46 protein-coding genes and 6 pseudogenes (1 of these 52 running past the window's edge) are annotated in these 57,671 nt (G+C 66.1%); 41 read left to right on the top strand and 11 right to left on the bottom strand.

What is annotated here, in order from left to right; genetic code table 11:
- Positions 1 to 52 precede the first annotated feature (52 nt).
- A pseudogene (locus IPK20_15365) lies at positions 53 to 1,244 on the top strand (FAD-dependent oxidoreductase).
- A 789-nt stretch (positions 1,245 to 2,033) separates the two neighbouring features.
- Here IPK20_15365 and IPK20_15370 read toward each other — a convergent pair.
- Positions 2,034 to 3,314 (bottom strand): annotated as a pseudogene (locus IPK20_15370) (tyrosine-type recombinase/integrase).
- Positions 3,315 to 3,529: 215 nt separating this feature from the next.
- Between IPK20_15370 and IPK20_15375 the strand changes: the two are divergent.
- Both IPK20_15375 and IPK20_15380 read left to right on the top strand, forming a co-directional pair.
- The gene (locus IPK20_15375) at positions 3,530 to 4,738 is read left to right on the top strand and encodes an acyl-CoA dehydrogenase family protein (GenBank protein MBK8017965.1); all 1,209 of its coding nucleotides are present in this window, start codon (positions 3,530 to 3,532) and stop codon (positions 4,736 to 4,738) included.
- Between the two features lie 31 nt (positions 4,739 to 4,769).
- Complete coding sequence (locus IPK20_15380; protein ID MBK8017966.1) at positions 4,770 to 5,663, top strand: histidine phosphatase family protein; 894 nt, start codon at positions 4,770 to 4,772, stop codon at positions 5,661 to 5,663.
- A gap of 88 nt (positions 5,664 to 5,751) precedes the next feature.
- Here the strand turns inward: IPK20_15380 and IPK20_15385 are convergent, their stop codons facing one another.
- On the bottom strand, positions 5,752 to 7,074 hold the full coding sequence (locus IPK20_15385; protein MBK8017967.1) for a diguanylate cyclase: 1,323 nt from the start codon (positions 7,072 to 7,074) through the stop codon (positions 5,752 to 5,754).
- 412 nt (positions 7,075 to 7,486) lie between these two features.
- The gene (gene surE / locus IPK20_15390; GenBank protein ID MBK8017968.1) at positions 7,487 to 8,260 is read right to left on the bottom strand and encodes a 5'/3'-nucleotidase SurE; all 774 of its coding nucleotides are present in this window, start codon (positions 8,258 to 8,260) and stop codon (positions 7,487 to 7,489) included.
- A gap of 217 nt (positions 8,261 to 8,477) precedes the next feature.
- On the opposite strand from surE, the pseudogene IPK20_15395 reads away from it, so the two are divergent.
- The 10 genes and pseudogenes from IPK20_15395 to IPK20_15440 all read left to right on the top strand — a co-directional run bounded on the left by IPK20_15395 (position 8,478) and on the right by IPK20_15440 (position 21,659).
- Positions 8,478 to 9,657: pseudogene (locus IPK20_15395) on the top strand (acetyl-CoA C-acyltransferase).
- Between the two features lie 106 nt (positions 9,658 to 9,763).
- Positions 9,764 to 11,549 (top strand): annotated as a pseudogene (locus IPK20_15400) (acyl-CoA dehydrogenase).
- 68 nt (positions 11,550 to 11,617) lie between these two features.
- Positions 11,618 to 12,394, top strand: coding sequence for an SDR family oxidoreductase (locus IPK20_15405; GenBank protein MBK8017969.1), 777 nt, complete (start codon positions 11,618 to 11,620; stop codon positions 12,392 to 12,394).
- 4 nt (positions 12,395 to 12,398) lie between these two features.
- Positions 12,399 to 12,797, top strand: a complete 399-nt coding sequence (locus IPK20_15410) for a PaaI family thioesterase (GenBank protein MBK8017970.1) — start codon at positions 12,399 to 12,401, stop codon at positions 12,795 to 12,797.
- 30 nt (positions 12,798 to 12,827) lie between these two features.
- A complete protein-coding gene (locus tag IPK20_15415; GenBank protein MBK8017971.1) occupies positions 12,828 to 13,778 on the top strand; it encodes an alpha/beta hydrolase in 951 nt (316 codons plus the stop codon).
- 21 nt (positions 13,779 to 13,799) lie between these two features.
- Entirely contained in the window at positions 13,800 to 14,558 is a 759-nt protein-coding gene (locus tag IPK20_15420; protein ID MBK8017972.1) for an SDR family oxidoreductase, read from the top strand.
- Between the two features lie 4 nt (positions 14,559 to 14,562).
- On the top strand, positions 14,563 to 15,828 hold the full coding sequence (locus tag IPK20_15425; protein MBK8017973.1) for an amidohydrolase family protein: 1,266 nt from the start codon (positions 14,563 to 14,565) through the stop codon (positions 15,826 to 15,828).
- Positions 15,829 to 16,218: 390 nt separating this feature from the next.
- Positions 16,219 to 17,439, top strand: coding sequence for a PQQ-dependent sugar dehydrogenase (locus IPK20_15430; GenBank protein ID MBK8017974.1), 1,221 nt, complete (start codon positions 16,219 to 16,221; stop codon positions 17,437 to 17,439).
- 42 nt (positions 17,440 to 17,481) lie between these two features.
- Positions 17,482 to 18,087, top strand: a complete 606-nt coding sequence (locus tag IPK20_15435) for a PEP-CTERM sorting domain-containing protein (protein ID MBK8017975.1) — start codon at positions 17,482 to 17,484, stop codon at positions 18,085 to 18,087.
- A gap of 218 nt (positions 18,088 to 18,305) precedes the next feature.
- Positions 18,306 to 21,659, top strand: coding sequence for a DEAD/DEAH box helicase (locus IPK20_15440; protein ID MBK8017976.1), 3,354 nt, complete (start codon positions 18,306 to 18,308; stop codon positions 21,657 to 21,659).
- Positions 21,660 to 21,766: 107 nt separating this feature from the next.
- Here the strand turns inward: IPK20_15440 and IPK20_15445 are convergent, their stop codons facing one another.
- Together IPK20_15445 and IPK20_15450 are read right to left on the bottom strand one after the other, a co-directional pair.
- Positions 21,767 to 22,321: a DUF2059 domain-containing protein gene (locus IPK20_15445; GenBank protein MBK8017977.1), complete on the bottom strand. Its 555-nt coding sequence runs from the start codon at positions 22,319 to 22,321 to the stop codon at positions 21,767 to 21,769.
- A 247-nt stretch (positions 22,322 to 22,568) separates the two neighbouring features.
- Complete coding sequence (locus tag IPK20_15450) at positions 22,569 to 23,567, bottom strand: NADP-dependent oxidoreductase (GenBank protein ID MBK8017978.1); 999 nt, start codon at positions 23,565 to 23,567, stop codon at positions 22,569 to 22,571.
- 198 nt (positions 23,568 to 23,765) lie between these two features.
- On the opposite strand from IPK20_15450, the gene IPK20_15455 reads away from it, so the two are divergent.
- The 3 genes from IPK20_15455 to IPK20_15465 all read left to right on the top strand — a co-directional run bounded on the left by IPK20_15455 (position 23,766) and on the right by IPK20_15465 (position 26,544).
- On the top strand, positions 23,766 to 24,479 hold the full coding sequence (locus IPK20_15455) for an alpha/beta hydrolase (GenBank protein ID MBK8017979.1): 714 nt from the start codon (positions 23,766 to 23,768) through the stop codon (positions 24,477 to 24,479).
- A 263-nt stretch (positions 24,480 to 24,742) separates the two neighbouring features.
- Complete coding sequence (locus IPK20_15460; protein MBK8017980.1) at positions 24,743 to 25,960, top strand: pyridoxal phosphate-dependent aminotransferase; 1,218 nt, start codon at positions 24,743 to 24,745, stop codon at positions 25,958 to 25,960.
- 131 nt (positions 25,961 to 26,091) lie between these two features.
- Positions 26,092 to 26,544: an META domain-containing protein gene (locus tag IPK20_15465; protein ID MBK8017981.1), complete on the top strand. Its 453-nt coding sequence runs from the start codon at positions 26,092 to 26,094 to the stop codon at positions 26,542 to 26,544.
- Positions 26,545 to 26,686: 142 nt separating this feature from the next.
- Here IPK20_15465 and IPK20_15470 read toward each other — a convergent pair whose 3' ends face one another.
- Entirely contained in the window at positions 26,687 to 26,905 is a 219-nt protein-coding gene (locus IPK20_15470; protein ID MBK8017982.1) for a hypothetical protein, read from the bottom strand.
- Positions 26,906 to 26,924: 19 nt separating this feature from the next.
- Positions 26,925 to 27,281, bottom strand: coding sequence for a TraR/DksA C4-type zinc finger protein (locus tag IPK20_15475; GenBank protein ID MBK8017983.1), 357 nt, complete (start codon positions 27,279 to 27,281; stop codon positions 26,925 to 26,927).
- Between the two features lie 363 nt (positions 27,282 to 27,644).
- Here IPK20_15475 and IPK20_15480 point away from each other — a divergent pair, with 363 nt between their 5' ends.
- From IPK20_15480 to parC, 6 genes and pseudogenes are all read left to right on the top strand, one after another.
- A complete protein-coding gene (locus tag IPK20_15480; protein MBK8017984.1) occupies positions 27,645 to 29,132 on the top strand; it encodes an amidohydrolase family protein in 1,488 nt (495 codons plus the stop codon).
- Entirely contained in the window at positions 29,129 to 30,289 is a 1,161-nt protein-coding gene (locus IPK20_15485; GenBank protein MBK8017985.1) for a TIGR03088 family PEP-CTERM/XrtA system glycosyltransferase, read from the top strand. Before IPK20_15480 ends, IPK20_15485 begins: the two co-directional genes overlap by 4 nt.
- Before the next feature lie 141 nt (positions 30,290 to 30,430).
- A complete protein-coding gene (locus IPK20_15490; GenBank protein ID MBK8017986.1) occupies positions 30,431 to 31,048 on the top strand; it encodes a hypothetical protein in 618 nt (205 codons plus the stop codon).
- On the top strand, positions 31,017 to 33,008 hold the full coding sequence (locus IPK20_15495; GenBank protein MBK8017987.1) for a type IIA DNA topoisomerase subunit B: 1,992 nt from the start codon (positions 31,017 to 31,019) through the stop codon (positions 33,006 to 33,008). The genes IPK20_15490 and IPK20_15495 overlap by 32 nt, the downstream gene beginning before the upstream one ends.
- Entirely contained in the window at positions 33,008 to 33,535 is a 528-nt protein-coding gene (locus IPK20_15500) for a DUF3859 domain-containing protein (protein MBK8017988.1), read from the top strand. Before IPK20_15495 ends, IPK20_15500 begins: the two co-directional genes overlap by 1 nt.
- Positions 33,536 to 33,855: 320 nt before the next feature.
- Positions 33,856 to 36,148, top strand: a pseudogene (gene parC / locus IPK20_15505) (DNA topoisomerase IV subunit A).
- Between the two features lie 60 nt (positions 36,149 to 36,208).
- Here parC and IPK20_15510 read toward each other — a convergent pair.
- The 3 genes from IPK20_15510 to IPK20_15520 form a co-directional block, all read right to left on the bottom strand.
- Positions 36,209 to 36,916 (bottom strand): SDR family NAD(P)-dependent oxidoreductase, encoded by a 708-nt coding sequence (locus IPK20_15510; GenBank protein MBK8017989.1) that lies wholly within the window; start codon positions 36,914 to 36,916, stop codon positions 36,209 to 36,211.
- A gap of 157 nt (positions 36,917 to 37,073) precedes the next feature.
- The gene (locus tag IPK20_15515) at positions 37,074 to 37,376 is read right to left on the bottom strand and encodes a hypothetical protein (GenBank protein ID MBK8017990.1); all 303 of its coding nucleotides are present in this window, start codon (positions 37,374 to 37,376) and stop codon (positions 37,074 to 37,076) included.
- 316 nt (positions 37,377 to 37,692) lie between these two features.
- Positions 37,693 to 39,030, bottom strand: coding sequence for a S41 family peptidase (locus IPK20_15520; GenBank protein MBK8017991.1), 1,338 nt, complete (start codon positions 39,028 to 39,030; stop codon positions 37,693 to 37,695).
- Between the two features lie 522 nt (positions 39,031 to 39,552).
- On the opposite strand from IPK20_15520, the gene IPK20_15525 reads away from it, so the two are divergent.
- From IPK20_15525 to IPK20_15555, 7 genes and pseudogenes are all read left to right on the top strand, one after another.
- Positions 39,553 to 40,596 (top strand): ABC transporter substrate-binding protein, encoded by a 1,044-nt coding sequence (locus IPK20_15525; GenBank protein ID MBK8017992.1) that lies wholly within the window; start codon positions 39,553 to 39,555, stop codon positions 40,594 to 40,596.
- Between the two features lie 166 nt (positions 40,597 to 40,762).
- Entirely contained in the window at positions 40,763 to 41,767 is a 1,005-nt protein-coding gene (locus IPK20_15530; GenBank protein ID MBK8017993.1) for a sulfate ABC transporter substrate-binding protein, read from the top strand.
- Positions 41,768 to 41,819: 52 nt separating this feature from the next.
- Positions 41,820 to 42,623 (top strand): annotated as a pseudogene (gene cysT / locus IPK20_15535) (sulfate ABC transporter permease subunit CysT).
- Positions 42,624 to 42,687: 64 nt separating this feature from the next.
- Complete coding sequence (cysW, locus tag IPK20_15540; protein ID MBK8017994.1) at positions 42,688 to 43,533, top strand: sulfate ABC transporter permease subunit CysW; 846 nt, start codon at positions 42,688 to 42,690, stop codon at positions 43,531 to 43,533.
- Positions 43,534 to 43,549: 16 nt separating this feature from the next.
- Positions 43,550 to 44,608: a sulfate/molybdate ABC transporter ATP-binding protein gene (locus IPK20_15545; protein ID MBK8017995.1), complete on the top strand. Its 1,059-nt coding sequence runs from the start codon at positions 43,550 to 43,552 to the stop codon at positions 44,606 to 44,608.
- 188 nt (positions 44,609 to 44,796) lie between these two features.
- Positions 44,797 to 45,843 carry a methyltransferase domain-containing protein gene (locus tag IPK20_15550; protein MBK8017996.1) on the top strand — a complete coding sequence of 349 codons (1,047 nt, stop codon included), beginning with the start codon at positions 44,797 to 44,799 and terminating at the stop codon, positions 45,841 to 45,843.
- On the top strand, positions 45,840 to 46,322 hold the full coding sequence (locus IPK20_15555) for an SUF system NifU family Fe-S cluster assembly protein (protein MBK8017997.1): 483 nt from the start codon (positions 45,840 to 45,842) through the stop codon (positions 46,320 to 46,322). Before IPK20_15550 ends, IPK20_15555 begins: the two co-directional genes overlap by 4 nt.
- Positions 46,323 to 46,359: 37 nt before the next feature.
- Here the strand turns inward: IPK20_15555 and IPK20_15560 are convergent, their stop codons facing one another.
- Complete coding sequence (locus tag IPK20_15560; protein ID MBK8017998.1) at positions 46,360 to 47,127, bottom strand: Crp/Fnr family transcriptional regulator; 768 nt, start codon at positions 47,125 to 47,127, stop codon at positions 46,360 to 46,362.
- 361 nt (positions 47,128 to 47,488) lie between these two features.
- Between IPK20_15560 and IPK20_15565 the strand changes: the two genes are divergently transcribed.
- From IPK20_15565 to IPK20_15620, 12 genes are all read left to right on the top strand, one after another.
- Positions 47,489 to 48,067, top strand: a complete 579-nt coding sequence (locus IPK20_15565) for a sigma-70 family RNA polymerase sigma factor (GenBank protein MBK8017999.1) — start codon at positions 47,489 to 47,491, stop codon at positions 48,065 to 48,067.
- A gap of 29 nt (positions 48,068 to 48,096) precedes the next feature.
- Entirely contained in the window at positions 48,097 to 48,729 is a 633-nt protein-coding gene (locus tag IPK20_15570; GenBank protein ID MBK8018000.1) for a zf-HC2 domain-containing protein, read from the top strand.
- Complete coding sequence (locus IPK20_15575; GenBank protein ID MBK8018001.1) at positions 48,726 to 50,009, top strand: S8 family serine peptidase; 1,284 nt, start codon at positions 48,726 to 48,728, stop codon at positions 50,007 to 50,009. Before IPK20_15570 ends, IPK20_15575 begins: the two co-directional genes overlap by 4 nt.
- Before the next feature lie 40 nt (positions 50,010 to 50,049).
- Positions 50,050 to 50,745 (top strand): hypothetical protein, encoded by a 696-nt coding sequence (locus tag IPK20_15580; protein ID MBK8018002.1) that lies wholly within the window; start codon positions 50,050 to 50,052, stop codon positions 50,743 to 50,745.
- Between the two features lie 58 nt (positions 50,746 to 50,803).
- Positions 50,804 to 51,880: an ABC transporter substrate-binding protein gene (locus IPK20_15585; protein MBK8018003.1), complete on the top strand. Its 1,077-nt coding sequence runs from the start codon at positions 50,804 to 50,806 to the stop codon at positions 51,878 to 51,880.
- Positions 51,880 to 52,680 carry an ABC transporter ATP-binding protein gene (locus tag IPK20_15590; protein ID MBK8018004.1) on the top strand — a complete coding sequence of 267 codons (801 nt, stop codon included), beginning with the start codon at positions 51,880 to 51,882 and terminating at the stop codon, positions 52,678 to 52,680. Before IPK20_15585 ends, IPK20_15590 begins: the two co-directional genes overlap by 1 nt.
- Positions 52,677 to 53,432: an ABC transporter permease gene (locus IPK20_15595; protein MBK8018005.1), complete on the top strand. Its 756-nt coding sequence runs from the start codon at positions 52,677 to 52,679 to the stop codon at positions 53,430 to 53,432. The genes IPK20_15590 and IPK20_15595 overlap by 4 nt, the downstream gene beginning before the upstream one ends.
- Before the next feature lie 264 nt (positions 53,433 to 53,696).
- Positions 53,697 to 53,945, top strand: coding sequence for a hypothetical protein (locus IPK20_15600; protein MBK8018006.1), 249 nt, complete (start codon positions 53,697 to 53,699; stop codon positions 53,943 to 53,945).
- Positions 53,946 to 54,186: 241 nt separating this feature from the next.
- A complete protein-coding gene (locus IPK20_15605) occupies positions 54,187 to 54,756 on the top strand; it encodes a hypothetical protein (protein MBK8018007.1) in 570 nt (189 codons plus the stop codon).
- Positions 54,757 to 54,830: 74 nt separating this feature from the next.
- Positions 54,831 to 55,256 carry an NfeD family protein gene (locus IPK20_15610; protein MBK8018008.1) on the top strand — a complete coding sequence of 142 codons (426 nt, stop codon included), beginning with the start codon at positions 54,831 to 54,833 and terminating at the stop codon, positions 55,254 to 55,256.
- Positions 55,257 to 55,340: 84 nt separating this feature from the next.
- Positions 55,341 to 56,342 carry a paraslipin gene (locus IPK20_15615; GenBank protein MBK8018009.1) on the top strand — a complete coding sequence of 334 codons (1,002 nt, stop codon included), beginning with the start codon at positions 55,341 to 55,343 and terminating at the stop codon, positions 56,340 to 56,342.
- A gap of 504 nt (positions 56,343 to 56,846) precedes the next feature.
- Positions 56,847 to 57,671, top strand: partial view of a transporter substrate-binding domain-containing protein gene (locus IPK20_15620; GenBank protein MBK8018010.1) — the 5' portion only. 174 nt of this gene lie beyond the right edge of the window; 825 of the gene's 999 nt are visible here — the first part of the coding sequence; its start codon is at positions 56,847 to 56,849; its stop codon lies beyond the right edge, outside the window.

Here is a 57,671-nt window from a genome sequence, read left to right on the forward strand (position 1 = left end):
ATAAGGAGGACGGGCGCGCCGAATGTTGCCCTTCCCTACGAGGAGCGCTAAAATGCGTTTTGTGATTGTCGGAGCAGGCCTCGCAGGAGCACACAGCCGCCGTGCATCTTCGCGAGGATTGGCGCCACAAGCCAAGATCGATATTCTCGGAGACGAACTCAGCCTGCCGTATGATCGCCCGCCGCTGCGCAAAGAAGTCCTTGGCGAGGGCGCACCGCGCTTATCAGGCAAAACGCGGAGACCCTATCCTTTGAACGGTATTTCGTATCATCCGGACAAACCGCGACGCAGATCGATCAAACCGCTCCGAAATTCTAACCGCTTGCGGGAAATGCTTATGTTTACGATCGGCTACTCCTCGCGACCGGATCGCGGGCGAGAAAATTGCCGGATGGCGTCGAACAAAGCTCGAAATTCTCTATCTGCGGGCAGCATGGAGACTGCAGTTCCGGCAGGAAATCCGATGCGCGGGAATCGCGTCAAATTGCCACCTTGATCGGCGGCGAGGTTCATTGGGTTGAAGGTTGCTGCCGCCGCTCGGGCGATGGCCTGCGGGGTTTTCTGTTTGAGATGACGGATCGGATGCTATCTCGCGGCATGCCTGCTATCCTGGACCGTTGGGCGCTTGAGAAATTTATCGCCTGAACAGGAGTCAGTTCCAGATTTGGCTCAAAGATCGATTCCAATTCGTATCAGGATGATGGTTCGTTGCGATTGCGCTGGAATGCATTCGCAGATATCGACGCAGTCAATTGTCGAGATCAGGGTTCAACCCGGCACCCACTTCCATCGGACGCGGGGCTGGACGTCGATGATGGTATTGTCGTGGATGATCGCTGCCAGACATCTGATCCGGCGATCTTCGCTGCGGGAGGTGACGTCACCCACGTCTTAGGCGGCGCGTACCGTCAGCGGCTTGAGTCCTGGAAGGTGGCCTCGGGCCCAATCGCTGGTACGAGGCGAAATCCATGGCGAGGATTGACTCGCATTATGCGGGCCGCCGTGGCTATGGTCGGACCAGTTTGGACACAACGTTCCAGTCGTTGGAGTGCTGCAAAATGCTGACCGCATGTCGTGCTGGACGATCCTGAAACGAACAATTGGTCGGCAATCTTCCTCGATAGTCGATAAAATTGCCGGCGCAATCGCGGGTGAACAACGGCCGTGATATTACGATGCTAAAGCGTGCCATGCTTCATGACGGAATCATTCCAGAGAAATTGCTCAATAGGGCGGCCAGATAACGCTCCCGTTAGCGGCGACTCCACCCTTCCGTGCCGAGTGGGTGAGGAAGTTCTTACGCGATAAGTACGATGTGGTTGTGAAAAATTCTGCGATGCCTTTTGTTGCCGAGGTTTCCGATGCTTCCTGACGTTCGCTAAGGCTCTCCGTTCTGCGCTTCTGCTTCCGTTGACGTGGAAGGCGGCGCGCCTCAGGGGTAGCTCTTCGATTGTAGGGAAGATAACCTTGATACGGCGTGGTCCGGAGCTCGAACGCAGTGTCAAATTGAACGCGAGGCGACGGCAGATAAGTCGATGCCCTGTCATCAAGGTCGACGCCTTCCCGTTTGCGAAGCGGTTGACCTGCACCGTCGCGGAGGCTTGGCAAGTGACCGGTCTCGGGCGGACCAAGATTTATGAATTAATCGGCGATGGTCGAGTTACCACGACGACCGTCGGTCGTCGTCAACTAGTCATTGTGCAATCACTGCTGGCTCTGGTTGGCGTCAATACGGCGCCTCAGCCGACCGCGGATGGGTTCGCGGCTCCTGATGACAGTCACCCGAACAGGTGCGGAAGCTGACGACAGCAGGCCTATCGGAATCGATTGTGAATTAGCTCTTTGATCGATTGTATATCAGCCCGGAAAAGCAGTGAGTGCGCTCCGGGCTGGGCCAGAGCCAAGCCTGCAAAGTTATGCGTTAGATGGCAAAGCTTCTTACTGTCATCCGCGCCGACCGCATTTTCACCGGGCCTCAGGACCAGCGGTACAACTGCTGCCCGAGGAGATCTTCCAAGGCTGTCGAAATATATTTACGCGTAGTGCCGCTCGATCATTTTCACGGAAGTGTTGTGCAGCTTAGCAACGTGCTGAATAGGCAGTCGGTTTCGCAAGCCGCGGACGATGCTGGAATGTCGTAAGGCATAAGGAATGGCTTCCGGCAACCCTGCGCGCTCGCGGATAGCATGCCACGGACGAGTAAGTTCTGCCGTCTTCCACGGACCCCGTTCTGACTTTCTCCAAACGATGCTACCTGCTTCCTGCTCATGGCTCCATCGCTCGAACAACGGCGCGTCCCTCGGACGATCTAAGATTCCCGGTAAGAGGACTTCGATGATATCTTCGCCCACCGGAACCGGGACGGAGCCACCGTTTCCGCCACGCCCCTTGTAGGAACCCGGTACCATCAAGCGTTGCTCTTTCAGTTGTGCATCACTGACGCGCATCCGCCTTGCCTGCGCAAATCGCGCGCCAGTTGCTGCAAGGCAGACGACAAGGCGATATAGGTCGCCTTCAAATCCTGCTCGTCGTCGATCTCGCATGCGGCTCGGAAGCAAGGTGCTGATCTGCGCGTCCGTGAGGACTTGATTGTCTCGGGCGACAGATATCTCGTCATCGTCATCAATGCGCTCAGCCTTGAACCCGTCTTTACGATAGATGGGAATGTTGGATTCAGCTTCTTTTGTTCCGCCGTCAAGCGTGGCCATGCTGCATTCAGCGCTGCCTTCAGGTCGTTTATGAGCCGCTGCTTCGTCGTGGCCTTCAATTCTACAGGAAGGTCCTCTCGCCACGTGAAGAGGTGATCTTCCTGTAGCGCGTGCAAATGGACTACGGCGAGAGAGGCAGCCTCAACGGCTTCCCTGGCTACCGCGCTCTTCTTGACCAAGAACGTAGCGCCGCAAGCGGTGACCAGCATCGGATCGGACCTCGCGGCCAGCCCTCCGGCTATCACGGGCATTACGCTCCCTGATGTATGTCTCTACAGCCGTCCGCACGGTGGGTGCTGGTCCGGCTGCTTGCGCCGCCGCTTCTATTCTGGACCGGGTGACGTGTTCCCGCGCTTGTGTCACCGCCTGCTCGAAAGTCAGCGTTCCTTCGGCAGGTTTGTCGTTGACGTCGTTAGCGACGCCGACCGGCGCCTGCTTGTAGTTGGCTCCGGCATGGTGATTACGCCAACGCACGAACCACGCCGCTCCGCTTGTTCTTGCGATAGCCAAGGTGCGCCTCGGCGTCGAGGCGCCAATGCACGCCAACTCCAACCGGGCGCGCGCCTTGGCGGTCGTGATCTGAGCTTCGGTCAGTGTTTTCGTCACAGCACCCGACCCCAAAGTCGTCGAATATCAGTCGAATAAGCATCGGCGTACAAAGCCGAACAGTGACGGACGGCTTTCAGATAAGCTATTGATAAGATTAGATTGTGGCGAACAAATGTGAACCGGCCGAGAAAAAACTTCCAGCCCTCTCCGGGCAGACATATGAGTGTGATCATAAGTTCGTGACCTTGCCATCCCCTAACGGAGAAAAATTCATGGATTTCGAATATGCGTCCAACGTCCAGGAACTGAGGCGGCGCGTCGGCGCGTTCATGGACGAGCACATCTTTCCCAACGAAGAGGAAATGCTGCGGCAGATCGCGACGGGGGACCGCTGGCAACCGCCGGAACTGATGGAAACGCTGAAGGCCCGTGCACGGGAGGCCGGTCTGTGGAACCTGTGGCAGCCCAAGTCCCATGGCGGGACGCTCACGAATCTTGAATATGCGCCGCTGGCTGAACTGATGGGGCGCTCCCCCTTCGGTTCGGAACCGTTCAACTGCTCCGCGCCTGACACCGGCAACATGGAAGTCCTTCTTCGATATGGCACGCCCGACCAGCAGAGGCGGTGGCTCGACCCTCTCCTGGAGGGGCGCATCCGCTCCGCCTTCGCCATGACGGAGCCCGCGGTCGCGTCGTCGGACGCCACCAATATCGAGGCCAGAATCGACCGGCAGGGTGACGAGTACGTCATCAACGGCCGCAAGTGGTGGACCTCCGGGGCTCCCGATCCGCGCTGTCGCATCCTTGTTTTCATGGGAAAAACCGACCCCTCCAACCCGGACCGCCATAAGCAGCAATCCATGATCCTGGTCCCCATGGACACGCCCGGAATCACGGTGGAAAAGGTGCTCCCGGTCTTCGGCTTCGACGAAGCACCCCACGGCCACGCCCAGGTGCTGTTCGAGAACGTGCGGGTCCCGGCCGGGAACATGCTCCTCGGCGAGGGCCGGGGATTCGAGATCGCGCAAGGCAGGCTGGGTCCTGGCCGCATCCACCACTGCATGCGGCTCATCGGTCTGGCGGAGCGGGCCCTGGAGAAGATGTGCCGGCGCGCCCTGGCCAGGGTCGCGTTCGGCAAGCCGGTCGCCGAACAGACGGTCACGCAGGAGCGCATCGCCGAGTCGCGCATCCTCATCGAGCAGGCCCGGTTGCTCACGCTCAAGGCCGCGTGGCTCATGGACACGGTCGGCAACAAGGAGGCCAAGGCCGAGATCGCGATGATCAAGGTGATGGCGCCGAACATGGCATGCCGCGTGATCGACTGGGCCATTCAGGCGCATGGCGGGGCGGGCGTGACCGACTCCTTCGGCCTCGCTCAGGCCTACGCGACCGCCCGTCTGCTGCGCATCGCGGATGGACCGGACGAGGTGCACCGCAATCAGGTCGCCCGCCTCGAACTGAAGAAGTACCAGCATCGGTGATCCGGATCGTGGCGGCAGAGGGAGGCGGGACATGAGCGCGGGGTCCGACGCGCTGCCCGGAACGCGAGGGCGCAAGCGGGTCTATCTGATGCGGCACGGAGAGGTGAACTACCGTGGCACCGACGGAGAGTCGATCCTGACCGATCAGGTGCCGCTCACGGAAGAGGGCGAGCGCCAGGCGGGGATCGCGGGCGAGGCGCTCGCCCGCGTGGATTTCGACGTGGCGGTGCATACCGGTGTTCCGCGGACGGTGGCCACCGTGGAGCGGGTCCTCGCGGGGCGTGCGGTCCGGAGAAGAGAGATCGCGGAACTGCGCGAGATCCGCACCGGCAATCTCCGCCTGCTGTCGCAGGAGCGCTTCGAAGCAGAGTTCGTCTACGGATTCGAGAACGCGGCGCAGCCCGGTGCCCGGTTCGCGGGCGGCGAACGGTTTGCCGATTTCCAGGCGCGCGTGGTTCCTGCATTCGAGCGGTTCCTGCTGGAGCCTGGATGGCGAACCGCGTTGGCGGTGTGCCACGGCGGCACCAACGCGATGCTGCTCGCGTGGATCACCGGCGGCGGGTTGGCGGGGCTCGGCCCCTTCGATCAGGATGCCTGCTGCATCAACGTGCTGGACTTCGACGTCGTCGACGGCACGGTGGTGCGCAAGCTGATCCGGACGGTCAATGCGACGCCGTACAACCTGACCAAGGATGGGGTGTATCTCAGCGTGATCGAGCGGCTGGTGGCGGGCGAACTGGCTCTAGGGAAGGTCTGCTCAATGTACGCGGTCGCGACGGAGGTTCGGCGGGCGGATGACGCGAAGGGCTGGGCCGCCATGTGCTGGAGCACACAAGGCTCCGGCCGACAAAGTCAGCCGCTCGCCGGGCCTCCGTCCCTGCGGGTGGCAATCGGAAACAGGCGCTGGCGGCGTTGGTCGGCTTGACGAGATGTCCAATCTCGCCTTCGCCGCCCGCCTTGCCATCGCCCGTTTCCGACTGCCACGCGATCCGCGTACATTGAGCAGACCTTCCCTAGCCCGACGCGGAGAGCGCCGGGGCGAGTTGCACGGGACACAGGTCCGGCACGAACGCGACCTGGTTCCGGCCGCTTTCCTTGGCGACGTAGACGCCCTGGTCGGCGAGCTTCAGCATTTCGTCCAGCGTCTTGCACAGGTCGGTCGTGACACCGATGCTCACGCTCAGCGGCACGCGCCGGTCGTCCACGCGGAAGTCGATCTCCGCGACGGCCGCACGCATCCGCTCGAAGACGATGGCGGCGTCTTCCGGCTTCTTCACCACCGGGATGCAGACGAACTCCTCGCCACCGTAGCGGGCGATGATGTCGGTCTTGCGCAACCCGCGCTGCAGTGTCGAGGCGATGAGACGCAGCGCTTCGTCGCCGGCCTGGTGGCCATGGGTGTCGTTGATGCGCTTGAAGTGGTCGGCGTCGATCACGCCCGCCGCGATGTGGATGTTCCCGCGCAGGGCGTTGGCGTGCAGGTTGTCACCCATCTCGAAGAGGTAGCGTCGGTTGCGCACGCCGGTGAGGTAGTCGCGTGTCGCCGAATCGCGCATGTGCCGCACGTAGCCCACCATGTTCGTGTTCTGCGTCACACGGCAGTAGAACTCCTCGATCGCGAACGGTTTGGCGAGAAAATCGTTGGCCCCGGACTTGAGCAGCAGGGCGGAAAGCCCGCGGCGCGAACTGTCCGACAGGCCGATGATCGCCATGTCCTCCCGGCGATAGTGGCTGCGGATGGCGGCAATGAGTTCGAAGCCGTCCATCTCCGGCATGTTGACGTCGGTGATCACGAGACAGATGTCAGGATTCTCGCGGATGATCTCCATCGCTTCCCTGCCGTGCGATGCCTCGAACGTCGGGTACCGATAGCGCCCGAGCAGTGCCTTCACGTAACCGCGGAACGAAAGCGAGTCGTCGACCACCAGCACCTTCTTCGCCAGGTTCTCGCGCAGCCGTCCCACGAGATAGGCCACATGCTCGATCTCGTTGGTATTGCGCTTGACCACGTAGTCGATGATCTGCTTCGACAGCATGGTCTCGCGCGTGGCCTCGTCCACGCTGCCCGTGAGGACGATGACCGGGATGCCACGGCCGGCGACGAGATCGACGATCTCCCCGTTCGGCGCGTCGGGCAGGTGCAGATCCAGGGCGGCGCAGAAGAAGCGCTCCGGATCGTTCTCCACCAGCGCACGGGCCTGTGCATAGGATTCCGCGGCTTCGATCCTGAAGCCGCCCAGGCCGCTGAGATACCCGCACAGCAGTCCGCGGACCGACCGGCTGTCGTCCACGACCAGCACCGAACGGTCCGTCGGGGCCGCCGCGAGGGGTTGCAGCCGTGCGAGCTTGTGATTGCCGGCGATGGGGCCGTCGTCCGCTTCTTCTGTCGTCACCTGCCGTTCTCCCTGTGGTTGTGCGGGTCTGCCGCTGGCGGCTGCCACTTCCTGGCAGACAATCCCTGGGGAATATCGGATGCCTCGTGCACCACTTTAGGGAGTGCGTGCAGCGTCCGGCGCGCATGGCGGCTCTGCACCCTGGCCGTGAATGCATTGCTCCGGGAGGGGAGCACATCGCGGAACGAGGCCGGCAATGCCTGACGGGCAGGACGGCAGCGGGCTCGAATGCCCGCGGATGGCACGCCTCGTCGCATCGATGGGCGAAGCGGGTGACGTGGCGCCCGGCCGCGGCGGCCAGACTGAGACGGTCCGCCGCGAGGGCGGACAGCAGCGGAATGCGGGGAAGAACGGGTCAGCCGAGGTCGATGCCCGCCAACGCGGTTCCCAGCCGTTCCAGGCTCGCGTGATGGGTGATGTCCGTATGGAGCGGCGTCACCGAGATCCAGTGGCGGTGGACCGCGCCGACGTCCGTGTCTTCGGGTTGCTCGCCCGTTTCGTGAATGAAACTGAGCCACGCGTACGGGAAATTCCGCGCATCGATGCGGTGGTCCACGCCGAGGTGGATGCTGCCCCAGTTTCCCTGGCGCACCGCACGCACGCCCTTCACCTGGTCCGGGTCGGCATCGGGGTAGTTGACGTTGTGGAATACGCCCGGCGGCGTCGGGATCGAGAGCAGATGTCTCACGATGGCCGGGCCGTACCGTTCCGCCGTGGCCCACCGCACGTCCTGCCCGCGGGTGAAGAGCTGGCTCATGGAGATCGCCCGGATGCCGCATGCCGTGGCTTCCATCGCTCCGGCCACCGTGCCGGAATAGGTGAGTTCCTCCGCGAGATTCGCGCCCCGGTTCACGCCCGAGAGGACGAGCGTGGGAGGGGATTCCTTGAGGATGTCGCGCAGGCCGATGACGGCGCAGTCGGCCGGCGTTCCCTTGAGCAGGGAGAACCGCCGTTCATCGAACTGGCGTACGCGGATCGGCTCCGCCAGCGAGACCGAGCGGCCGGCCCCGGAGCGCTCGGAGTCCGGCGCGACGATCCAGACGTCGTCGGTGAGGGCCCTCGCGATGCGTTCCATGACGGCCAGCCCGGGTGCGTGGATCCCGTCGTCGTTGGTGATGAGAATGCGCAGGTTCATGGGGGAAGGCGGAAGATCCGTATGAGTCGCGGTGGCGTACCCACGGCAGGCGCGGGGCGAGCGAGCTTAGCACGCAGAGGCGCGTCTTCCTGCCACGCGGCCGGGCCATCGATCTGTGCGGTCGCGACGCAGTACACTCCCGCTTCCCCGGCCGCGACAAGACCTTCCCCAGGCGGCAGGCACCCAGATCAGATCACGAGAGGAGAGTTCCATGGCCGACGCCGTCATCGTTTCCACCGCCCGCACGCCGCTGTGCAAGTCCTGGCGCGGAGCGTTCAACATGACCCATGGGGCAACGCTCGGCGGGCATGCGGTCCAGCATGCGGTGGCGCGCGCCGGGCTCGAGCCGGGAGAGGTGGAAGACGTCCTGATGGGCTGCGCCAATCCCGAGGGCGCCACCGGGCACAACATCGCCCGGCAGATCGCGCTGCGGGCGGGACTCCCCATCACGGTTTCCGGCGTGACCGTCAACCGGTTCTGTTCCTCGGGCCTGCAGACCATCGCCATGGCGAGCCAGCGCGTGATCGCCGGCGAGGCCGACATCTTCGTGGCGGGCGGTGTCGAGTCGATCTCGTGCGTGCAGAACGAGATGAACAAGCACATGGTCCACGAGGACAACCTGCTCGAAGAACAAGCCGGAGATCTACTGGAACATGCTGCAGACGGCCGAGACGGTGGCCCGGCGTTACGGCATCGGGCGCGAAGCGCAGGACCGCTACGGTGTGGACAGCCAGCTCAAGGCAGCGGCTGCCGCTGCGGAAGGGCGTACCCGCGACGAGATCGTTCCGATCAAGGTGACGATGAAGGTCGTCGACAAGGCCACCGGCCAGGAATCGACGAAGGAAGTCCTGGCCGATCGCGACGAAGGGATCCGCGCGGACACGACCTACGAAGGCGTGTCGCAGATCAAGCCCGCGGTCGAAGGCGGTGTGATCGCCGCTGGCAACGCGAGCCAGTTCTCGGACGGCGCGTCGGCCTGCGTGGTCATGAACAGCACCGTGGCCGAGCGCAAGGGGCTCACGCCGCTGGGCATCTATCGCGGTTTCGCGGTGGCCGGATGCGAGCCCGACGAGATGGGCATCGGCCCGGTCTTCGCCGTCCCCAAGCTGCTGGCCCGCACGGGCGTGAAGCTGGAGGACGTCGGCCTGTGGGAGCTCAACGAAGCCTTCGCCGTCCAGGTTATCTACTGCCGCGACAAGCTGGGCATTCCCAACGACCGGCTCAACGTGAACGGCGGCTCCATCGCCGTCGGGCACCCCTACGGTGTGACCGGCTCCCGCCTCGTGGGTCATGCCCTCATCGAAGGAAAGCGCCGCGGCTGCAAGTACGTGGTCGTCACCATGTGCATCGGCGGCGGCATGGGCGCCGCCGGATTGTTCGAAGTCGTCTGAGCGGAGAACCGCGCCCGGTCCGCCAGGCAGTCCGGAGCCTGCCGCTGCCCGCAGCCGGCTCCGGACGAGGTCCGATTCACCCGGTACGCAACGCCCGATCGAAGCCATGGAATCACGAATCATCAATCGCCGCGATCTCGATTTCGTCCTGTACGAACTGCTGGACCTCGAGAACCTCTGCTGGCGCGACCGGTACAAGGAGCATTCGCGCGAGACGCTGGATGCCGTTCTCGACACGGCCATGCAGATCGCGCAAGAGAAGTTCGCGCCCCACAACCGCAAGGCGGACGAGAACGAACCGCGATTCGTCGACGGGCGAGTGCAGATGATTCCCGAGGTGGGAGAGGCGCTGAGGACGTTCGTCGACGCCGGCTTTCTTTCCGCGAGCTTCGATGCCGAGCTGGGCGGCATGCAGTTGCCGGTGACGGTCGCGCAGGCGGCGTTCGCCCTCTTCAACGGAGCCAACGTCTCCACTGCGGCCTATCCGTTTCTCACCATCGCCAACGCCAATCTCCTGGCCGCGTTCGGCAGCGAAGCGCAGAAGTCCCTGTACCTGCCGCACCTTCTGAGCGGCCGGTTCTTCGGAACCATGTGCCTGTCCGAGCCGCAGGCCGGTTCGTCGCTGTCCGACATCGTGACGCGAGCCGAACCGCAGGCCGACGGCACCTATCGTCTCTTCGGACAGAAGATGTGGATCTCCGGGGGCGAACACGAACTGTCGGAGAACATCGTTCATCTGGTGCTGGCACGGATCAAGGGGGCTCCGGCCGGCGTCCGCGGCATCTCCTCTTCGCGGTGCCGAAGTTCCTGGTGAATGACGACGGATCCTCGGCGCGCGCAACGACGTCTGGCTGGCGGGCCTCAACCACAAGATGGGGTTCCGCGGCACGACGAACTGCGTGTTCAACTTCGGCGAGAAGGGCGGCGCGATCGGCGAACTGGTGGGCGAGCCGCACAAGGGGCTCGCCTGCATGTTCCACATGATGAACGAGGCCCGCGTCGGCGTGGGACTGGGCGGCGTCATGCTGGGCTATTCCGGTTATCTCCACGCTCTGGCGTACGCACGCGAGCGTTCCCAGGGGCGCCCGGTGATCTCGAAGGATCCGGCGAAGCCGCCCGTGAAGATCGTGGAGCATCCGGACGTGCGGCGCATGCTGCTCGCGCAGAAGGCCTACGTGGAAGGCGGACTCGCGCTCTGCCTGTACGCGGCGCGGCTGGTGGACGAGGAGCGGTCCGCCGACGAGCAGAAGAGCCGGCGCGACGCTCACCTGCTGCTCGAGATCCTCACGCCCATCGTGAAGTCCTGGCCGGCACAGTGGTGCCTCGCCGCCAACGATCTCGCGATCCAGGTGCACGGCGGATACGGCTATACGCGCGAGTATCCCGTGGAGCAGCTCTATCGCGACAACCGGCTCAACGCGATCCACGAGGGCACCAACGGCATCCAGGCCCTGGACCTGCTGGGCCGGAAGGTGGGCATGGAAGACGGCATGGCGATCCAGCGTCTGGCCATGGAGATCGACAGGACCGCGCGGGAGGCGAAGAACAGCGATTCCGCGCAGCTGCGCCAGTACGGCGAACGGCTGACGGACGCGCTCGCGAACGTGATGGAGATCGTGCGCAACGTGCTGTGCGCAACCGACAAGGGGCACGCGGAACTGGCACTCGCCAATGCACATCTGTTCCTCGAGCTGACCGGCCACGTGGTGGTCGCATGGCTGAGGCTCAAGCAGGGGCTGGTGGCCGTGAAGAAGCTGCCCGCGGCCCAGGGCAGCGACCGCGAATTCTATCAAGGCAAGCTGCAGGCCTGTGGCTACTTCTTCCGCTGGGAGCTGCCGCGCACGCAGGTCTGGTACGGCCTGCTCAACGACATGGATCCGACCTGCCTGTAAATGCAGGACGCCTGGTTCTGACGGCCGGACACCGTTCCGGCGCACCGAAAATCAAAAGGGGAAACGGCATGCAAGTGAAAGAACTCTTCGATCTCGAAGGCAGGGTGGCGCTGATCACGGGCGGATCGCGCGGTCTCGGACTGCAGATGGCATCCGCGCTGGGCGAGATGGGCGCCAGGCTGGCGATCACCGCGCGCAAGGCGAACGAACTGGAAGAGGCCGCCGCGGAGCTGCGGGGCGCGGGTTGCGACGTGCTGGTGCATCCCTGCGATCTTTCCGACCCCGCGGCGGCGAAGCCGCTGGTCGATGCCGTCATCGCCCGGTGGGGGCAGATCGACGTGCTCGTCAACAACGCCGGGGCGAGCTGGGGCGCGCCCGCCGAATCGCATCCGCTGGAGGCTTGGCACAAGGTGATGAACCTCAACATCACCGCGCTGTTCGTGCTGTCCCAGGCCGTGGGCAACGCGACGATGATTCCCCGCCGCAGCGGCAAGATCATCAACATCGCGTCCATCGCGGGCCTTGCCGGCACCGATCCGCAGTTCATGCCGACCATTGCCTACAACTCCAGCAAGGGGGCCTGCGTGAACTTCACGCGTTCGCTCGCTGCCGAGTGGGCGCAATACGGCATTCAGGTGAATGCCATTGCGCCGGGCGTTTTCCCGAGCAAGATGTCGAAGGGCATGATCGACCGGGCGGAGCAGTACATCATGGAACACACGCCCATGAAGCGTCTCGGCACGGATGACGACCTGAAAGGCGTGACCGTGCTGCTTGCCTCCCGCGCTTCCGAATACATGACCGGCGTGATCATTCCCGTCGACGGCGGTTATTCGGCGCTCTGAGTCCATGCCCAGTGTCTTCGATCTGAAAATTCCCTATGCGGAACTGCTGGGGATGCAGCGCCTCACGGAAGAATCCGGGCGTGTCACCGCGTCGGTGAACATCCGTCCCGAGCTCATGAACAGCTGGGGCGCGGCCCACGGCGGGGCGATCATGTCCCTGCTCGACATGACCATGGGCATGAGCGCAAAGTCGCTCGACCCGGAGGCCATCGGCGCGACGACCGTCGAACTCAAGGTCAATTTCCTCGCCGCCGCCACGGGCGAGATCCGCGCCGCAGGCCAGGCGACCCGCGCCGGGCGTTCGCTCGTGTTCGTCGAAGGGGAGGTGCGCGACTCGTCCGGCGCGCTGCTCGCCAAGGCGACCGGCACCTTCAAGCTTCGCCACACGCGGGCCGGACACTGATCCGGCCCGCCCCAGGAACAAGAGGAAACGATGCCGCTCGATCCGCAGATCCAGGCCGTGCTCACGGCCGTCAAGGTAGCCGGCCTGCCCGAACCGTGGCAGGTGACGCCCGACGAAGCCAGGGTGCAGTACCAGGCACGCGTCAAGCGGGTGGACGTCAAGGACGAACCCATCCACCGAGTGTCGGACCGGCTGATACCCGGCCCCGACCGTCCGATACCGTTGCGTGTCTACCGCCCGCGCGATACCGCCATGGGTGAGCGGCTCGGCGTGTTCCTGTGGTTCCACGGCGGCGGCTTCGTGATCGGCAATCTGGACACGCATGATTCCGCATGCCGCCGGCTGGCGAAGGAAGCGGACGTGGTCGTCGTGGCCGTGGACTACCGGCTGGCCCCGGAGCACAAGTTTCCCGCGGCCGTGGACGACTGCATGGCCGCACTGCGGTGGGTGGGGATGCATGGCGGCCCGGAACTCGACGTCGACACGTCGCGCATCGCGGTCGGAGGCGACAGTGCCGGCGGCAATCTCGCCGCCGTGTGTTCGCTGCTCGCCCGGAACGAGGGCGCTCCGAAGATCTCGCACCAGCTGCTGATCTATCCCGCCACGGCCCCGGAGCCCGAGACGGCTTCGCACCGGAAGTTCGCCGAGGGCTACCTGCTCTCTCGCAACTCGATCACGTGGTTCTACAAGCAGTATCTGCGCGCGTCGCGGGACGCGGAGGATTTCCGTTTCGCTCCGCTGCTCGCCGATGACCTGTCGGGTCTGCCGCCCGCGTTCGTGCTCGTGGCGGGCTACGATCCCTTGCGGGACGAGGGTGTGCAGTACGCGGCCCGGCTCATGGAAGCCGGCAACGAGTGCACCCTCTGGCAACTGGCGGGCATGGTGCACGGATTCATCCTGATGCTGGGCGCCGTCGACGCGGCCTCGGAAGCGCTCCGCGTGGCGGGGGCCGAGGTGCGCAAGGCGCTCGCGAAACGCTGAACGGAGGAGGTTTCGATGGGAATGCTCGAGGGCAAGGTCGCGTGGATCACCAGCGCCGGCACCGGAATCGGTCTGGCCGGTGCGCAGGCGCTCGCCGAAGCGGGTGCGACGATCGTGATGTCCGGTCGGCGCAAGGACGTGCTCGACACCGAAGCCGCGAGGCTCTCGGCCGCCGGGGCGAACGTGAGTGTCGAAGTGCTCGACGTGAGCCGCGCCGAGGACGTGCAACGCGTGGCCAGGGCGGTGCTGGACCGGCACGGCCAGGTGGACATCCTGGTGAACAGCGCCGGCCTCAACGTGCCGCACCGCTTCTGGAAGAACCAGACGATCGAAGGCTGGAACGAGGTCATCCGCATCAATCTCGACGGTTCGTACTACTGCACCGCCGCCGCGCTGCCTTCGATGCGCGCCCGACGCGATGGGCTGGTCATCAACATCTCCTCGTGGTCGGGAAGATTCGACACCTATCTCACCGGGCCGGCCTACAACGCCGCCAAGCACGCGGTGGTGGCCATGACGGCGCATCTCAACGAAGAGGAATGCGTGAACGGCATCCGTGCCTGTTGCATCTGCCCGGCCGAGGTCGCCACGCCCATCATGGACAAGCGGCCGGTGAAGCCGTCGCCGGAGGACATCGCCCGCATGCTGCAGCCCGAGGATCTCGGGCGCACCATCCGCTGGGTGGCCGAACAGCCGCCGCACGTGTGCGTGAACGAGATTCTCATCAGCCCCACCTGGAACCGCATCTTCCTGGGTGCGGCGGACCTCAAGCGGACCTGACGCCATGACCGCGCCCGGCGTGCTGTTCCGCAATGCCCGGATCCTGGATGCCACGGGCCGGGAGCCGTTCACGGGAGAGGTGCTGGTGCGCGGCAACCGAATCGCCGAGATTGCGGCGTCCGGCGTTGCCATGCCCGGGGCGGCCGACGTCCCGGTTGTCGACTGCGGTGGCGCGACCCTCATGCCGGGCCTCGTCGAGTCGCACGCCCATCTCAGTTTCGCCGACGCGGCACGCTCGGTCGACATGGGCTTCATTCCGCCGGAAGAGCACATGCTGCTCACGGTGCGCAACGCCGCGAAGATGCTGGACCAGGGATTCACGAGCTGCTTCAGTGCGGCCTCCGCCAAACCGCGGCTCGACGTGGTCCTGCGCAATGCCGTGAACGCAGGCGAATTTCCCGGACCCAGGCTGCTGGCGGCGAGCCCCGAGCTCACCGTCACCGCAGGGCTCGGCGACGTGCGGCTGGGTCACATGTACCGCGAGAACTTCGCGATCGTCTGCGACGGCGCGGACATGTTCCGCCGGGTCGCGCGCGAGATGGTCCGCGAAGGGGTCGACACCCTCAAGATCAACGTCTCGGGCGATGCGGGGACGCGCGCGTCTCCGGCGCGAACGACCGTGGTGACGGAAGCCGAACTGGACGCCGTGTGCGAGGTGGCGCGGGCGCACGAGAAGCGCGTGGCGGCTCACGCACGAAGTGCTGTGGCGGTGAAACTCTGCGTGAAGCACGGGGTGGACGTGATCTACCACGCCACACTCTGCGACAACGAAGCGCTCGCAGCGCTGGAGGGCGCGCGCGACCGCGTGTTCGTCGCACCGACACTGGGGCATCTCTTCGCAACACTGCACGAGGCGAAGCCCTGGGGTGTGCCGGACAGCCCGGCAGCAGCGCGCGTTCTGGAAGAGGAACTCGCCGCCGGCATCGGGGCCATGAAGGAACTGGTGAAACGCGGCGTCCGTGTGTTGCCGGGTGGTGATTACGGATTCGCCTGGAATCCCATCGGCGCGAACGCCAGGGACATCGCGCATTTCGTCGATCTCCTGGAAATGCCTGCGATGCAGGCCATCATCGCCGCCACCCGGATGGGAGCCGAACTCATGGGGATGGACGGAGAACTGGGGACGATACGCCCAGGCCACCTGGCCGATCTCATCGTGGTGCGAGGCGATCCTCTGCGGGAGCCGGCCATCCTTCGCGACCGGGAACGCATCGTGGCCGTGATGAAGGACGGCGTCTTCCACCGGCAATCCCTGAACGCCGCGCGCTGACGGCGCATTCCTCGGACAACGCCTGTCGCGTTCGCATCGCCGGCCGTCCTTGTCGCGCCGCTGCAACCTGCGGCGGTCGCCTGCACACCCTGCTCGCCAATTGCGTCTGGCCGTGACTAAGTCACGGGCTTTTGCCCGTCCGACGTTCTAGAGTTCTTCGGCGTTCCACCTGGCATGAGCGGAACGCCGATTGCCCGGCTGTCCCGCTGTCCAGAAGACTCATGCGAGCCGCCACGCGAGCGGCGAGTCATGGCGTGGCGCCGAAGAAGGACTGATCGTCGGCCTGCAACGATGAGATCTGCCTTCTTGGGGCGCACCGTTCCAGCCGAACACAGGAGACCTGACGATGTCACTTGCCGCACTGCGTTCCTCCACTCGCCTGATATTGCCTTGCATGATTGCGCTCATGACGAGCGCACAGGCCACACCCAGTCGCTGATCCCGGACATTCCCAAGGGCGACATCGCCGTTACGTTGAAGACCATCGCGACCGGTCTCGGTGCCCCGGACTACGCCATCAATGCTCCGGGGTCTCCCGACCGTCTGTTCGTCGTGGAGCAGAACGGGTTGCTGCGCGTCATCGAGAACGGAAGTCTGCTGGCGGCTCCGGCCCTGGATCTGCGCACGATGGTGTCGCCTCCCTTCAACGCAGGCAGTCCCAACGACGAGCGCGGCTTTCTCGGGCTTGCCTTCCATCCGGGCTTCAACGATGCGGGCAGCGCGGGCTATCGCACACTGGGCGACGGCGGCAATGCCAACGACGTGGGTGCCAGCCACATCGAGCCGGGCGGCAATGCCCAGAACCTTTCCACGCCGCTCGGCAAAATGATCCGCATCGATCCGGTGGCCCCGGCCTTGACCGCCGCCACCAGCACGGACGCGGTGAGCGCCAATGGGGAGTACCGAATTCCCACGACCAATCCGTTCCAGGCCGCGGGGCAGGTCAAGGAGATCTACGCCTCCGGACTTCGCAACCCGTACCGGTTCAGCTTCGACACGGTGAGTGGCGATCTGATCGCCGCTGACGTGGGTCAGGGCAACATCGAGGAGATCGACAGGATCGTCCTGGGCGGCAACTACGGCTGGGCGGTGAAGGAAGGCACGTTCCTCTTCGATCGCAGCACTGGTATTGGCGCCGACAGCCCCGGATCCCCCGCAGGCCTCATCGATCCGATTCAGGGAACGCAGGGCTTCCTGCAGTACGACCATGGGGACGGCATCGCCATCACCGGCGGCTTCGTCTATCGCGGCGACGGCATTCCGGAACTGTACGGCAAGTACGTCTTCGGGGACCTCGCGCTGCGTACCCCGCCGCGTGCCGATGGCCGGCTTTTCTACGCCGATCTGGAAACCGGTCTCATCCGTGAATTCCTGCTGCCCCAGTTCGAGAACGGCGTGCTGCCGGACGGACTCACCGTCCACGGCTTCGGTCAGGACGGCCACGGTGAGCTGTATGCGCTGGTCACGAACACCGCTGCCAACGGGACAGGGGGCATCGTGTACCAGATCGCGGCCGTGCCGGAACCTGGCACCACCGCATTGCTCGGACTGGGATCGGTGAGCGTGCTCCTGGTGGCACGCCGCCGGCTGCGCAACCCGCCCAAGTCCTGAACAAGCGAGCCCGTTTCCATCCAGAACGACCGGGAGAGACCCATGAACACAACGATTCGCGCCTGCTGTGCCGCCATGCTTCTCGGCGTGGCGGCCATGCCGATGGCCCGTGCTGCAGTCGTCCACGACGAAAGCGTCGAAGGCGATCTGTCCAACGACCGTAATGCGCCGACCGAAATCGTGTTGAGCGCCGGCGCCAACGACTTGCTCGGAACGTCCGGATTCGACGGGACCGCCTCCTTTCGCGACTACGCGACCTTCGTCGTGCCGGTGGGGGCCACGCTCACCTCCATCAAGGCGATCGAAGGCATGGATCCGGCCGTCGCCGTGTCGTTCATCGGCATCCAGGCCGGTCCGGCCATCACGGTCGATCCCAACCTTCCCAACCCCGCGTTGTTGCTGGGCTGGCAGCATGTGGGCTCGGTCGGTGCGGGTCAGACGCTGGACATCCTGACGGGCGTCACGCCGCTGGGGCCGGGAACCTACTCGCTGTGGATCCAGGACTTCGACTTCGGGGATTCCGCCTATGCCTTCCGCTTCGAACTGTCGGCCCCGGTGCCGGAACCGTCGACGTGGATGACGCTTGCGCTGGGGGGTGTATTCCTGCTCGGTTCCCTGTCGCGGAAGTATCCTCCAATCGCGGGATAGGTCTCAGACCGGAACCTCGGAACCGAGGGATAGCGGCGCGGCCATTCGGATACTTGGGGACCGGGGACCAGGGACTAGGGGCCAGGGACTACAAGCCCCCCGACCCTCGTCCCGGGCACGTCGATTCTCCGACTTTCCCCTCTGTTTCATCTTCCAACAGTCACAAAATCATCGAGGACGGCTACACTGTCCGGTCGTTCATCCGGCAGAGCCCTTCGATGAAGTCCCCAAGCCTCACCCGGCGCGATATCGAGCGCAACCTCCCCGAGCAGTTCGTCACGCGGGGGGAGGAGTATGTTCGCGAAGGCCGGGTGGAGCGGGTCCGGGCCGGCTCCGGCCCCGGGCGCTTCGAAGCGTTCGTGGCGGGAACCGAGGGCGAACCCTACAAGGTCGAGGTCCAGGTGTTTCCGGGCAACGGTGGCGCGCGGATCTACGGCAAGTGCACCTGCCCCGTGGGCGTGAATTGCAAGCATGTGGCCGCCACGCTGCTCACCGTGCTGGACAAGCCGCCACCGCGCATCGCGACCGATCCGACAGTCAATCTGATCGCGCCTCTTCAGCGCTCCATGGAGCGGGCGCCGCGCGCGCGGGAGGCGGGCAACGGCGAGCTTTCCCAGCCCTGGGTGACATGGCTCAACAAGCCGCCGAGGTCTTCGCGCCGCCCGCCGACAGGCCAGGGCGAAGCATCCGGCGCCCCAGCGCCTGTTGCCACCGTGCTCGATCTGACGGCGCCCTACCAGCGCGCCGGTGTGCGCGTGAAGCTCATGACGGCGCGGCTGCGCAAGGACGGGACCTACGGCGCGCCTGCAGCCTGGCACAACGCGCGCAATGCCATCAATTCGCCGCCGAGTTTCGTCGGTCCAGACGACCAGCGGATTCTCAAGATGCTGTTGATCGAAGGCAACGCAGCCTTCGACTCGGAAGTCGTGATTCGGGGCGGGGGCGCCGAACGGCTCCTGCCTGCTCTGCTGGCGACGGGCCGCTGTCATCTGGGTTCTGCGGACGCACCGCCACTGGCGCCTGGCGAGCCGCTGCCCGCCCGGGTGCGGTGGGTCCATGACGAAGATGGATCGCAGCGGATCGTGTGGGAGTGCGAGCTGCCGCTGGCGGCCGTGCTGCCGCTGTCCCCGCCCTGGTACGTCGACGAGACCCTCGAACGCTGCGGTCTGCTCGAGGCGCAGTGGGCGCCGGAGATCGCCTGGATGCTGTCCACCATGCCGGACGTGCCGGCAGAGGAGGTGGGCGTCGTGCGCGCGGCGCTGGAGAACCGCTTCCCCGGTCTGGGCATCCCGATGCCGGATGTCCTGCGCGAAGAGGACGTGCGGGGCATCGTGCCTCGACCCTGCCTGCGCCTGGTCACGTTGCAGGCCGTGGGGCGCGGCTACCGGGCGATCAACGAGTTCCTCAGTCTTGCCTGCCTGAGGTTCGACTACGACGGCGTGCGTGTCGGCGCCCACGATCCGGGCATCGTCCGCCAGTTCCAGGGCGGCATTCTTCGACGGATTCGCCGCGACGGGGCGGCGGAGAAGAATTTCCATGTGGAATTGCGCAGGATGGGGCTGGTTCCCGCGGCCGATCTGGGCCACGCGCTGCCCGAGGAATTCGACGCCGACTACGTGTTTCCTCACTCCGACGACTGGGTGCCGTTCGTGTGCGAACGGGTCCCGGAACTGCGCGACGACGGCTGGGTCATCGAGTTCGACGAATCGTTCGCCTACCAGCCGGTCGAGATCGAGGAATGGCATGCGGAAGTGTCGGAGTCCGGCCGTGATTGGTTCGACCTGAGCCTGGGCGTGGACGTGGAGGGCCGCCGCATGGACCTCCTGCCCATTCTGGTGACGATGCTGCGCGAACGTCCGGATCTCTTCGACAAGACGCGCGATGCGGATGCGCCGGAACACCTTGCCATCCGGCTCCAGGATGGCCGTCTGCTGCCAGTGCCGGTCGCCCGGGTGAGGCCCATCATGGCCATCCTGGACGAACTGCTCGACGCGGCTCCGTCGGGCAAGGTCCGTCTGCAAAGGCTCGACGCAGCACGCCTCAACTCGCTGGAGCAGGCGTCCGAGCTTCGCTGGCGCGGGGGCGAGGCGCTGCGTTCGTTCGGCCAGCGTCTGTCGCACTTCGATGGTGTGGTCCCGGTTTCGCCGCCCCAGGGTCTCAAGGCCGAGCTTCGTCCCTACCAGGCCGACGGCCTGGCCTGGCTGCAGTTCCTGAGGGAATACGAGGTGGCGGGTGTCCTCGCCGATGACATGGGACTCGGCAAGACGGTCCAGGCCCTCGCCCACGTGCTGGTCGAGAAGGAAGCGGGACGGCTCGACCGGCCGGCCCTGATCGTTGCGCCCACCAGCGTGGTGCCCAACTGGCGCGCCGAGGCCGCGCGTTTTGCGCCTGGATTGCGCGTGCATGTGTCGCACGGACTCAAGCGCAAGGAAGTGCTGGACCGCCTGGGCCAGTACGACCTCGTCATCACCACCTATCCGCTGCTGCCCCGCGACAAGGCGGTGCTCATGGAGCAGGAGTTCCACCTGGTGATCCTGGACGAGGCGCAGCAGATCAAGAACGCGCAGACCCAGGCAGCCGCGGTGGTCCGGTCGCTGCAGGCGCGCCACCGGCTGTGCCTCACCGGCACGCCGCTCGAGAATCATCTGGGCGAGCTCTGGTCGCTGTTCAACTTCCTCATGCCCGGGTTTCTGGGCGATGCGACATCCTTCCGCCGCAACTACCGCACACCCATCGAGAAGCACGACGACCTGCAGCGGCGTGCGGGTCTGGAACGCCGGCTGCGGCCCTTCCTGCTGCGCCGTACCAAGGAACAGGTGGCCTCCGAACTTCCGCCCAAGACGGAGATCGTGCGTCCGGTGGAACTGGGCAGCCGGCAGCGCGAACTGTACGAGACGGTGCGCGCCGCGATGGACGAGCGGGTCCGCCGCGAAATCGCGAGCCGCGGTCTTGCGCAGAGCCAGATCGTGCTGCTCGATGCCTTGCTCAAGCTGCGGCAGGTGTGCTGCGATCCACGGCTGGTGAAGCTGGATGCCGCCCGGAAGATCGAGGAGTCCGCCAAGCTGGACCTGCTGCTGGAGATGCTGGACGAACTGCTCGCGGAGGGCCGCCGCGTGCTGCTCTTCTCCCAGTTCACCGAGATGCTGGGACTCATCGAGGCGGAGTTGCGCGCTCGCGGCATCGAGCACGTGAAACTGACCGGCGACACCCAGGACCGCGCGCGGCCGGTGCAGCTCTTCCAGGAAGGCAAGGTGCCGCTCTTCCTGATCAGCCTCAAGGCAGGCGGCTCGGGCCTCAACCTGACGGCCGCGGACACCGTGATCCACTACGATCCCTGGTGGAATCCGGCCGTGGAGCGGCAGGCCACGGACCGCGCCCACCGGATCGGCCAGGAGAATCCGGTGTTCGTCTACAAGCTGATCGTGGCGGGCAGCGTGGAAGAGAAGATCGCAAGAATGCAGGCGGACAAGGCGGCGCTTGCCGCGGCCATCCTCGGCGAACCGGGCGCCAGCTCCAAGCCGCTCACGCAGGACGACATTGCAGCGCTCTTCGAACCCCTGGGAAAGGACTGATCGGCCCCTTCCAGGGATGGCCGCCGCGGTACCGCGGCGCGCCGGTTTCGATCAGCCCGCGACTCGCCCGGGACACCGGGGTACGCGCGGTTCCCGTTGCAGGTCGTTCATTTCACCGGTGCCGGCGCGGCAGGTTCCGCGGGTTTGGCGGCGGGCTCGATCTTGATGCCGCGTTCGGCGAAACGGGCCTTGAGCCGCTGATCGAGCTTGGGCCCGAGCGTCTTGGCCCAGCGCTGACCGACCTGCATGCCTTCCTGCGCCATCATCGGCAGGACCGACGTGGCTTTCTTCCCCAGCGGCGACGTGTAGAAGGTGAGCAGCCCCTTGATCTCGTCGTGCGTGAGGTACTTGTGGAAGATCGGGATCATCTGCTCGATGTAGCCGCCCTTGGCGGACATCTCCTCGCCCACGACCTTGTTGACCTCCTCGCCGATGATGGTGAACGCCTCCTGAGGGACGTCGGGCCGCGTGTTCTTGAGGCCCTGGGTGATCTGGGCGACCGCCGACTGCGAGACGAGCTGCCCGATGCGCAATGCGCCGGTGACGTCCATCAGCCGGCGGATGTCGGACGTCTTTTCAGCGGTGAGCGATTCTGCGGCCCAGGCAGGCATGGCGAGGCACGCGCATGCAGTCAGGCAAAGGGTGACGAGGGTTCGTTTCATCGAAGGCTCCGGCGCGATGCGTTCAAGTTGAATCCGATTGGACTTCAGGGCGGCTGCGGGGTTGCAGCCGGGTCGACCAAGGATGATCGTCGTGCACGGATGCCGCCGCAGCCGGAAACGGGCGATGGCAAGGCGGTGGGCGAAGACGGAACCGGACCCCGGCTGCAGTCGTGCACATCGATCGGTCCTTCCTTCGAGCGGGCGCCGTTTCGACGGCGGCGCTCCGCTCGCGAAAGAGGGCGGACCCTCAGACGAGTTTCACGAGCTGCTTGCCGAAGTTGCGTCCGGCCAGCAGTCCGATGAAGGCAGTGGGCGCGTTCTGCAGACCTTCGGCCACGCTCTCCCGGTACTTGATCCTGCCCTGCGAGACGAGCGCCCCGAGGCGGGCGATGGCGCGCTGATAGAGATCCATGCGGTCGCTCACGATGAACCCCTGCAGACGCACGCGGTTCACCAGGAGCGAACGCATCAGCTTGACCCCGTATGCCTCTTCGAGGTTGTAGTCGGAGATCATGCCGCACAGCGCGATGCGGGAGAACGGATTGAGCACGCGGAAGACGGTATCCATGGTCGGCCCGCCCACGTTCTCGAAATAGCAGTCCACCCCCGCAGGGCAGGCGGCCCGGAGATCCTCGTAGAGGCGGCCGGCCTTGTAGTCGATGCAGGCATCGAAGCCCAGTTCCTTCACCACGTATTCGCATTTCATCCGGCCGCCGGCGATGCCGACGGTCGGGCACCCCTGCATCTTCGCGAGTTGCCCGACCACGCTGCCGACCGCGCCGGACGCCGCCGACACGAGGACGGTCTCTCCCGCGATCGGCTCGCAGTGCTCGAACAGACCGATCCACGCCGTGGCACCCGGCATGCCCACGACCCCGAGGTACGCGGACAGCGGAACGAGCTGCGGATCCACCCGGGTCACCGACTCGCCGGCCACGGCGGCATAGAGTTGCCAGCCCGTGTTGCCGACCACGAAGTCCCCTGCCTTGACGCGAGGGTGGTTCGATTCGAGCACCTCCCCGACGGTGCCGCCGGTCATCACGTCGCCGATCTCCACCGCCGCCGCGTAGGACTTCGACGCGTTCATCCGGCCGCGCATGTAGGGGTCGAGAGACAGCCAGTGATTGCGGACGAGAATCTCACCGGGTCCGGGCACCGGGAGCTCGCGCTCCACGATCTGGAAGTTCGCTTCCGTGACGGCGGCCTTGGGTCGGCTCGCCAGAAGGACCTGCATGTTCTTGCTCATGGGGAAATCTCGAGTGACGTTGGGGACCATTCTAAGCCACCGCCGTGTCGTCACGAACCGGCGCGATTCCCGTTCTCTTGAACTCGTGGCGCGCGTGACCGAAGATGCCGTGGCGTCACGGGGCGAACGGCATGATGCGGACCGCCGCAATGGCGCGCCGCCTGCCGATGCATGCGGCCTTCTTCGAAGGGACGTTTCATGACACCCCTGGTGCTTCTTCCCGGACTCCTCTGCGACGCCGAAGTGTGGGCCGCGCAGACCGCGGGCCTCGCCGACGTGGCCGATTGCCGGGTGGCGGACCTCACAAGGGACGATTCCATGTCCGGAATGGCCGCCCGCGTGCTGAAGGAGGCGCCGTCCGGGCGATTCGCCCTGGCGGGCTTCTCCATGGGTGGCTACGTCGCTTTCGAGATCATGCGGCAGGCCCCGGACCGGGTGATGCGGCTCGCACTGCTGGGCACGTCCGCCCGCACCGACTCCGGGGAAAGGCGGGAGGAGCGCCGGCGGTTCATCGAACTGGCACGCCGTCCCCGCCGCTTCATGCCCATCACGCGCGCCATGCTGGGCATGCTCGTGCATCCCTCCCGAACGCGGGAGGAGGCGCTGACCAAGCCGATCATCGACATGGCGGCGCGGGTAGGTGTGCAGGCCTACATCCGGCAGCAGGTCGCCATGCTGGACCGGCCCGACAGCGTCGCGGATCTGCGCGGGATCCGCTGTCCCACGCTCGTGCTGGCGGGAAGGGAAGACGGACGGGCCCCTCCCGCCGTGCAGGAAGAGATCCGCGACGGGATCGAGGGCGCGGAACTCGTCATTCTCGAAAACTGCGGACACATGGCACCCATGGAACGGCCGGAACTCGTCAACGGGGCGATGCGGCGCTGGCTGTCATCTCCGGCCGGGGGGGCTTGAGGGAGACGGGGGCGCTCCAGGACACGGCACGATCGCGAAGGACACGCCGGACCAAGGCCCGATTGCGTGCGCCGTCCCGTGGCCGCGGGAGCGGGCCCTGGCTCGATTGACCCGCGTTTTCCGGGCGTGTTATACACCCGGCCTTCACGCTTTCCGGGCAGTGAGAACGCAAGGGGACACCGCGGCCCCGGCCGGACGGCAGAACATCGCGGGCGGACGCACCGACGTTCGATCGGCGCTTCCGCGATCAGGAGGAACGGCCCATGCCGGCAGTCAGCAGACGAGCCTCGGAGCTCGGCACCGAAAACGCATTCGTGGTCCTGGCGGAGGTGAACGCCCTCATCCGCAGCGGCAAGGACGTCATCTCGTTCTGCATCGGGCAGCCGGACTTCCCCACGCCGGCCAACATCCAGGACGCCGCCGTGACCGCCATCCGCGGCGGCAAGCACGGCTACACGCCGTCGGCGGGCATCAACGAACTGCGCGAGGCCGTCGTGCGCGACGTGCGCCGCACTCGCGGGCTCGAAGTTGACGCGGCGGACGTGGTGGTCGCGGCGGGCGCCAAACCCTTCATCGGCTACTCGGTGCTGTCGGTGACCGACTACGGCGCGGGGGACGAGGTGATCTACCCCAATCCCGGTTTCCCGATCTACGAATCGCAGATCAAGGCCAACGGTGCCGTGCCCGTGCCCATTCACCTGCGCGAGTCCCGCAACTTCAACTTCGATCCGCAGGAGCTGGCCGACAAGATCACGCCGCGCACGAAGCTGCTCATCCTCAACTCCCCGCACAATCCCACGGGCGGAATCATCCCGCGCGGCCAGATGGAGGCGATCGCCGACATCCTGCGCAAGCACGAGCAGATCTGGGTCTTCGCCGACGAGATCTACGGTAGGCTCGTCTACGAAGGCGAATTCGTGTCCATCGCGACGCTCCCCGGCATGCTGGAGCGCACGATCATCGCGGACGGCTGCTCCAAGACGTGGGCCATGACCGGCTGGCGGCTGGGGTTTGCGGTGAACCGCAAGCTCGCGCCCTACTTCACGACGTGGATCACCAATACCGAGTCGTGCGCCTCGCAGATCAGCCAATGGGCGGCAGTCGAGGCGCTGGATGGTCCCCAGGACGACGCGCTGCGCATGCGCGACAGCTTTCTGCAGCGCCGCGACCTGATCGTGCGGTTGCTGAACCAGGTGCCCGGCGTCACGTGCCAGAACCCGGGCGGTGCCTTCTATGCGTGGCCCAACGTGACCGAAGCGTGCCGCATGATCGGCGCGCGCGATTCCGAGGAACTGCGCGCCCGGCTGCTGCACGAGGCCGGCGTGGCAGTGCTCGCGGACATCCACTTCGGCCCCCGCGTACCCGACGAAGGCCAGCACATCCGCTTCAGCTACGCGGCGTCCAACGAGGCCATCGAGAAGGGTGTGGCCCGGATGGCGGACTTCATCCGGCGCAACACGCGCTCGACCGCCGCGGCCTGATCCGCCGGCTCGAGATGCCCCTGCGGCACTTCCCTGGACAGCGGACTTCCCCGGTCCGGGGAAAGGCCGCGCCCCTGGCGCGCGTCACACCTGTCGCCGGAATGGTCGCGCGGCTGCTTCGGCGCTCCGGGATGCCCCTCGTGCTCTCGCTGTCGCTTTCCCTGACCGGTTGCGCGTGGTGGCAGAAGGCGATGGAACGCGCGACGGCCAGGGACGGCGGCAGCCTTCCGTACGCGACACTCGAGAACACCCGGTGGCAGCTTCAGTCGGCCATGCTGGGCGGCACGGCCGTCGCCATACCGCGGCCGGACCGGTATTCCGTCGAGTTCCAGGAGCACCACCGCATCCTCGTGCGCGCCGACTGCAACCGTGGACTCGGTGCATGGAGCGCGGAGGGGGCGAACCTGTCCGTCGGTCCGGTGAGCTATACCCGGACCACGTGCGCGGTCGGGTCCCTGGGCAGTCGCTTCGCGGATTCGGTCCGGAATGCGCGGTCGTGGTACATCCGCGATGGAATGCTGTTCCTGGAGTTGCCGGGCGCAGGTGACGTCCTGAGGTTCGCGCAGGACGTCCCCAAGTCCTGAACGACCGCCGCCCGCAGCTCGAGCGATCGAACCCCGGCGCCGGAATTTCAGGCCGAGGCGATTTCGCGGGCTGCCCCCAGGCACGAACGAGCGCTCTGTCCAGGCCCGACGGCCCGGGGAAGAACCGGTGCGGGTGCGCGCGTCAGAGCTCGCGCAGCGTCGCCGGCTTTCGTCCCAGGGCTTCGCACCGCTGACACCACCGCCCCTCGAGGGCGCCGTCCACGCCGAAGAAGTGCGCAGGAATCTGCGTGGGCTCGACCGGCATGCCGCACAGCGACCGGTCCGGCGAGGCGCCCGCGGAGAAATGGAATTCGAAGCCGTGCTCGACCGCACGGCTGGCTATCAGAAGATCGTCCCTCACGTCCGCTCCCGGCACAGGCTCACAGGCGCGGGGGTTTGCCGTGGTTCTGTTCCTGCCGCGTCTGACAGGCGACGCACCGGTCGGCCGTGGGGTACGCCATCAGGCGGGCGAAGGCGATGGCGCTTCCGCAGTCGGTGCAGTCGCCGTATGTCCCATCGGCCAACCGGGTCAGGGCCGATTCCGTGGCACGCAGTTCGTTGATCTCGCGGTCCAGGCGGGCCGCGCTCACGTCGGCCAGCACGTCCGCAACCGCCTCGTCGGCGGCGTCGTGCACCCGTCCGGCGAGCTCAGCGATGCTCTGGTCGCCGCTCTCCTGCAATCCTGTGCGGATCTCCGTTACGAGTTGCCGTCGTTGTGCCGCGAGGGCCTTCTCCAGTTCCGTCTTCGGGGGTGGTGAGTGTGGTCATGTTGCGATCCTCGTGATGTGCCGGGGCCGGACCGGTCCGGCGGGCGGAATGCCGTCGGCCCCTTCTCCGAAAACATGTTCGTCCGTCTGTGGCGGGGCCGAACTGATCTGCGTCAATGAAGGCGCGGCTCTTGCTCGTCGCGAGCGCGCATCGGTATGCTGACTGCGTTCACGGGGGGCCGGTTCCGCTGGCATTGATCGGGCCTTCCCTGACGGCCATTATGCAGGCGTGCGCCGGCGCTGCGGCGCGTTGATCGCAGCAGCGCGCCCGGTCGCCTGCCGCCCCTTGTCACGAACGTCGCAATGCGCGCGGCCGCGGGTGCGATCGCACGGATGCAGGGCCATGTGAGGAGTTCCCCTTTGTTGAGCAGAGTTCTCGTTCGTTTCGGTGCGGCCGCGCTGTTCGCCTGCACGGTGCTGGCGGCTTTCCCGCTTCGCGCGGAGGTCTTCGATCTGGTGATCGAGCACGGCCGGGTGATCGACCCTGAATCCGGACTGGACGCCGTGCGGCACGTCGGCATTCAGGGCGGTGTCATCCGTGCCGTGAGCGAGAACCCCCTGCTCGGCAGGCGCACCATCGACGCATCGGGGCTCGTGGTGGCGCCGGGTTTCATCGATCTGCACTGGCACGGGGTCAAGCCCGAGTCGCACCGCTATCAGGCCATGGACGGTGTCACCGCGTCGTTCGAACTCGAAGTGGGCGTGGCCGACGTGGACCAGTGGTATCGCAGCCGCGAAGGCCGGGAACCCATCCACTATGGCGTTGCCGTCGGGCACATACCGGTGCGGATGGCCGTGAAGGGCGACACCGGTGAATTCCTGCCGAGCGGTCCCGGTGCCAAGGCGGAGTTGACGCCCGACGATCTGGCCGAGGTGCTTCGCCGCATGGACGAGGGCCTGCGGCGAGGCGCCGTCGCCGTGGGGCTGGGCATCGTCTACACGCCCGCGGCGAATTCCTGGGAACTGCTGGAAGTCTTCCGGCTCGCGGCCCGCCACGGGGCCTTCACGCACGTCCACGTGCGCGGCGCATCCAGCGCGGCGGGCGCCGGGGCGGACCGGGAGGCGGGTCTGCTGGAGGTGATCGCCCTGTCGGCTGCCACCGGGGCGCCCGTTCACGTCGCGCACATCCAGAGCAGCGGTCAGGGGTCGACGTCCCGCATGCTGCAGATCATCCAGGACGCGCGTTCGCACGGACTGGACGTGACGACGGAGTGCTACCCGTATACCGCCGGGGCGACACGGATCGAATCCTTCCTGTTCGACACCTGGTACGAGCGGCCCGATGCGGACTATGCCAAGCTCCAGTGGATGAAGACGGGCGAGCGGCTCACGCGGGAATCGTTCCGGCGCTATCGCGAACAGGGAGGCCTGGTGCTGATCCACGCCAATACCGAGGACGTCGTGCGGGCTGCCGTCGCGAGCCCCCTGACGATGATCGCGAGCGACGGCTTCGACGTGTCGCCGGGCGAGGGGCATCCGCGGTCGGCAGGGACCTTCTCGCGGATCCTCGGGCGCTACGTGCGCGAGGAAAACCTGCTGACTCTTCCCCAGGCGCTCGCCAAGATGACGCTGGAGCCTGCGCGGCGGTTGCAGGGCCGGGTCCCCAGCATGCGGAACAAGGGCCGCATCCGGGAGGGCGCCGACGCCGACATCACGATCTTCGACGCGGCACGGATTGCCGACCGCGCGACTTACGAGCAGCCGGACCGCTATTCGGAAGGCATCGAGTACGTGCTGGTGGAAGGCGAGGCCGTCGTCTTCAAGGGCCGGTTCAACGAGAACCTTCGCCGCGGGCGCGCGATCCGGGCACCGCAGCGATGAGCGATTCGCCGGAGCAGTCGTCGCGAGACCCACGTCCCCTGGTCGCGCACGTGATCCACAGGCTTTCGGTGGGCGGGCTCGAGAACGGGCTCGTCAATCTCATCAACCGCCTGCCGGAGTCCGGCTGGCGGCACGCGATCGTCTGCATCGAGGACTACACCGACTTCAGCGCGCGCATCCGGCGCAGCGACGTCCGGCTGTTCGCGATGAATCGCAGTTCGCAGGGCGTGAGAAGGATGCGCTGGTCGCTGTTCAGGCTGTTCCGCAGCCTGCGTCCGGACATCGTGCACACCCGCAACATGTCGGCTCTCGACGCGCTGCTTCCCGCCATGCTCGCGGGTGTGCGCCATCGCGTCCACGGCGAGCACGGGCGCGATGCCGACGATCCGAACGGCGAGAACCGCAAGAACATCCTGCTGCGCAAGCTGCATCGCCCGCTGATCGGGCACTACATCACGGTCTCCCGCGATCTGCAGCGCTATCTCGTCGACCGGATCGCCGTTCCCCCCGAGCGCATCACGCAGATCTACAACGGTGTGGACACCACTCGCTTTTCGCCCGCGGGCCCTTCCTTGCTGCCGGTCGCCCCCGAAGGTTTCGATGTGCACGGACGCATGGTCATCGGAACCGTCGGACGCATGGACCCGGTCAAGGATCAGGTCTCCCTCCTGCGGGCCGCGGCGCGGCTTCTTTCGGCCCATCCGGACTGGCGCAGCCGGCTGCGGGTGATGATCGTCGGAGATGGATCGCTCATGAACGACCTCCGCGTGCTCGCGCAGTCGTTGGGCATCGGGTCGCTGGTCTGGTTTCCCGGCGCCACCGACCGCGTGGCCGACGCTCTGCGGTCCCTGGACGTCTTCGTGCTCCCCTCTCTCGGCGAAGGCATCTCCAACACCATCCTGGAGTCGATGGCCACCGGCCTGCCCATCGTCGCCACGCGGGTCGGAGGCAATCCCGAACTGGTGGAGGAGGGACGCTTCGGTCATCTGTATCCGGCCACGGACGAAACGCGGCTGGCGGAACTTCTGGAAAGCTACCTCGCGGACGAGCAACTGCGCCGCACGCATGGCGCTGCAGCGCGCGACGCGGCACTCGCCCGGTTCAGTCTGGACGCGATGATGCAAGGCTACAGCGGCGTCTATCGCCGCTGCCTCTGAGCTGCCGGAAGCGCTGCCGCGCGCAGCTCCATCGTGTGCTGCCCTGTGTCCAGGCGCTCCTGCCTGCGCCATTCGCGAATCGCGAATACAATGCCCCCTTGAATCGCTGCTGGGCCCGCCGGGCCGGATGCGAGGTGTCCGTTGCTCAAACCCCAGGATGTCCTGCTGTTGCTGAAGATCGTCGCCCGCGGGCCGGAACCGTGGAGCTACAGCCAGCTTGCGTGGGAACTCGGGATGTCGGCTTCGGAAGTGCACGCGGGCGTGCGCAGGACGGCGGAGTCCGGTTTGCTGCATGTCGACCAGGGGTGGGGCGTGCCGGATGCGCGTGGTCTCGACGAATTCCTGGTCCACGGCGTTCGCTATGTGTGGGCGGCGAGGCCGGGCGGGTTGGTGATGGGCATTCCCACCGGGGCGGCTGCGGAGCCGCTCGCCTCGGCGCTGCCGTCGACAGGCGATCCCCCGACCGTGTGGCCGGATCCGGACGGCGGTCTGCGCGGTCTGTCGCTCGAACCGCTCTACAAGTCGGTGCCGGTGGCCGCGCGCCGCGATCCGGTGCTGCACGAACTGCTCGCGCTGGTGGACGGCATTCGCAGCGGTCCGGATCGCGTGCGGGATCTGGCCGTGCGCCAACTGCGGAAGCGGCTGGGAACTTCAGGGGCCGGCGTGCTTTCCCAGGTCCGCACCCTGCGCGGCGGCGGTGCGGCCTCCACTTCGAACACATACCAAAATGGCAAAGAAAAGCGGCGGTTACACCGCTGAAGACATAGAAATCCTGGAAGACCTCGCGCCGATCCTGCATCGGCCGGGCATGTACACGGACCCCGTCAACCCCAACCACGCGCTGGTCGAGATCATCGACAACGCGGCGGACGAGGGTCTCGCCGGATTCGCCAGGGCCGTCATGGTCACGCTCCACGAGGATGGCTCCGCGGAGGTCACGGACGACGGACGCGGCATACCCGTCGACGTCCATCCGGTGAAGAAGGTCCCGGCCGTGCAGGTGATCTTCACCACGCTGCATTCCGGCGGCAAGTTCCGCAAGACCGACAAGGATGCCGTCTATCGCATTGCGGGGGGGCTTCACGGTGTGGGCGTGTGCGTGAGCAACGCGCTTTCCACGCGGCTGGAAGTGGACGTCAAGCGCGAAGGGGAGGCGTGGCGGATCGTCTTCGGCGACAACGGCAAGGTGAAGGAACCGTTGCGCCGCACCGGCGACGCCGGTCCGCGCGAGAGCGGTACGCGCATCCGCTTCTGGCCTGATGCAAGGTATTTCGACTCGCCGAGATTCGTGCCGGCCGACCTGGCGGCGCTGCTGCGGGCCAAGGCCATGCTCCTGCCTGGCGTGCGCTTCACGCTGCGTGTGGAGAAGGCCGGCAAGTTCGAGTCGACCAACTGGCATTTCCCGGACGGCATCCGCGGCTACTTCTCCAGCGCGCTGAGCGGGGCCGAGCCGGTCGCCGTGCCGTTCCTCGGAGAGCGCTACGTCACGGCGCAATCCGAGAGCGACAGCTTCGCGGAAGGCGAAGGCGCGATGTGGGCGATCGCCTGGACGCCCGATGGCGAGATCACGGCGGAGTCCTACGTCAACATGATTCCCACGCGTCACGGCGGCACGCACGTGTCCGGCCTGCGCGAGGGCGTGCACGCGGCGATCCGGAATTTCATCGATCTTCATGCGATGGGTCAGCGCGGCCTCAAGGTCGTGCCCGAAGATGTCTGGTCCCGGGCGAATTTCGTCCTCGCCATCAAGATGCTCGACCCGCAGTTCAAGGGGCAGGTCAAGAACGAGCTCATCTCGCGCGACGCCGTGAAGCTCGTGGCGCAGATGGTGAGGGATCCGTTCGAACTGTGGCTCAACCAGCACGTGGACGAGGGCAAGCGCATCGCGGAACTGGTGATCCGCCAGGCGATGGCCCGCACCCGCGCGGCGCAGAAGGTGGAGCGCCGCAAGAGTTCCGGCGTGGCCGTGCTGCCGGGCAAGCTGACGGACTGCGCCTCCGACGATCCCGACCGCAACGAACTCTTCATCGTGGAAGGCGACTCCGCGGGGGGGTCCGCGAAGCAGGCGCGCGACAAGGAATTCCAGGCGGTGCTGCCGCTCAAGGGAAAGCCCAAGAACACCTGGCAGGACAGCCCCGACACGCTCTACGCGAACAAGGAGATCGAGGCCATTGCACTGGCAATCGGCGTGGATCACCACAAGGGGACGGACTCGCCCGATCTGTCAGGTCTGCGCTACCGCAAGATCATCGTGCTCGCGGACGCGGACGTCGACGGTTCCCACATCCAGGTGCTGCTGCTCACCCTGTTCTTCCGGCACTTTCCCAAGCTCATCGAAGGCGGCCACGTCTTCGTGGCGCAGCCGCCGCTTTTCCGGATCGACGTGCCCGCGCAGGGAAAGAACAAGCCTGCACGCAAGCTCTACGCGCTCGACCGGCAGGAACTGGCGAGCCTGGAGGAGAAGCTCTCCGACGACGGCGTGCGCGAGGGCGCCTGGTCGGTCAGCCGCTTCAAGGGGCTGGGCGAGATGAGTCCGGAACAATTGTGGGAGACCACGCTCAATCCCGACACTCGCCGCATGCTGCCGGTGACCGTGGAGGACGGCCAGCTGGGCGTCTCGACGGACATCTTCAACATGATGATGGCGAGGGAGAACGCGTCGCAGCGCCGGGAATGGATGGAAACCTACGGCAACCTCGTCGACGCGGACATTTCCTGATGGAAAGGCGAATCCTGATGGCGAAAACGGCTTCCACCCGCCACGCAACGCGGTCGGCTCTCTGGATGGCGGCGGTGTTCCTGGGCACGGCGTTCTGCGCCGGCGCCGCACCGACGGCGCGGATCATCGAGTCCGGCCTCTATTCCACCGACCCCGTCGCAGATCCGCCCCGCGGCACGCCGGTGGGACGGTACCGGTTGCTCGAGCGGACGCAGAAGGTCCCGTTGCGGCTGGGCGTACGCTTCGGTTTCTGCGCGCAGTTCGAAGGTGTCGAGGTGGAAGGAAAGTACATGCTTACCGAGATCGTGCGGCATCCGCTCATGGTTCAGCCGAGCGGGATCGAGATCACCGGATGGAACGTTCCGCGCATGTTGAACGTCGAGAACGGGCGGGGCATCTGGTGCGAGAGCCACGTGCTCACCCAGCCGCACGAACTCGTGCCGGGACGTTGGCGCTTCGTCGTGGGCGATGCCGATGCGGACCTCGTGGTCGAGGAATTCGACGCGGTCCCGGCGGGCAATCCGTGAGGCTCTCCGGCAGATCGACCTCCGCGAGCGGCCCTCTCTCAAATGAATCGACGTCTGCCGGGACGGCAGGCGGCAAGGAACACTGACCCATGGAAGGACCCAAGGACCAAGGCGATCTGTTCGATGGTACGGAAGGGGGCACCGCGGTTGCGGATTTCCCTCAAGCTGCCGTCGTGACGGAAGGCGCGAGCGCTCCCGAATCACTCGCAGGCGACATGGCAGATGTGCCCGCTGCGGTGATGCCCGAAGCGCCGAAGACCGGCGATGTCGTCGCGGCAGGCGGCTCCGGCGACGGCAGGTTGCCGCCCCATTTTGCACCGATGAGTGGCGAGTTCGGCGACGCCTTGCCGATCGGCAAGTACGCGTCCCTGCAGTATCTCCAGTACGCCATTGCGACGGTGAAGGATCGCGCGCTGCCGCGAGTGGGCGACGGGCAGAAGCCGGTGCAGGCCCGGATTCTCTACGCGATGTGGGAGATGGGCGGCCGGTCCGGCACGCCACGCAAGAAGTCGCGCGCGTGGTAGGGGATGTGCTGGGCAAGTTCCACCCCACGGAGACGCATCCGTCTACGACGCGCTGGTGCGGATCGCCCAGGACTTCACGCTCCGCTATCCGCTGATCGATGGCGAAGGCAACTTCGGCTCGCGCGACGGCGACGATCCGGCCGCCATGCGGTACACGGAAGCTCGGCTCACGCGCTTCGCCGAGGTGCTGCTCGCGGAGCTGGACCAGGGCACCGTCGACTTCGTCCCGAACTACGACGGTTCGACCGAGGAACCGTCGGTACTGCCTGCCCGCCTGCCGGTGCTGCTGCTGAACGGCGCGAGCGGAATCGCGGTGGGAATGGCGACGGAGATCCCGAGCCACAACCTGGTCGAAGTGGGCAATGCCGCCATCGCCATGTTGCGCAATCCGGGGATCGGCGCCGCCGGCCTGATGGAACACATCCAGGGACCCGATTTTCCCGGCGGTGCGCAGATCATCTCGCCGCGCGAGGAGATGATCGCCGCCTACGAGAGCGGGCGCGGGTCCGTGCGGACGCGTGCGCGGTGGACGATCGAACGGCTCGCGCGAGGCCAGTGGCAACTGGTCGTGACGGAACTGCCCCCGGGCACCTCCGCGCGCAAGGTGCTGGAGGAGATCGACGCCCTCACCAATCCGCAGACCAAGCCGGGCAAGAAGTCCCTCACGCCGGAGCAGCAGCGGGAGAAGCAGCTGATGCTTTCCATGCTCGACAAGGCGCGCGACGAGTCCGACCGCACCCATCCCGTTCGCCTGGTGCTGGAGCCCAAGACTTCACGGGTGGACGAGACCGAGTTCGTCAACCTCATGCTGGCGAAGACGAGTCTCGAGAGCAATGTCTCGATCAACATGGTCATGGTCGGTCTGGACGGGCGTCCTACCGGGAAGTCCCTGGCCGTGTTCATGCGCGAGTGGACCGAATTCAGGCTCGAGACGGTGCGCCGGCGTTCCCGGTTCCGCCTGGACCAGGTGCTCGACCGCATCCACGTGCTCGAGGGACGGATGATCGTCCTGCTCAACGTGGATGCCGTGATCAAGGTGATCCGCAACGCGGACGATCCGAAGACCGAGCTGATGTCGGCGTTCTCGCTGACGGAGCGGCAGGCGGAGGATATCCTCGAGATGCGGCTGCGCCAGCTCGCCAAGCTGGAGCATATCAAGATCGAGAAGGAACTGCAGGACCTGGGCAAGGAGCAGAAGGACCTCGACCGCGTGCTCGGTTCGCGCAAGGAACTCGAGAAGCTCGTGATCAAGGAGATCGAGGCCGACATCAGGACTTTCGGCGACGCACGGCGGACCGTGATCGAGGTATCGGAGAAGGCGGTCGCGGCGGCGCCGGTCATCGACGAGCCGCTCACGGTGATCTTCTCGCGCAACGGCTGGGTGCGTGCACGTCAGGGATGGGAAGTGGACCCGGCGACGCTTTCCTTCAAGGAAGGAGACAGCCTCGGCGCGCTGGTCCGCTGCCGCACGGTCGATCCGGTCGTCTTCCTGGATTCGAAGGGGCGCGCCTACAGCATCGCGGCCTCGGAGCTTCCGCCGGGCCGCGGCGATGGAGCCCCGCATCGTCGCTCGTCGAGGGGCAGGACGGTGCCAAGATCCTCCATTGCGTGGGCGGCAGACCCGACACGGCGCTGCTGATTGCTTCCAGCGGCGGTTGCGGTTTTCTCTCCCGCTTGTCCGACATGGTGTCCAATCGCCGCGCAGGCCGGGAATTCCTTGCGCTGGACGAAGGCGAGGTTCCGCTGGCGCCGTTCGTCTACACCGAGGCGCAGGACAACTACATCGCGTGCGTGGCGGACACCGGCAAGCTGCTGCTGGTACGCATCGGCGAGCTCAAGTACCAGGCCAAGGGCGCGGCCTCATTCTCATGGGGCTGGACAAGGGCGACCGGCTGGTCGCCGTCGCCGTCTCAATCGGCCCGAACTCATCGTCCGGGGAACCGGCAGGGGCGGCAAGGAGAAGGATGTGCAGCTTCGACCCAGGGACATGGGCCATTACGCGGGGGCGAGGGCCCAGAAAGGACGCGTGCTGCCGGACAGGCTGAAACCCGCGGAGCTCATCGTCGCTCCGCCATCGGAAGGTCACTGACCCCGCACGCGGTCTCGATTTCGGCATCCGCCGGCATCGAACGCCGACGAGGCCCCGGCTTCAGAAGGACTCCGACCAGGGGCGTACGGAGAGTTCGGATGTCCAGCAGCTGCGGTGTTGCCGATGCAGTTCGAGATAGGTGCGCGAGATCGCGTCCGGATCGAGATCGTTGTCGTCGCGGCGGTCCCCGTTGTATTCGGGGTTCGCGATGGTGCCGTCGATGACGACATGAGCCACGTGAATGCCACGGGGCGAAAGCTCTCGAGCCACGCTGGCGGCGAGCGCCCGCAACCCGAATTTCGCCATGGCCACTGCCGAGTTCTCGGCATCCGCACGGACGCTGGCGGTCCCGCCGGTGAAAAGAAGCGTGCCGCGCCTGCGGGGAATCATCCGCCGCGCTGCCTGCTGGGCCACCAGAAATGCGCCGAAGCACCCGGTGCGCCACGATTCCTCGACCTTGGCGGGGTCCAGCGTGTCGATGGCTCCGCGGTGGCGCGAGCCGACGTTGAACACCACCACTTCGGGGACCAGTCCATCCTGATCGATCTGCGAGAACAGCGAGGCCGTCACCTCAGGATCGGAACACTCGCCGGTATGCACCCGCGCCCCCGTGTCGCGCGACAGCTGGGCCAATCCGCTTCCATCACGAGCCATCAGGATCACCCGCAACCCTTCGAGGGAGAAAAGACGGGCCAGCGATGCGCCGAGACCGTTGCCCGCGCCGACGATGACGGCGGCGGACCGGGGGTTCGTTGACGTTTCCTTCAGCGGCGAATGCACGGGAAGCAGAACGGCCAGGGATCGAGAAGAAAAATTTCGAACGACTTCGGAACCGGACACCACCCTCACAGGAGCGCGGTGTCCGGGTGGGGCCGGACCGGCGAACGGTAAATTCTTCGCGAAAAAATCCGGGTCCCTTGGCGGCTTACATCTGGCCGAACTTCTTCTTCGCGGCGTCGACGCACTTGGTCTTCTCGCCTGCGCTCATCGATTCGCACTTCTTGAGCGCGGCCAGATAGGCCTCGTTGTCGGTCGAGCCGGAGTCCCGCGCGCCGGACGACTGCGACGGATCCGACGTGCCGGGCTGGGCGCTCGGCTGCTGCGTGCCGGATTGCGTGCCGGACTGTGTACCGGACTGCGTACCCGTGGTGTTGTCTGCTGCAACGGCCGCGCCGCCCAGAGACAGACCCAGAAGAAGCGCGCTGATCAGAGAAGTCGTTTTCAACATGATGTCACCTCGTTGTGCGAAGTTTGAAACGATGCGCTCCCGTTGTCCGCGAAACCGGCCGATGCGTTGCGATCGTGAATGCCCGATGCTTCACACGGGCCGGCCCGGAACGTCCGGAGCGCCCGGAGGGACTCGATGCGATGACATTGACATCTGGTCGACAGTCGAAGTCCGTGCCGTCGCTACAGCAGATTCCGCGCCCGCGCAGAGCGCCGTGACGGAGCCCGCATGACTTCGGAGCGGGGAAAGATGGACGGATCGCCGGAAGCGCGCCGTGTCAACAAGAGGAATTTGAACGGCGCAACGCGGGTCGGGATCAGCGGCGTACTGCGGTCAGATTGAGATGTTCAAGTGCGCGTTCGATCGCCGGATCGGCAGGCGGGGCGTCGGTGTCAGCCTCGGGAGTGTTGCCTGCCGGGGTCAGTGAATCGCCCGGGACCGGACGTGGAGAACCGGCGCCGCCGACATCGCGGCGCGCGCCGGCCGAAGCATCCCCCGAACGATTCACGAGGATGTCGGGGGTGATGCCGGTGGACTGAATGGACCTTCCGGAAGGTGTGTAGTAACGGGCGGTGGTGAGCTTCAAGGCCGTTCCATCGCCCAGCGGAATGACAACCTGCACGGACCCCTTGCCGAACGTCTGGGTGCCCACGAGCGTTCCGCGGCGGTAATCCTGAAGCGCGCCGGCGAGAATCTCGGCGGCGGAGGCCGATCCCCCGTTCACCAGAACGACGAGCGGCATGGTCCGGTACGTGGCGGGCAGTTGCCGGACACCCGACACGCCATCGGTGCGGACGAGCATGTTTCCCGGCGTGCGCAGGCTCATGCTCGAGGCCTTCGACGCGCCTTCCGTGTACGTGACGAGCGAATCCGCAGGCAGGAACACGGACGCGACGTCCACGGCCGCGTGCAGCACTCCACCCGGGTTGTCGCGCAGATCGAGCACCAACGCGTTGAGCGGACGCCCCGCATGGGGTGCAATGTCGTTGAGCGCCGACAAGAGATCGTCCACCGTCCTGTCGGTGAACTGCGTGATCTGGACATAAGCAACCGAGGGATCGAGCAAACTCGCGCGCACGCTGGGAGGTGCGATTGCGGCGCGGATGAGCGACAGGACGCGCGGCTGTGCGTCGCCTTCCCGGAACACCGTGAGCTGGACGGGAACGCCCGGCTCGCCGCGTGCCTTCGCGATCGCCTGCTCGAGCGTGAGGCCGCTCACGTCCGTATCGTCCAGCTTGGCGATGAGATCGCCCGGCTGCATGCCTGAGTCGTAAGCGGGCGTCCCCTTTCTTACCTGTATGACCTTGACGAATTTTCCGGAAAGTCCGACTTCCAGTCCCAATCCGCCGAATCGGCCCCGAGTTTCCTCGCGCAGTGCGCGATAGGCGTCCGCGTCGAGAAAACTCGAATGAGGATCGAGTCCCGCGAGGATGCCGCTCAACGCATGGGCATACAGCTTGCCCTCATCCACCGGGTCGACATAGCGTGCCTTGATCTGCTCGACGGCCTTGATGAACGTCGCAGCGGACGTTGTGGTGGCTTCGGCCGCCTGTGCAGTACCGAACACGACCGCGAGGGCTGCGGTCAGCGCTCCGATGCCGGCACGGCGGAGGGCCGTCCGCACACGTGCAAGGTCGACACAGGACTCGTTCAAGATTTTCGCTTCTCCATGCAGTTCGCCGCTTTCCGCAAGAGCTCGATCGCAGCCTCACTCCGAACAACGGTATCGCCGCTGCGGACTTGAGTGCGATGCATGACAGGATCGTGCCTGAGCGGCTTCGTATCGCCTCCCCGGACGAATTCGCCCACGTCGTCCGTATCCTTGCTCCGCCGCATGCCCGCCAGCGTCAATCGTCGTCGTCCATCGTAACGTCGTCGTGCCGTCGAGGTCGACACGGGTCGCGTTCAACCCATGCAGAAAAATCGATAGGATTGGCGCGCCAAGTCTCCGGTGCGCGGACAGTCCGCCCACTGCGGGCTGACGATGGGGACTCATCGACGACAGGGGAGGGAAGATTTCGTGGCGATGTTCAACGCACCGGCGGCGCCGGCACAGGGAAGATTCCCGCGCGATCGGGCGCGGATCTGGATGTTTGCAGGCCTTGTATTGCGGATCGGGCGCGATCCTGCAAGCCGTGTGTGTGCGAAGGCGGGAACGTTGCCGCTGTCTGCCGCCATGGCGAAGAGGGGAGCGGTGCTCGCGGCTGGCCGCCTTTCCGCTGCCATTGCGATGCTGCTCGGAGGTTTCCTGTGGGCAGGCGTTGCCACGGGAGCTCCCCCCGAGAAGCCGCAGGTGGTCATTGCAGTCGGCGGAAAGGCGACACTCTATTACCTGCCGCTCACGCTGGCCGAGCGCCTGGGTTATTTCCGCGACGAAGGACTGCAGGTGGAGATCAGCGACTTTCCTGGCGGTGCCAAGGCCCTTCAGGCACTGATCGGCGGCAGCGCGGACATCGCCTCGGGCGGATACGAGCATACGCTGCAGATGCAGGCCAAGGGACAGAGGCTGCAGGCGTTCGTGCTGCAAGGCAATGCCGCCCTGGCGGTGTCGCTCGTCAAGGGAAAGTTCGACACTTATGCCGGACCGAAGGATCTGCGAGGCAAGCGCATCGGCGTCACGGCTCCCGGGTCCAGCACGCACATGATCATCAATCATCTGCTCGCGTCGGCCCAGCTCAAGCCGGAGGATGTCTCGATCATCGGCGTAGGTACGGGTGCCTCGGCGGTGGGGGCGGCACGCAGCGGCCAGATCGACGTGCTGTCGTCCGTCGAACCCGCGCTCGTGATGCTCGAGCGTTCGGGGGACGCGAAGGTGGTGCACGAGACCTACACGGAATCGGGAGCCACGACGGTGTTTGGGGGACGCATTCCCTCCGCGTCGCTGTATGCCAAGCAGTCGTTCGTACAGAACAATCCCAATACCGTCCAGGCGCTGACGAACGCCATGGTGCGGGCGCTGCGCTGGCTGTCGCAGGCAACGACCGAACAGATCGTCGCGGCGGTGCCGCCGGAATACACCCTGGGAGACCGGGCTTCCTACGTGGCGGCGCTCGAACGGTTGCGGCCGGTGTACTCGCGGGACGGGCGGATTGCGCCCGAGGGCGTGACCTTGGCACATCGGATGGTCGCGGTGCACGATCCTTCGGTCAAGGCAGCGTCCGGTCTGGACGAGAGTGCGACGTTCACGAATGCCTTCGTGGAGAAGGCACGCCCGCGCTGAGGGTGTTTCTCATTATTTGCGAAAGAAATAACAAAATAAGAAAAGAGTCGTTCCTGTCCTAAAGCACGCCGCGTATCGTCCGCGGCAGTTGCCGGGAACGACCCCGCCACGGGGATCGATCACCCGGACGAGACGTGCCGGCCCGTCACGCACCGGCTCTCGACCCATGCCTCCCATCCGATCACTACCGACGGCGTTGCTGCTCTTCGTGTTCACCGCGACTGCGTCCGCGGCCACGCTGCTCAATGCTTCTTACGATCCCACGCGGGAGCTGTATTCGGACATCAACGCCGCGTTCGCCAGACTCTGGCAGTCGCGTACGGGCGAGAAGGTGTCGGTGCGCCAGTCGCATGGTGGCTCCGGCAAGCAGGCCCGTGCGGTCATCGATGGCCTCGAAGCAGATGTCGTGACGCTGGCGCTCGCCTTCGACATCGACGAGATCGCGCGCAGGGCGAAGCTGCTCCCTGCCGACTGGCAGAAGCGCCTGCCGCACAACAGCGCTCCGTACACGTCCACCATCGTCTTCCTGGTCCGGAAGGGGAACCCGAAGGGCATCCGCGACTGGGACGATCTGATCAAGCCAGGCATCGCCGTGATCACTCCCAATCCCAAGACCTCGGGCGGGGCACGCTGGAACTACCTCGCGGCCTGGGCCTATGCGCAGAAGAAGTCCGGCGCGGATGCCGCGAAGTCGCAGGATTTCCTGGCGCGGCTTTACCGGAATGTGCCGGTGCTGGACTCCGGCGCGCGCGGATCGACCACCACGTTCGTGGAGCGCGGCATCGGTGACGTGCTGCTTGCCTGGGAGAACGAGGCCCTGCTTGCCGCGAAGGAACTGGGCCCCGATCGAGTCCAGATCGTCGCGCCCTCGCTCAGCATTCTGGCGGAACCTCCGGTCGCCGTCGTCGATCGCGTCGTGGACCGGCGCGGCACCCGCAAGCTGGCGCAGGCCTACCTGGAATTCCTGTACACCGCCGAAGGACAGGACATCATCGGTGCCAACTACTACCGGCCCGTGACCGACGCGGCGGCAAGGAAGCATGCCGCTCAGTTTCCGAAGGTTGACCTCGTGACCGTCGACGCGGCAGCAGGCGGCTGGGACGCAGCCCACAAGGCGCACTTCGCCGACGGCGGCCTGTTCGATCGCATCTATCAGCCGGGGGCACGATGAAGCCCGCCCGCGCGCAGATCTCGAAGCTGGTCTCCACGGGGCATCGCGGGCCATGATCCTCCGGCGTCACAGCGTCCTGCCGGGTTTCGGACTGACTCTGGGGTTCACGCTTCTCTACGTGGGCCTCATCGTCCTCGTTCCGCTCTCGGCCGCCTTCCTGAAGACGTTCTCGATGACGTGGGACGGCTTCTGGTCCGCCGTCACCGCGCCTCGTGTCCTCGCTTCCTATCGCCTCACGTTCGGACTGGCCCTCGCCGCCGGGCTGACCAACGCCGCGTTCGGACTGCTGGTGGCCTGGGTGCTCGTGCGCTACCGATTTCCGGGGCGCCGGGCGGTGGATGCCCTGGTGGATCTTCCCTTCGCGCTGCCCACGGCTGTTGCGGGCATCGCCTTGACCGCGCTGTATGCACCGTCCGGATGGATCGGCCGCTTTCTCGAACCTGTGGGGATCAAGGTCGCGTTCACTCCGCTTGGAATCTACGTGGCCTTGACGTTCATCGGCCTTCCGTTCGTCGTGCGGAGCGTCCAGCCCGTCCTGGAGGATCTCCAGCCCGAATTCGAGGAGGCCGCGGCGACGCTCGGTGCCACGCGCGCCCAGACCTTCCTGCGAGTGATCCTGCCGACGTTGCTGCCGGGCCTCATGACCGGATTCGCGCTGGCGTTCGCGCGTGCCGTCGGGGAGTACGGCTCGGTGATCTTCATCGCAGGCAACATTCCCATGGTGTCCGAGATCACGCCGCTGCTCATCATCACCAAGCTGGAGCAGTACGACTACGCCGGCGCCACGGCCATCGCCGTCGTGATGCTGATGTTCTCCTTTGGCCTGCTGCTCGCCATCAATCTGCTGCAGTGGTGGGGCGGCGCCGGGCAGGCTCGCCGTGAGTACCCTGGCTGTCGCTCTCGGCGACGAGCCGCGTGTCGTGGAGCTGCGCGCCGTGCGCCCGACAGCGGGCAGCCGTCCGGGTGCATTGCGCATCGTCCTGATCGTCGTGGCCCTGGTGTTCCTCGGGCTGTTCCTCGTCCTGCCTCTGGCGGTCGTGCTGAGCAGCGCCCTGTCGAAGGGATGGGAAGCGTATTGGGAGGCCATCTCCGAGCCCGACGCGGTGGCTGCCATTCTTCTTACGCTCGGCACCGCGGCCATCGCGGTGCCGCTCAATCTCGTGTTCGGGGTCATCGCTGCCTGGGCCATCGCCAAGTTCGACTTCGCCGGCAAGAACGTGCTGATCACGCTCATCGATCTCCCGTTCTCCGTCTCTCCGGTGGTGTCGGGCCTCGTCTACGTGCTGGTCTTCGGTCTGCAGGGGTGGTTCGGCTCATGGCTCGCGGAGCACGACCTCAAGATCATCTTCGCGGTGCCGGGCATCGTGCTGGCGACGGTCTTCGTGACCTTTCCCTTCGTCGCCCGGGAACTCATTCCACTCATGCAGGCGCAAGGCACGGAGGAGGAAGAGGCCGCCATCGTGCTCGGCGCCAACTTCTTCCAGGTGCTGTGGCGGGTGACGCTGCCGAACGTGAAGTGGTGGATCCTCTACGGCGTGATCCTCTGCAACGCGCGGGCAGTGGGGGAGTTCGGCGCGGTGTCCGTCGTGTCCGGGCACATCCGCGGTCTCACGAACACCGTGCCTCTGCACGTCGAGACGCTCTACAACGAGTATCAGACCGCCGCAGCGTTTGCCGTGGCCTCGCTGCTCACGCTTCTCGCAGTGGCCACGCTCGTCGTCAAGGGCTGGGTCGAGCGGCACCAGGCGCGTGGCGCACACCCATGAGGGACAGGAACCGACCATGAGCATCGAGATTCGCGGCGTCAATCGCCGCTTCGGAAACTTCGCGGCGCTGGCCGACGTCAACCTGGAAGTCCGCACCGGCGAACTGCTCGCCCTGCTGGGGCCTTCCGGATCCGGCAAGACGACCCTGCTGCGCGTCATTGCGGGGCTTGAGTCCGTGGACTCCGGACAGGTCCTGTTCCAGGGCCAGGACGCGACCGGCACCCACGCGAAGGACCGCCGCGTGGGATTCGTCTTCCAGCACTACGCGCTGTTCCGTCACATGACGGTGTTCGAGAACGTCGCATTCGGACTGCGCGTGCGGTCACGGGCCCGGCGGCCGGCCGAAGCAGAGATCCGCCGCAAGGTCACCGAGTTGCTGGAACTGGTGCAACTCGACTGGCTCGCCGACCGGCATCCGCACCAGCTTTCCGGTGGACAGCGGCAGCGCATCGCGCTGGCGCGCGCCCTTGCGGTGGAACCGCAGGTGCTTCTGCTCGACGAACCCTTCGGCGCACTGGATGCCAAGGTACGGTCTGAGCTTCGCCGGTGGCTTCGCCGGCTGCACGACGAGATGCACGTCACCAGCGTCTTCGTCACCCACGACCAGGACGAGGCGCTGGAGGTGGCCGATCGTGTCGTGGTGATGAACGAAGGGCGCATCGTGCAGGTCGGTACTCCGGAGGAGGTCTACGACCGTCCGGCCACGTCATTCGTGTTCCGCTTTCTCGGCAACGTGAACCTGTTCCATGGGCGCGTCGCGGACGGCCGGGCGCACGTGGGGGGTCTCGAGTTTCCGGCGGAACACAGCGCGCAGAAGGATGCGGTGCCGGCCGTCGCCTACGCGCGTCCGCACGATATCGATCTCGCGCTCCCGGATAGCGGCCAGTCGGGGATCACGGCGACCGTCGAGCATGTCACGACGATCGGTCCGGTCGTGCGGGTGGACCTCAAGCCGGAGGACGACACGGCCCCGATTCACGCGGAGCTCTCGCGCGAGCGTTGCAGCGAACTGCGCTTGCGGGCCGGTGCACGAGTGGTGGTTCGCCCGCGGCAGGTGATGGTCTACGCGGCATGACGCGCTTCGGGATCGAGAGATCGAGGCACGCCGTTCACACCGGGCTTGCGATGGAACCATCGCAAGTCAAGGCACCGGATGGAAGAGGACGTCTCGCCCCAAGCTTGCACTTCTGCAATTCCTTCTCTTGGGGGCCGAGCGGGTTCGTGCGAGCATAGGAAACCTGATTCGACGAACGGGGTTTCCCCATGAACGATCCGACTCCCGCGATCACCGCGGACGCGCAGGTGGCGCGTATCTTCGAGTGGCGCCGCGGTTTCAACACCATCCACCTGATCGACCTCGGCATCAAGCTGGGGCTTTTCGCGGCACTTGCCGAGCGCCCGGGCTCGACCGCCGAATCTCTCGCGCAAAGCCTGTCGCTTCACGGCCCGTACGTCCGCACCTGGCTCTGGACCGCCCATGGCCTGGGCATCGTGGACGCCGACGGCGACGAGCGGTTCCGTCTTGCGCCCTACATGGACCAGATCCTCGCCAATGCCACGCATCCCCGCTACCTCGGCGGTTACGTGCAGCTGGGCACCGAGGTGGCGGCGGAAGACTTCGGCCGCTGTGTCGACGCATTCCGCACCGGGCAGGTGGCGCCTTTCCAGGGCCGCGGCGAGCGGTTCGCCCGCCTCATCGCGGAGTCGACGTGGGGTTTGCAGGTCGCCACGGCCAAGAAGATCCTGCCGGGACTCGCCGGCCTCAAGGAACGGTTGGAGTCGGGCGGCACGCTGCTGGAGGTGGGCTGCGGCACGGGTAACTTTCTGGTGCAGGCAGCGAAGTCGTTTCCAGGGGCGCGCATCGTGGGCGTGGACATCGACGCCGACAGTCTTGCTGTCGCACGGCGGCGCATCGCCGAGGCGGGAGTCGAAGCTCGCGTGAGCGTGGTCGAAGGCGATGTCGGTGCCGCCGTGCCGGCAGGGAGCGCGGATGTGGCGGTGATGATCGAGGTGCTGCACGAGATCGGACCCTCGATCCGTGGCCAGGTGGTGAAGTCTGCCGCCGCGTGCCTGGCTCCGGGCGGATGGATGGCGATCGTCGACGAGACCTATCCGTCGACGCTCGCGGAATCGCGTCTGCCGGACTTCCGCTTTCCGCTCCAGACCGGCATCGAGGAACTCACCTGGGGCAATGTCCTGCCAACCCGTGCGGAACAGGAATCGCTGCTGCGCGATGCCGGCTTCGAGGCCTCGCCTGACAGGGCCCTCATCGGCGAAGGATTCACCGTCCTGACGGTCCGCAAGCCGTGAGCCGGCTCTACGACGACGTGCTCCTGGACCACATCCGGGACGCGCGCAACTATCGCGAAATGCCCGAGGCCAACCGGCGGGGCGAGGCCGTGAGTCCGCTGTGCGGGGATACGTTCCAGGTGTTCGTTCGGGTGGAGGACGATACGGTCCGGGATGTCAGCTTCCAGTGCGAGTGCTGCGGGATCTCCATGGCGTCCGCGTCGATCATGACGGACTGGATCAAGGGCAGACGTACGGACGAGGTACTGGCTCTGAAAGACGCCTTCGTGGGCGCGGTCACCGCACATCGCGAGGCATTGGGGGGCGATGCTCCCGCGGATCACACGGCCGTGCTGCGTGTGGTGCGGGCCACGTCCGGCCGCGAGGGCTGCGCCACCCTTGCGTGGCAGGCGTTGTCCTCGGCGCTGACCGGCGTGCCCCAGCCCGCCGTGACCGGCGGCGAGATCCGAGGGGAGGGGAGCCCGGCAGACGCCGTTTGAAACCTGGGATTGACGCGGCGGCGTGCCGCTCGCCCGGTCAGGAGACGAGCGAGGGGTTCGGGCCCGGGACGATGTCCGGCAGAAGAGTCCGGCAGGCGGCACCCCGAACTCGCTGCCGCGTCCGTGCTTCCATGGGGGCAGGCGTCCGTGTTCCCTTGTCGAGCCCCTGCGGGTCGAGGAGGGCGATGCGGCCGCGGGCGAGCCGGATGGCGCCGCGGCGTTGCAGGTCCCGGAGGAGCCGGCTCACCACTTCCCGCGCCGTGCTCAGTTCCGCGGCGAGCCGCTCGTGCGTGATGACGATTTCCCGGGTCGCGGTGAAGCGCTCACGCAGATACTCCGCCAACCGCTCGTCGAGACGGACGAAGGTGATCTCCTGGATCTGCTCCATCACCTGCCCGAAGCGATGCGCCAGCGCATCCATGACATGCCCTCTCAGTGCGGCATTGCACTCCACCCATTGCCGGAAGACGGATCCCTGCACGAACACGGCGTCGGTGTCCGTCTCCGCGACCGCCCTGGTGGGCGGAGTCCGGCCGAACAGCACCGTGAACAGGCACACCGGACATAACTCGCCCGGGCCCACGTGGTACAAGGTCACCTCCCGCCCGGACTCGGCCGCGACGAAGAGCCGGATGTTGCCTCTGCCCAACAGCGCCACGTTCTCGCCGCGACTGCCCAGACCTGACACCACCGTGCCCCTGGCAATCGTCACCCTTTGTGCGAAACGCAATGCATCCGCGCGAAAGGCCGGTGCCGCGTCGCGGAAGAAGGCATAGCCGTCGAGAATGGTCTGCGCAGTGTGCACCGGTCGAGCCCTGCATCTGGTTGTCCCGTTGATACCGTTCATGTGCATACCGGTTCAAAGACGCCGGTGGCCATCCGGCGGCATCGACGCTCTTCGGCACCGCTGAAGTTGCCGGGGCCGGGTGACGGGATGGCAGGCGCTCGCCGGAAGTCCGAGACGGTCCCAGGGCCGGAGGCCGTGCCCATGAGGTACCGTGACGCCACCACGCGGCAGAGCGCGGAAGCGAGGCCGGTCGGCCCCGTCGTGTGAACCGGAAAGCCGGTGGCGGGTATCAACGGCATGGACACGGAAAGAGCGGGCTGGAGAGGCTGCCGGCAAACGCCATTCCGCGAGTGTTCGGCACGGGAAACGGTATGAAGGAATGGTTCAGGACGAACTTCTAGGCGCAATTCGCTCTCAGGCCCGGTCGGATCCGGTGGAACGCGCGCTCCTGGAGCGGATCGTCCATCGCGATCGAACTGCGTTCGAGGCGCTCTACCGTCAGTATTACCGGCGACTCACCCGCTTTCTGGACCGGCTGATACGCCAGCCCGACGTGATCGAGGAAGTCCTGAACGACGTCATGTTCGCGGTCTGGTCGCGCGCATCCACGTACAACCAGGAATCCCGGGTGTCGACCTGGATATTCGCCATCGCATACCGGCAGGCGCTCAAGCGCTTGCGGGATCAGGGGGCGCCGTTCGAGGAACTCCCGGATCAGGACGACATCCCGGAGGATAGGGGCGGGGGGCCGGAAGCGCTGGCCATGCATCGGCAGTCGGCCGAGAGACTGCTGGCGGCCATGGAGACCCTTCCGGTGGAACAGCGGACCGTCGTGGAGCTCACGTATTTCCACGGGCTGGCCTATCCGGAGATCGCGAAGATCATGGACTGCCCGAACGACACGGTGAAGACCCGGATGTTTCACGCACGCCGCAAGTTGCGGCAGATGCTCGAGTAGAGCGAGCGGCCTCGAGGAGGACTCGATCCATGGCGCAGATTCTCAGTTTCGAACAGACCGCGCATGCGCGCTGCGACCGGCTGCTTCCCTGGTACGTGAACGGAACGCTGGAACCCTCCGAGCGGAGCGAAGTGGAAGCGCATCTGGCTTCCTGCGACAGTTGCTCGGCGGAGTTCGCCCGCGCCCGGGAATTTGCGCGGACGCTCCAGGCGACCGATGTGGATCCGGATTGCGATCGCGCCCTGGAACACCTGCTCGACCGCGTCGAGAACCGGGCGCGTCCCAGGGCTTTCGCCCATGGTGGCCGGGTCCTGTCGGCGTGGCGCAACCCGGCGGTCCTGCGGGGATTGGCCATTGCGCAGGCGCTCGTGCTCGCGCTGGCCATCGGTTGGATCGTGCGGCCAGTCGCTGACGCCCCTTACCGGACGCTGTCCTCGGAATCGCATGGGCCGGGAGCTCGCGCGATCGTCGGTTTCGACAGCGCGCGTCCGGAGAAGGAAATCCGCGCCGTGCTGCTGGCGGCGGGCGTTCGTGTCGTCGACGGCCCGACCCGTGAAGGACTCTACGTGGTGGAGACCGCGGCTTCCGGGCTGCCGGCGGCCGTCGCCTTCCTCGAGCGTCAGCAGGCGGTGACCAGCGTGATGTCGGTGGCTCCCCGATGAGGGTGCGATCGCTTCTGGTCGGCCTGGCCTCGCTGCTCGCGGTGCTGCTGGCAGGCTGTGCCAGCGCGCCCCCTGGCGCCGTCTCCGCGAACGCCGGTGCGGACGACCCCGACCGGCAGCTCATGCTGATGATCGACGACCGCGTGGCGCCACATTTCCGCCCGGGAGCCGGCGGAGGCGGGTACCTGGACGCCGGGAGGCGGGCGCGGGTGCTGGGCATCGCGGAAGAGATCGCCCAGGACTACGGCGCAGCCGTCATCGGCGACTGGCCGATGCCTACCCTGCAGGTGTATTGCGTCATCCTCGCGCCGGGCCCCACGGGGTCACGCGACGAGCTTCTTTCCCGTCTGCGTGCGGACCGGCGGGTGGGGTGGGTGCAGCCCGTGCAGCGTTACCGCACGCTGGGAACTGAGGACGACCCGTATTTCTCCCTGCAGGAATCGTCCCGTGCGCTGCGGCTCGATGCGGCGCACGCCATCGCCACGGGCCAACGTGTCCGGATCGCCGTCATCGATTCCGGAGCGGATGCGAGCCATGCCGACCTGGCGGGACAGCTGGAAAAGCCCGTGGACTTGATCGGCGGCGGAAATGCGGCCGAACACCACGGCACCGCCGTTTCGGGCGTGATCGCGGCCCGCCGAGGCAACCGGGTGGGCATCGTCGGCGTCGCACCGGGCGCACGGATCCTTCCCTTGAGGGCGTGCCGGGAGGGCGCCGATGGGAGTTCCGGCGCGGTCTGCACCACGTTCTCCCTGGCCAAGGCGCTCCAGCTGGCGATTCTCGATGGCGCCCCCATCATCAACATGAGTCTCTCCGGCCCGCCGGATCGCCTGATCGGAGAACTGATCTCCCGTGCAGCCGAACGGGGAACGATCGTGGTGGCAGCAGTGGACCGCCGGTCGCCCGACGGCGGATTCCCGGCGTCGCACGCGAGCGTCGTCGCCGTCGCGGGTTCGGCCCACGGCATCGCGGGTCATCAGGTGTTCGTCGCCCCCGGGGACAAGATCCTGACCACCGTGCCGGGCGATCGGTGGGCCTACCTGTCCGGAGATTCTTTCGCGGCGGCTCACGTGAGTGGCGTGGCGGCCGTTCTGCTGGAAAAGGCGCCGCGGATGCGTTCGCGGCAGTTTCTGGATCTTCTCAATGGCGGGGCGCATTCTGCGGGAACCGTCGTCGTCGATCTGTGCGTGGCGCTGTCTCGAATCAATGCGAGAATCGCATGCTCCGAAAACGCCAAGACGTCGACCGCCATTGCTGCCGCCAACTTGCCGCCGGGCTGAGAAAAAGCGCCGCGGGCCCGGGTTTGCGCCCCTCCTCGGGGTGACGAGTTTTCTCCTTCTTCTGCCTCCCGGCTTCGTTCAAGCTCAGTGGAGCGCAAGCGCGGGCGCGCTTTCCGACTTCCGTTTCCGCGGCGTTTCCCTGAGCGACCGCAGGCCTTCCCTGCAGGTATCGGGCGCCTACGACCACACCAGCGGACTGTTCGCCGGCGGGCAGGCGACCACCGTGGACGTGGGATACGACCACGAGCGTTCCCGGCTATTGCTGCTGGCGTACGCGGGTTACGCCCGGCGCCTGACCGATCTCTGGTCCGTGGAAGCCGGCGGCCTGTGGTACAGCTACCCGGACAATGCGCACACGCGCGAATCCGACTTCGGCGAAGCGTTCGCCGGAATGACGCGCGGCGCGTGGTCCGCTCGCGTCTTCCACTCGCGCGACTACCTGGGGCAGGGAAACCGCAGCTGGTATGTCCAGGCGGGTTGGGTGCATGCCCTGGCGGACGACTGGAGTCTCTTCGTGCAGGCGGGCAGACAGTGGCGGCCGGACGCCTCTGCCGCCCAGGAAGCCGCGGACGCCCATCGGCGAACCGACGCACGGGTAGGCGTTCAATATGTCTGGCGGCGGATCCAGTTCGAGGCGAGCCTGGTCGGCAACGACATCCGCGATGGCAACTGTCCCGAGACCGCCTATCGGTGCCGCACCGGCGTGACGCTCGGAGCGGCGTATCTTTTCCCTTGAAACGGCAGCGCGCGGGGTGCCGCGTACCGAACGGCACGGCTCGAGCGAGGAGGTGAGCATGGCAGCACACGACGATCGGCCGGAGACGGCCGCCTTGAACCTGCAGCGGAGAAGCACGCTGAAACGCCTGGGAGCCACCGGCGCCATGTTCGCTCTGGCGGCCTCCCCGCTCAGGTCTCCTGCCGCGCCGGAAAAGACCCGCGTGACGCTCGCGGTCGGCGGCAAGGCGACGCTCTACTACCTGCCGCTCACCCTGACCGAGCGCCTCGGGTATTTCCGCGACGAAGGGCTGGAAGTGGAGATCAACGACTTCCAGGGCGGAGGAAAGGCACTGCAGGCGCTCATCGGCGGCAGCGCCGATGTGGTGTCCGGCGCCTTCGAGCACACCATCACCATGCAGACGCTCGCGCAGAAGGTCCAGGCGTTCGTGCTGCAGGGAACCAACCCGGGTCTGGAACTGGGCATTGCCAAGGGAAAGGCCGCGGCCTATTCCTGGCCCAAGGATCTCAAGGGAATGCGCGTCGGCGTGTCGGCGCCCGGGTCCAGCACGCACATGTTCGTGAACCACCTGCTCGCTTCGGTGGGTCTCACGCCCGACGACGTGTCGATCGTGGGGGTCGGAACGGGCTCGGGTGCAGTGGCGGCGATGCGCGGCGGGCAGATCGATGCGCTGTCGTCCGTCGAACCGGTGATCAGCCTGCTGGAGAAGTCCGGTGACATCAAGGTCGTCCACGAAACCATCACGGACGAAGGCACGCGCAAGGTCTTCGGCGCGCGGCTGCCGGCCGCCACCCTCTACGCCAAGGCGGCCTACATTCGCGATCATCCGGCCACGGTCCAGGCGCTGACCAACGCCATGGTCCGCACGCTCCGGTGGATGCGAACGGCGTCGACCGAGGATGTGATGAAGACGGTCCCTCCCGAGTATCTCCTGGGCGACCGCGGGCTCTACACGGCTGCGTTCGAGCGTTTGCGCGGTGCCTATTCGCCCGACGGTCTCTTCACGCCCAAGCTCGTGGATGCGGCGTACAAGGTACTGCTCGCGCACAACACTGCCGTGCGGCGCGCGCCCGTACTGTTCCTCAACCAGACGTACACGAACGCCTTCGTGGAACGCGCTCTCGGGAAGGCCTGATGCTGGCACTGGAACTCGACCGTGTGACATGCAGGTTTCCATCGCGCAGCAGCGGCGTGCACGTCGCGGTGTCCGATGCGACGGTCCACGTGGGCGAAGGCGAGTTCGTGTCCCTGGTGGGACCCACCGGGTGCGGCAAGTCGACGCTGCTCAACGTGGCCGCGGGATTGCGTCCGCCGGCGGAGGGCGCCGTGCGTGTTTTCGGCGAGCCGCTGCGCGGCCGGAATGTCCACGCCGGCTATCTCTTTCAGGACGAAGCGCTGCTGCCGTGGCGCAGTGCCCGCGACAACGTCCTGCTGGGCCTGCAGCTGCGCGGCGTCGAGTCCTCGCAGGCGGGCGCAGCTGCGGACGACTGGTTGCGCCGGGTAGGTCTCGCCGGCCACGGCCACAAGTATCCGCACGAATTGTCCGGAGGCATGCGCAAGCGCGTCTCGCTGGCCCAGACTCTGGTGGTGGGCCCGAAGATCCTGCTCATGGACGAGCCGTTCTCCGCACTGGACGTGCAGACGCGCGCGCTCATGGAGAACGAACTGCTGGAACTGTGGCAACAGGACCGCAAGTCCGTTCTGTTCGTCACGCACGATCTCGAGGAAGCCATCGCCCTGTCCGATCGTGTCGTCGTGCTGGGCGCGGGTCCGGGCAGCCGTCCCGTCGGCGAGTTCCGGATCGACCTGCCGCGCCCACGCGATGTCGCGGAAATCCGGCTGACACCGCATTTCGTGGAACTGCATCGCGACATCTGGCACACGCTGCGGACGGAAGTCATGCGCGCTCACGAAGCCGAGGGGGCCGCGCCATGAGCCGCCGCTGGATGCCGGTGGCGCAGCTTGCATTGCTCGCCGCGGTCTTCGCCCTCTGGCACGTCCTCACGGCCACCGACGTGCTGCCGCCGTTCTTCTTCGGCGAACCGCTCGTGGTGCTGGACCGGGTCCGCGAGTGGTTCCTGTCGGGCAGCATCTATCCTCATCTGGGCGTGACGCTCGCCGAGACTGCAGCGGCCTTCGTCGTGGGGACGGTGCTGGGGCTCGCGGTGGGCCTGTGGCTCGGCCTGTCCGACACGGCAGCCCGGCTTCTGGATCCGTACATCAAGGCGTTCAATGCCATGCCACGGGTGATCCTCGCGCCGATTTTCGCGGTCTGGTTCGGCCTGGGAATGCTGTCCAAGGTGCTGCTGGGCGTGACGCTGGTGTTCTTCATCGTCTTCTTCAGCGTATTTCATGGCGTGAGAGAGGTGAATCCGGTCGTGCTGGACAACGCCCGCATGCTGGGCGCGTCGCGGCGGCAACTGCTTCGTCACGTGTACCTGCCCAGCGCCACGGCATGGGTGTTCGCGAGCCTGCACTCGGCGGTGGGCATGGCCTTCGTGGGTGCGGTGATCGGCGAATACCTCGGCTCTGCGAAAGGTGTCGGCTACCTGATCCTCCAGGCCGAGGGCGTGTTCGACATCAACACCGTGTTCGCCGGAGTGCTGGTCCTCACTGGCTTCGCGCTCCTGCTGGACCGTCTTGTCACCGTCGCGGAGCGGCGGCTGCTGCGTTGGCGTCCGGGATAGCAAGGCGGCCTGCAGGATTGAATGCCGGACCATCCCAGAGGACCGGGCCGGTCGCCTCGATGTGACAATCCTGTTGCTGTCAAATGACACGGGCGTGCGGCACCGTGCTCTTCTGCGGAACCGGCCCCAAAAACTTTGGGGCGAGTTGACGATTGCCGGGTTCTCGCGGGTCCGAGTGCACTAGAATCCGGCGCGCATCGACGGCGGTCGTCCTCTGTTACGGTTGCCAGCCCTGTTTCAAGCCCAGCGACGAGGAAGTAATCCATGAAGGCCATCAAGAAGATCCGCAAGTACATCGTCGGCCACCCGGACACCGAAGCAGCCCGGACGCTGGTGCGTCTGGTCGTCGCGCTGGAATCCGAGAACGATTTCCGGCTGCAGGAGCTCTACGACCTGGATCACGACGTGTTCGAGATGGCCCGGGACATGTTGAAGGAGTGGCGGCTGGACCGTTACTACACAGCGAAAGGCCAGTTGCTCGACGTGGCGATGCAAGTCCTCGACGAATCGTGATCCAGGGATTTGCACGCCGTGCCTCCAGCATGCCGTGACGGTGAGGGTTTTCTCCTCGGTTCGGCGCCTGACGCCTCCAGCGCCGTGGAAACCGTCTCGCGAGCGTGCCCGTCGTGAGCATCGCCGCGACTGCCAGCATCAATCGCTGGCAAGGGTGGCCTTCTTCCCCTCGGCTTGGCAGTGCCTGGCTGCCCCTGGCGTTCGCGCTCAGTTTTTCTCGTCCGTACCTTCCGCAACCGACATGACCTCGGTGCCGCTGAACGTCAGCGTGGAAATTGCGGATACGCAAGATGAACCGGTTGCCGGGTTGCCGCTGCGGATCACGTCCGCTTCGATGGCTCGCTGGGAAGCGCCCGACAGTGGCGTGACAGGCTTCACGGACGCGCGCGGTGTCGCGGAACTGAAGGTGCCAGGCGTCGTCGAGCGCACACGAGTCAAGCGGCCCACCAATTTCCTCAGCAGTCTGATGGCTCGCGCCGAAACTGCGGACCGGGTCGTGGTCGCGGTGGAGTTGCGTTACCTCGACGTGCCGTGGCTCTATGTCTACGAGCTATGCCGTTTCGGCGACGGGACGATGCTGATGCGAGGTCAGGATGTGCGGGAGAGAGATTCCGCGGGGCGATTCGTCCGGAGCGTCCCCCACGACGATCGCGGCTGGCGCTTTGCGTCGATGGGAGGCCTCGTTCTCTCGACGCCGGGCTTCGCCGTCCGGTCGTTCGATCTGTCGCAGGACCGCGTGGCAGAGGGGCAACGGTTGTCCTGGCACCTGAAGTTGGCGCTGCGGCGCGACGCGGCCCCGTTGAGGCGCTGAACGCAGATCTCCGGCAAGTGCCGAGCGTCGGCAGCCTATACTTGCGCCCGTCCACACGGTCGCAGGGAGGTGCGATGACACCCGCGCTGTACTGGTTTCTTGCCGGTCTGGTCCTCGTCATCGTCGAACTGATGACGGGGACCTTCTACCTTCTCATCTTCGGCATCGCCTGTTCTGCTGCCGCGCTCGTCGCCTATGCGGGCGGTGACTTCGCGCCTCAGGCCATCGTGGCCGCGTTCACGGCGCTCGTGGGCCTCGTGATCGTCAAGAAGCGCAAGCGTTCGCTCGAAGGACAAGGCGACGCTGCCGCGATAGACGTCGGTCAGATCGCCACGTTCGAGACGTGGCTCAATCAGGAAGGACGTCTGGCCCGGGTCCGTTACCGCGGTGCACCCTGGGATGCGGACGTGGCCGGCGCGACCGATCTGCCGGCAGGTGCCTCCTTGTTCGTGACCGCTGTCGACGGCACGCGGCTCAAGGTTTCGCAGCACCGACCGTAGTCCAATCCCGGTCCGGAGCGCAGCCGCATGCCGTGGCTGCCGGCACGGCCGACACAGGGAGGAACCCGCATGTTTCCTAAGCTCATGGCCGTGTTGATCCTCGCCGCCGTGGCCTTCTTCTTTCCGCCCACGCAGGCGCTCGCCATCCCCATATTCATCCTGGGCGTGGTGATCGTCTTCGTCGTCGAGGGCGTGCGCGTCGTGCCGCAGCAGAATGCCTGGGTCGTGGAACGGCTCGGCAAGTTCCACCGGATCCTGGAACCGGGCTTGAACATCACCGTGCCGTTCGTCGACCGCGTGCAGTACCGCCACTCGCTCAAGGAAGTGCCGCTCGACGTCCCGGAGCAGGTGTGTATCACCAAGGACAACACGCAATTGGGCGTCGATGGCCTGCTCTACTTCCAGGTGACCGATCCCAAGCTGGCGAGCTACGGCACGTCGGACTACCAGATGGCGATCACGCAGCTTGCGCAGACCACCCTGCGCAGCGAGATTGGCAAGATGGAACTGGACCGGACCTTCGAGAGCCGCGACGACATCAACCGCCAGATCGTCTCCGCGCTCGACGAGGCGGGCCGCACCTGGGGTGTGAAGGTGCTCCGCTACGAGATCAAGAATCTGACGCCGCCGGAATCCATTCTCCGCGCGATGCAGGCGCAGATCACCGCGGAACGCGAGAAGCGCGCGCTCATCGCGAAGTCCGAAGGCCAGCGGCAGGAGGAGATCAACCTCGCCGATGGCGAACGGCAGGCCAAGATCCTGCAGTCGGAAGGCGAGAAGGCCGCGGCGATCAACAAGGCGCAGGGCGAAGCGACGGCCACCCGGATGCTGGCCGATGCGCAGGCCGAAGCGGTCCGGGCCGTGGCCCAGGCGCTCGGTGCCGACGGCGGCATGAGCGCGGCCAATCTGCGCGTGGCGGAGCAATACATCGGGGCCTTCGCGCAACTGGCGAAGGCGGGGAACACGCTGATCGTTCCGTCCAATCTCTCCGATCCGGCCGCCTTCGTGGCCAGCGCCATGACGGTGCTGGACCGCGTGCGCGCCAACGGGGCTCCTGGCGAGTCGAGGAGTGCGCCCGCACGCTGAGCTCGACGCGCGGGTACGTCGGGCTCTGCCAGGCGCGCGAAAACGAGTCGTTGTCGCGGATCTCCTGGGCGCATGAATCCCGGGCGGACTGTCCCTGGGGCCTCGCGCCATGGCAGATTCGTTCAAGTCAAAGTCCGGCCGGGGTACTAGCATCTGCCGGGTCGGTCGTTCGAGGCTCGGGAGTGGCTTGAGACACGCGGCAGATGCGACCGCCGCCCTGAGCCCGACGGAGGGATGTCGGGACGGTCCCTGCGCCAACCCGCCGGCCAACCCGCCGTGTAGCGGCGCGCGGGCTTTGGTTTACACTCGGGCCCGGTTCCCGTTCCGGGAGCCGCCACCCTCTGGCGCGGCGGGAATGTTTCCTGGGCGCCGTGCCGTCGTCCGAATGGCCAAGCAGGGAAGAACCAGACCGGCAGAGCCGGGTCCCGCAGGTTCGCACGAACCGTCGAGACCGGCCCGAACCGGGCGGAGGAGCATTGTGTTGTGTCTTTGATCGAGAAGTGCGTGCGGGCGACGGCCCTTTTCCTCGCGCTCGTTGCCCTGACGGGCGAGGCGTGGTCCGCCGTCCCCGAGCTGGACATCGAATACGTGATCGGCAACCCGCGGCCGCGGGTCGCGGAGATCGGGTACAAGGAGCCCGAGACGTTCGATCCGTTCACGGACCGCCTTTACCAGGGTGGATTCCGCTACGGCGGTCCGCCGGTGGAGATTCCGCAGGAGGTCCGATATCTGAGCGCAATCGGCCGCGCCACGGCGATGAAGCGGATCCTTGCGTGCGCCGACGCGTGGTACTACCCGTTCTCCCATACCGCGGTCAAGACCGAACCCCCGGGCATCGACATCGAGATCCTGAGCCGCATCGCACAGAAGCAGGGCTGGGAGTTCTCCGTGATGTGGGCCAACACGGGCGTCTATCGCGGAGGCGTCAATCTCGCGTTCAGGCAGACCATCAACCGCGGCTTCTGCGACGTGTTCCTCGGGCTCGTGATCACCGGCGAGGACGATCACATGGAAAAGAACGCCATGGCGTTCACCAGGCCCTACATCGGCATCGGATTCGTGCTGGTGAGCAACGGGAAGGTCCCCAAGGCCCGGACGCTTGCCGATCTCAAAGGTACCGGAATCAAGGTAGGCGTTCCGGCCTACACGCCCATGTACGACAACGCCGTGTCCCTGGGCATTCCTGTCGTCACGTACTTCCAGAACAACCGCGTCATCGACGGCCTCCTGCGCAAGGAAGTGGACGCGATCATGGTGTGGGGCCCCTCCATCCCGGTCGCCAACCGTGACAAGAACGTCGAGCTCAAGATGTCGGCCGGATTCCAGCCC

The organism is Betaproteobacteria bacterium, from assembly GCA_016713305.1.
GTDB lineage: Bacteria > Pseudomonadota > Gammaproteobacteria > Burkholderiales.

Excerpts from the sequence above, each read along its gene's own strand:
- IPK20_15485 (MBK8017985.1), top strand. The coding sequence starts at position 29,129 with ATGAGCGATTCGCCGGAGCAGTCGTCGCGAGACCCACGTCCCCTGGTC.
- IPK20_15375 (MBK8017965.1), top strand. The coding sequence starts at position 3,530 with ATGGATTTCGAATATGCGTCCAACGTCCAGGAACTGAGGCGGCGCGTC.
- IPK20_15575 (MBK8018001.1), top strand. The coding sequence starts at position 48,726 with ATGAGGGTGCGATCGCTTCTGGTCGGCCTGGCCTCGCTGCTCGCGGTG.
- IPK20_15605 (MBK8018007.1), top strand. The coding sequence starts at position 54,187 with ATGACCTCGGTGCCGCTGAACGTCAGCGTGGAAATTGCGGATACGCAA.
- IPK20_15595 (MBK8018005.1), top strand. The coding sequence starts at position 52,677 with ATGAGCCGCCGCTGGATGCCGGTGGCGCAGCTTGCATTGCTCGCCGCG.
- IPK20_15425 (MBK8017973.1), top strand. The coding sequence starts at position 14,563 with ATGACCGCGCCCGGCGTGCTGTTCCGCAATGCCCGGATCCTGGATGCC.
- IPK20_15610 (MBK8018008.1), top strand. The coding sequence starts at position 54,831 with ATGACACCCGCGCTGTACTGGTTTCTTGCCGGTCTGGTCCTCGTCATC.
- IPK20_15550 (MBK8017996.1), top strand. The coding sequence starts at position 44,797 with ATGAACGATCCGACTCCCGCGATCACCGCGGACGCGCAGGTGGCGCGT.
- IPK20_15525 (MBK8017992.1), top strand. The coding sequence starts at position 39,553 with ATGGCGAAGAGGGGAGCGGTGCTCGCGGCTGGCCGCCTTTCCGCTGCC.
- IPK20_15615 (MBK8018009.1), top strand. The coding sequence starts at position 55,341 with ATGGCCGTGTTGATCCTCGCCGCCGTGGCCTTCTTCTTTCCGCCCACG.
- IPK20_15570 (MBK8018000.1), top strand. The coding sequence starts at position 48,097 with ATGGCGCAGATTCTCAGTTTCGAACAGACCGCGCATGCGCGCTGCGAC.
- IPK20_15600 (MBK8018006.1), top strand. The coding sequence starts at position 53,697 with ATGAAGGCCATCAAGAAGATCCGCAAGTACATCGTCGGCCACCCGGAC.
- IPK20_15530 (MBK8017993.1), top strand. The coding sequence starts at position 40,763 with ATGCCTCCCATCCGATCACTACCGACGGCGTTGCTGCTCTTCGTGTTC.
- IPK20_15495 (MBK8017987.1), top strand. The coding sequence starts at position 31,017 with ATGGCAAAGAAAAGCGGCGGTTACACCGCTGAAGACATAGAAATCCTG.
- IPK20_15405 (MBK8017969.1), top strand. The coding sequence starts at position 11,618 with ATGCAAGTGAAAGAACTCTTCGATCTCGAAGGCAGGGTGGCGCTGATC.
- IPK20_15455 (MBK8017979.1), top strand. The coding sequence starts at position 23,766 with ATGACACCCCTGGTGCTTCTTCCCGGACTCCTCTGCGACGCCGAAGTG.
- IPK20_15545 (MBK8017995.1), top strand. The coding sequence starts at position 43,550 with ATGAGCATCGAGATTCGCGGCGTCAATCGCCGCTTCGGAAACTTCGCG.
- IPK20_15450 (MBK8017978.1), bottom strand. The coding sequence starts at position 23,567 with ATGAGCAAGAACATGCAGGTCCTTCTGGCGAGCCGACCCAAGGCCGCC.
- IPK20_15590 (MBK8018004.1), top strand. The coding sequence starts at position 51,880 with ATGCTGGCACTGGAACTCGACCGTGTGACATGCAGGTTTCCATCGCGC.
- IPK20_15440 (MBK8017976.1), top strand. The coding sequence starts at position 18,306 with ATGAAGTCCCCAAGCCTCACCCGGCGCGATATCGAGCGCAACCTCCCC.
- IPK20_15480 (MBK8017984.1), top strand. The coding sequence starts at position 27,645 with ATGCAGGGCCATGTGAGGAGTTCCCCTTTGTTGAGCAGAGTTCTCGTT.
- IPK20_15460 (MBK8017980.1), top strand. The coding sequence starts at position 24,743 with ATGCCGGCAGTCAGCAGACGAGCCTCGGAGCTCGGCACCGAAAACGCA.
- IPK20_15445 (MBK8017977.1), bottom strand. The coding sequence starts at position 22,321 with ATGAAACGAACCCTCGTCACCCTTTGCCTGACTGCATGCGCGTGCCTC.
- IPK20_15465 (MBK8017981.1), top strand. The coding sequence starts at position 26,092 with ATGCCCCTCGTGCTCTCGCTGTCGCTTTCCCTGACCGGTTGCGCGTGG.
- IPK20_15415 (MBK8017971.1), top strand. The coding sequence starts at position 12,828 with ATGCCGCTCGATCCGCAGATCCAGGCCGTGCTCACGGCCGTCAAGGTA.
- IPK20_15410 (MBK8017970.1), top strand. The coding sequence starts at position 12,399 with ATGCCCAGTGTCTTCGATCTGAAAATTCCCTATGCGGAACTGCTGGGG.
- IPK20_15585 (MBK8018003.1), top strand. The coding sequence starts at position 50,804 with ATGGCAGCACACGACGATCGGCCGGAGACGGCCGCCTTGAACCTGCAG.
- IPK20_15435 (MBK8017975.1), top strand. The coding sequence starts at position 17,482 with ATGAACACAACGATTCGCGCCTGCTGTGCCGCCATGCTTCTCGGCGTG.
- IPK20_15515 (MBK8017990.1), bottom strand. The coding sequence starts at position 37,376 with ATGTTGAAAACGACTTCTCTGATCAGCGCGCTTCTTCTGGGTCTGTCT.
- IPK20_15380 (MBK8017966.1), top strand. The coding sequence starts at position 4,770 with ATGAGCGCGGGGTCCGACGCGCTGCCCGGAACGCGAGGGCGCAAGCGG.
- IPK20_15500 (MBK8017988.1), top strand. The coding sequence starts at position 33,008 with ATGGAAAGGCGAATCCTGATGGCGAAAACGGCTTCCACCCGCCACGCA.
- IPK20_15420 (MBK8017972.1), top strand. The coding sequence starts at position 13,800 with ATGCTCGAGGGCAAGGTCGCGTGGATCACCAGCGCCGGCACCGGAATC.
- IPK20_15565 (MBK8017999.1), top strand. The coding sequence starts at position 47,489 with ATGGTTCAGGACGAACTTCTAGGCGCAATTCGCTCTCAGGCCCGGTCG.